The 56,230-nt window shown below is 60.7% G+C and carries 55 protein-coding genes (1 of these 55 cut by a window edge); 30 read left to right on the plus strand and 25 right to left on the minus strand.

Translation table 11 applies throughout. The annotated features are described in order from the left end of the window. Positions 1-281: 281 nt before the first annotated feature. On the minus strand, positions 282-1,775 hold the full coding sequence (locus tag ACLBW8_RS10615; protein WP_447805321.1) for a CoA-acylating methylmalonate-semialdehyde dehydrogenase: 1,494 nt from the start codon (positions 1,773-1,775) through the stop codon (positions 282-284). Between the two features lie 39 nt (positions 1,776-1,814). Beyond that, positions 1,815-3,164 (minus strand): aspartate aminotransferase family protein, encoded by a 1,350-nt coding sequence (locus ACLBW8_RS10620; protein ID WP_064450534.1) that lies wholly within the window; start codon positions 3,162-3,164, stop codon positions 1,815-1,817. 125 nt (positions 3,165-3,289) lie between these two features. Here ACLBW8_RS10620 and ACLBW8_RS10625 point away from each other — a divergent pair, with 125 nt between their 5' ends. The 6 genes from ACLBW8_RS10625 to ACLBW8_RS10650 all read left to right on the plus strand — a co-directional run bounded on the left by ACLBW8_RS10625 (position 3,290) and on the right by ACLBW8_RS10650 (position 9,460). Beyond that, on the plus strand, positions 3,290-4,210 hold the full coding sequence (locus ACLBW8_RS10625) for a LysR family transcriptional regulator (protein WP_447805322.1): 921 nt from the start codon (positions 3,290-3,292) through the stop codon (positions 4,208-4,210). A gap of 88 nt (positions 4,211-4,298) precedes the next feature. Next, a complete protein-coding gene (locus tag ACLBW8_RS10630; protein WP_447805323.1) occupies positions 4,299-5,693 on the plus strand; it encodes a uracil-xanthine permease family protein in 1,395 nt (464 codons plus the stop codon). Between the two features lie 87 nt (positions 5,694-5,780). Further along, on the plus strand, positions 5,781-6,440 hold the full coding sequence (locus tag ACLBW8_RS10635) for a TetR/AcrR family transcriptional regulator (protein ID WP_447805324.1): 660 nt from the start codon (positions 5,781-5,783) through the stop codon (positions 6,438-6,440). Between the two features lie 12 nt (positions 6,441-6,452). Then, on the plus strand, positions 6,453-7,034 hold the full coding sequence (locus ACLBW8_RS10640) for an IMPACT family protein (RefSeq protein WP_447805325.1): 582 nt from the start codon (positions 6,453-6,455) through the stop codon (positions 7,032-7,034). A 186-nt stretch (positions 7,035-7,220) separates the two neighbouring features. Then, positions 7,221-7,907 carry an SDR family oxidoreductase gene (locus ACLBW8_RS10645; protein ID WP_221293823.1) on the plus strand — a complete coding sequence of 229 codons (687 nt, stop codon included), beginning with the start codon at positions 7,221-7,223 and terminating at the stop codon, positions 7,905-7,907. 194 nt (positions 7,908-8,101) lie between these two features. After that, positions 8,102-9,460, plus strand: coding sequence for an 8-oxoguanine deaminase (locus ACLBW8_RS10650; RefSeq protein WP_447805326.1), 1,359 nt, complete (start codon positions 8,102-8,104; stop codon positions 9,458-9,460). A gap of 134 nt (positions 9,461-9,594) precedes the next feature. On the opposite strand, the gene ACLBW8_RS10655 is transcribed toward ACLBW8_RS10650, so the two are convergent. Next, positions 9,595-10,686 carry a calcium:proton antiporter gene (locus tag ACLBW8_RS10655; RefSeq protein ID WP_064450528.1) on the minus strand — a complete coding sequence of 364 codons (1,092 nt, stop codon included), beginning with the start codon at positions 10,684-10,686 and terminating at the stop codon, positions 9,595-9,597. 194 nt (positions 10,687-10,880) lie between these two features. Between ACLBW8_RS10655 and ACLBW8_RS10660 the strand changes: the two genes are divergently transcribed. Continuing rightward, positions 10,881-11,834, plus strand: a complete 954-nt coding sequence (locus ACLBW8_RS10660) for an adenosine deaminase (protein ID WP_064450527.1) — start codon at positions 10,881-10,883, stop codon at positions 11,832-11,834. Positions 11,835-11,970: 136 nt separating this feature from the next. Here the strand turns inward: ACLBW8_RS10660 and ACLBW8_RS10665 are convergent, their stop codons facing one another. From ACLBW8_RS10665 to ACLBW8_RS10675, 3 genes are all read right to left on the minus strand, one after another. Beyond that, positions 11,971-13,341 (minus strand): MFS transporter, encoded by a 1,371-nt coding sequence (locus tag ACLBW8_RS10665; protein WP_447805327.1) that lies wholly within the window; start codon positions 13,339-13,341, stop codon positions 11,971-11,973. 102 nt (positions 13,342-13,443) lie between these two features. Beyond that, positions 13,444-14,130 carry a transcriptional regulator gene (locus ACLBW8_RS10670; protein WP_447805328.1) on the minus strand — a complete coding sequence of 229 codons (687 nt, stop codon included), beginning with the start codon at positions 14,128-14,130 and terminating at the stop codon, positions 13,444-13,446. 137 nt (positions 14,131-14,267) lie between these two features. Then, entirely contained in the window at positions 14,268-15,194 is a 927-nt protein-coding gene (locus ACLBW8_RS10675) for a LysR family transcriptional regulator (RefSeq protein WP_447805329.1), read from the minus strand. Between the two features lie 118 nt (positions 15,195-15,312). Between ACLBW8_RS10675 and ACLBW8_RS10680 the strand changes: the two genes are divergently transcribed. From ACLBW8_RS10680 to ACLBW8_RS10690, 3 genes are all read left to right on the plus strand, one after another. Continuing rightward, positions 15,313-15,606 carry a putative quinol monooxygenase gene (locus ACLBW8_RS10680; protein WP_064450523.1) on the plus strand — a complete coding sequence of 98 codons (294 nt, stop codon included), beginning with the start codon at positions 15,313-15,315 and terminating at the stop codon, positions 15,604-15,606. 24 nt (positions 15,607-15,630) lie between these two features. After that, positions 15,631-16,644, plus strand: coding sequence for a zinc-binding alcohol dehydrogenase family protein (locus ACLBW8_RS10685; RefSeq protein ID WP_447805330.1), 1,014 nt, complete (start codon positions 15,631-15,633; stop codon positions 16,642-16,644). Positions 16,645-16,790: 146 nt separating this feature from the next. Next, positions 16,791-16,973, plus strand: a complete 183-nt coding sequence (locus tag ACLBW8_RS10690; RefSeq protein ID WP_447805331.1) for a hypothetical protein — start codon at positions 16,791-16,793, stop codon at positions 16,971-16,973. Positions 16,974-16,981: 8 nt separating this feature from the next. On the opposite strand, the gene ACLBW8_RS10695 is transcribed toward ACLBW8_RS10690, so the two are convergent. Both ACLBW8_RS10695 and ACLBW8_RS10700 read right to left on the minus strand, forming a co-directional pair. Next, positions 16,982-18,175 carry a multidrug effflux MFS transporter gene (locus ACLBW8_RS10695; protein ID WP_064450520.1) on the minus strand — a complete coding sequence of 398 codons (1,194 nt, stop codon included), beginning with the start codon at positions 18,173-18,175 and terminating at the stop codon, positions 16,982-16,984. An 87-nt stretch (positions 18,176-18,262) separates the two neighbouring features. Then, the gene (locus ACLBW8_RS10700; protein ID WP_447805332.1) at positions 18,263-18,463 is read right to left on the minus strand and encodes a heavy-metal-associated domain-containing protein; all 201 of its coding nucleotides are present in this window, start codon (positions 18,461-18,463) and stop codon (positions 18,263-18,265) included. A 147-nt stretch (positions 18,464-18,610) separates the two neighbouring features. Here ACLBW8_RS10700 and ACLBW8_RS10705 point away from each other — a divergent pair, with 147 nt between their 5' ends. The 3 genes from ACLBW8_RS10705 (at position 18,611) to cueR (ending at position 21,657) form a co-directional block, all read left to right on the plus strand. After that, the gene (locus tag ACLBW8_RS10705) at positions 18,611-18,991 is read left to right on the plus strand and encodes a hypothetical protein (RefSeq protein WP_053254169.1); all 381 of its coding nucleotides are present in this window, start codon (positions 18,611-18,613) and stop codon (positions 18,989-18,991) included. Between the two features lie 66 nt (positions 18,992-19,057). Beyond that, positions 19,058-21,259, plus strand: coding sequence for a heavy metal translocating P-type ATPase (locus ACLBW8_RS10710; RefSeq protein ID WP_447805333.1), 2,202 nt, complete (start codon positions 19,058-19,060; stop codon positions 21,257-21,259). Further along, a complete protein-coding gene (gene cueR / locus ACLBW8_RS10715) occupies positions 21,256-21,657 on the plus strand; it encodes a Cu(I)-responsive transcriptional regulator (RefSeq protein WP_221293820.1) in 402 nt (133 codons plus the stop codon). Before ACLBW8_RS10710 ends, cueR begins: the two co-directional genes overlap by 4 nt. 126 nt (positions 21,658-21,783) lie before the next feature. On the opposite strand, the gene ACLBW8_RS10720 is transcribed toward cueR, so the two are convergent. Continuing rightward, positions 21,784-22,683, minus strand: a complete 900-nt coding sequence (locus ACLBW8_RS10720; RefSeq protein ID WP_064450516.1) for a PA4780 family RIO1-like protein kinase — start codon at positions 22,681-22,683, stop codon at positions 21,784-21,786. 134 nt (positions 22,684-22,817) lie between these two features. Beyond that, positions 22,818-24,095, minus strand: a complete 1,278-nt coding sequence (locus ACLBW8_RS10725) for an acetyl-CoA C-acetyltransferase (protein ID WP_064450515.1) — start codon at positions 24,093-24,095, stop codon at positions 22,818-22,820. Positions 24,096-24,209: 114 nt separating this feature from the next. On the opposite strand from ACLBW8_RS10725, the gene ACLBW8_RS10730 reads away from it, so the two are divergent. The 4 genes from ACLBW8_RS10730 to ACLBW8_RS10745 all read left to right on the plus strand — a co-directional run bounded on the left by ACLBW8_RS10730 (position 24,210) and on the right by ACLBW8_RS10745 (position 30,417). Beyond that, positions 24,210-25,562 carry a 3-oxoacyl-ACP reductase gene (locus tag ACLBW8_RS10730; protein ID WP_407015839.1) on the plus strand — a complete coding sequence of 451 codons (1,353 nt, stop codon included), beginning with the start codon at positions 24,210-24,212 and terminating at the stop codon, positions 25,560-25,562. 2 nt (positions 25,563-25,564) lie between these two features. Further along, positions 25,565-26,413, plus strand: a complete 849-nt coding sequence (locus ACLBW8_RS10735) for a MaoC family dehydratase (RefSeq protein ID WP_447805334.1) — start codon at positions 25,565-25,567, stop codon at positions 26,411-26,413. A gap of 301 nt (positions 26,414-26,714) precedes the next feature. Then, positions 26,715-28,562 carry a collagen-like triple helix repeat-containing protein gene (locus tag ACLBW8_RS10740; protein ID WP_447805335.1) on the plus strand — a complete coding sequence of 616 codons (1,848 nt, stop codon included), beginning with the start codon at positions 26,715-26,717 and terminating at the stop codon, positions 28,560-28,562. Positions 28,563-28,734: 172 nt separating this feature from the next. Further along, positions 28,735-30,417 carry a ShlB/FhaC/HecB family hemolysin secretion/activation protein gene (locus ACLBW8_RS10745; protein ID WP_064450512.1) on the plus strand — a complete coding sequence of 561 codons (1,683 nt, stop codon included), beginning with the start codon at positions 28,735-28,737 and terminating at the stop codon, positions 30,415-30,417. A 34-nt stretch (positions 30,418-30,451) separates the two neighbouring features. Here ACLBW8_RS10745 and ACLBW8_RS10750 read toward each other — a convergent pair whose 3' ends face one another. The 3 genes from ACLBW8_RS10750 to ACLBW8_RS10760 form a co-directional block, all read right to left on the minus strand. After that, positions 30,452-30,859 (minus strand): response regulator, encoded by a 408-nt coding sequence (locus tag ACLBW8_RS10750; RefSeq protein ID WP_053254161.1) that lies wholly within the window; start codon positions 30,857-30,859, stop codon positions 30,452-30,454. 60 nt (positions 30,860-30,919) lie between these two features. Next, positions 30,920-31,114: a Flp family type IVb pilin gene (locus ACLBW8_RS10755; RefSeq protein ID WP_447805336.1), complete on the minus strand. Its 195-nt coding sequence runs from the start codon at positions 31,112-31,114 to the stop codon at positions 30,920-30,922. A gap of 64 nt (positions 31,115-31,178) precedes the next feature. After that, positions 31,179-31,373, minus strand: a complete 195-nt coding sequence (locus tag ACLBW8_RS10760) for a Flp family type IVb pilin (protein ID WP_053254159.1) — start codon at positions 31,371-31,373, stop codon at positions 31,179-31,181. Positions 31,374-31,703: 330 nt separating this feature from the next. Between ACLBW8_RS10760 and cpaB the strand changes: the two genes are divergently transcribed. Genes cpaB through ACLBW8_RS10800 form a run of 8 tightly spaced genes read left to right on the plus strand, consistent with a single transcriptional unit; the run spans position 31,704 to position 39,125 of the window. Next, positions 31,704-32,630: a Flp pilus assembly protein CpaB gene (cpaB, locus tag ACLBW8_RS10765; RefSeq protein WP_064450510.1), complete on the plus strand. Its 927-nt coding sequence runs from the start codon at positions 31,704-31,706 to the stop codon at positions 32,628-32,630. A 15-nt stretch (positions 32,631-32,645) separates the two neighbouring features. Then, on the plus strand, positions 32,646-33,875 hold the full coding sequence (locus ACLBW8_RS10770) for a type II and III secretion system protein family protein (RefSeq protein ID WP_064450509.1): 1,230 nt from the start codon (positions 32,646-32,648) through the stop codon (positions 33,873-33,875). Beyond that, complete coding sequence (locus ACLBW8_RS10775; RefSeq protein ID WP_447805337.1) at positions 33,872-35,065, plus strand: pilus assembly protein; 1,194 nt, start codon at positions 33,872-33,874, stop codon at positions 35,063-35,065. Before ACLBW8_RS10770 ends, ACLBW8_RS10775 begins: the two co-directional genes overlap by 4 nt. Beyond that, positions 35,062-36,330 (plus strand): CpaF family protein, encoded by a 1,269-nt coding sequence (locus ACLBW8_RS10780; protein ID WP_447805338.1) that lies wholly within the window; start codon positions 35,062-35,064, stop codon positions 36,328-36,330. The genes ACLBW8_RS10775 and ACLBW8_RS10780 overlap by 4 nt, the downstream gene beginning before the upstream one ends. A 13-nt stretch (positions 36,331-36,343) precedes the next feature. Continuing rightward, positions 36,344-37,225, plus strand: a complete 882-nt coding sequence (locus ACLBW8_RS10785; protein ID WP_064450506.1) for a type II secretion system F family protein — start codon at positions 36,344-36,346, stop codon at positions 37,223-37,225. Between the two features lies 1 nt (position 37,226). Continuing rightward, positions 37,227-38,120: a type II secretion system F family protein gene (locus tag ACLBW8_RS10790; protein ID WP_262666928.1), complete on the plus strand. Its 894-nt coding sequence runs from the start codon at positions 37,227-37,229 to the stop codon at positions 38,118-38,120. Positions 38,121-38,130: 10 nt separating this feature from the next. After that, positions 38,131-38,853: a tetratricopeptide repeat protein gene (locus tag ACLBW8_RS10795; protein ID WP_064450504.1), complete on the plus strand. Its 723-nt coding sequence runs from the start codon at positions 38,131-38,133 to the stop codon at positions 38,851-38,853. A 2-nt stretch (positions 38,854-38,855) separates the two neighbouring features. Then, the gene (locus ACLBW8_RS10800; RefSeq protein WP_064450503.1) at positions 38,856-39,125 is read left to right on the plus strand and encodes a DUF3613 domain-containing protein; all 270 of its coding nucleotides are present in this window, start codon (positions 38,856-38,858) and stop codon (positions 39,123-39,125) included. Between the two features lie 142 nt (positions 39,126-39,267). On the opposite strand, the gene ACLBW8_RS10805 is transcribed toward ACLBW8_RS10800, so the two are convergent. Further along, positions 39,268-40,050, minus strand: a complete 783-nt coding sequence (locus ACLBW8_RS10805) for a response regulator transcription factor (RefSeq protein ID WP_447805339.1) — start codon at positions 40,048-40,050, stop codon at positions 39,268-39,270. A 126-nt stretch (positions 40,051-40,176) separates the two neighbouring features. After that, on the minus strand, positions 40,177-40,650 hold the full coding sequence (locus ACLBW8_RS10810; protein WP_447805340.1) for a prepilin peptidase: 474 nt from the start codon (positions 40,648-40,650) through the stop codon (positions 40,177-40,179). Between the two features lie 71 nt (positions 40,651-40,721). Between ACLBW8_RS10810 and ACLBW8_RS10815 the strand changes: the two genes are divergently transcribed. Both ACLBW8_RS10815 and ACLBW8_RS10820 read left to right on the plus strand, forming a co-directional pair. Beyond that, complete coding sequence (locus ACLBW8_RS10815; RefSeq protein WP_064450500.1) at positions 40,722-41,159, plus strand: TadE/TadG family type IV pilus assembly protein; 438 nt, start codon at positions 40,722-40,724, stop codon at positions 41,157-41,159. Continuing rightward, positions 41,156-43,888, plus strand: coding sequence for a PAS domain-containing sensor histidine kinase (locus tag ACLBW8_RS10820; protein WP_447805341.1), 2,733 nt, complete (start codon positions 41,156-41,158; stop codon positions 43,886-43,888). The genes ACLBW8_RS10815 and ACLBW8_RS10820 overlap by 4 nt, the downstream gene beginning before the upstream one ends. Here the strand turns inward: ACLBW8_RS10820 and ACLBW8_RS10825 are convergent. From ACLBW8_RS10825 to ACLBW8_RS10845, 5 genes are all read right to left on the minus strand, one after another. Further along, complete coding sequence (locus tag ACLBW8_RS10825) at positions 43,885-45,861, minus strand: pilus assembly protein TadG-related protein (protein WP_447805342.1); 1,977 nt, start codon at positions 45,859-45,861, stop codon at positions 43,885-43,887. The genes ACLBW8_RS10820 and ACLBW8_RS10825 overlap by 4 nt on opposite strands. Positions 45,862-45,993: 132 nt before the next feature. Then, a complete protein-coding gene (locus tag ACLBW8_RS10830; protein WP_262666920.1) occupies positions 45,994-46,551 on the minus strand; it encodes a DUF4136 domain-containing protein in 558 nt (185 codons plus the stop codon). A gap of 45 nt (positions 46,552-46,596) precedes the next feature. Beyond that, positions 46,597-47,199 (minus strand): DUF4136 domain-containing protein, encoded by a 603-nt coding sequence (locus ACLBW8_RS10835; RefSeq protein ID WP_447805343.1) that lies wholly within the window; start codon positions 47,197-47,199, stop codon positions 46,597-46,599. Between the two features lie 23 nt (positions 47,200-47,222). Further along, entirely contained in the window at positions 47,223-47,972 is a 750-nt protein-coding gene (locus ACLBW8_RS10840) for a methyltransferase (RefSeq protein ID WP_221293808.1), read from the minus strand. Then, positions 47,965-48,273 carry a MazG-like family protein gene (locus tag ACLBW8_RS10845; RefSeq protein WP_064450495.1) on the minus strand — a complete coding sequence of 103 codons (309 nt, stop codon included), beginning with the start codon at positions 48,271-48,273 and terminating at the stop codon, positions 47,965-47,967. The genes ACLBW8_RS10840 and ACLBW8_RS10845 overlap by 8 nt, the downstream gene beginning before the upstream one ends. A gap of 163 nt (positions 48,274-48,436) precedes the next feature. Here ACLBW8_RS10845 and ACLBW8_RS10850 point away from each other — a divergent pair, with 163 nt between their 5' ends. Beyond that, entirely contained in the window at positions 48,437-48,727 is a 291-nt protein-coding gene (locus ACLBW8_RS10850; protein ID WP_053254143.1) for a hypothetical protein, read from the plus strand. A gap of 3 nt (positions 48,728-48,730) precedes the next feature. Continuing rightward, positions 48,731-50,074 carry an MATE family efflux transporter gene (locus ACLBW8_RS10855; RefSeq protein WP_447805344.1) on the plus strand — a complete coding sequence of 448 codons (1,344 nt, stop codon included), beginning with the start codon at positions 48,731-48,733 and terminating at the stop codon, positions 50,072-50,074. Here ACLBW8_RS10855 and ACLBW8_RS10860 read toward each other — a convergent pair. From ACLBW8_RS10860 to ACLBW8_RS10880, 5 genes are all read right to left on the minus strand, one after another. Continuing rightward, the gene (locus tag ACLBW8_RS10860; RefSeq protein WP_447805345.1) at positions 50,019-50,912 is read right to left on the minus strand and encodes an alpha/beta hydrolase; all 894 of its coding nucleotides are present in this window, start codon (positions 50,910-50,912) and stop codon (positions 50,019-50,021) included. The two genes, ACLBW8_RS10855 and ACLBW8_RS10860, sit on opposite strands and share 56 nt — an antisense overlap. A 156-nt stretch (positions 50,913-51,068) precedes the next feature. Next, a complete protein-coding gene (speA, locus tag ACLBW8_RS10865; protein WP_064450491.1) occupies positions 51,069-52,982 on the minus strand; it encodes an arginine decarboxylase in 1,914 nt (637 codons plus the stop codon). Positions 52,983-53,194: 212 nt separating this feature from the next. Next, on the minus strand, positions 53,195-53,566 hold the full coding sequence (locus ACLBW8_RS10870) for a translation initiation factor Sui1 (RefSeq protein WP_064450490.1): 372 nt from the start codon (positions 53,564-53,566) through the stop codon (positions 53,195-53,197). A gap of 193 nt (positions 53,567-53,759) precedes the next feature. After that, entirely contained in the window at positions 53,760-54,296 is a 537-nt protein-coding gene (locus tag ACLBW8_RS10875) for an NUDIX hydrolase (RefSeq protein WP_064450489.1), read from the minus strand. Between the two features lie 2 nt (positions 54,297-54,298). After that, a complete protein-coding gene (locus ACLBW8_RS10880) occupies positions 54,299-55,276 on the minus strand; it encodes a DUF2333 family protein (protein WP_407015981.1) in 978 nt (325 codons plus the stop codon). Between the two features lie 404 nt (positions 55,277-55,680). Here ACLBW8_RS10880 and ACLBW8_RS10885 point away from each other — a divergent pair, with 404 nt between their 5' ends. After that, positions 55,681-56,230, plus strand: partial view of a response regulator gene (locus ACLBW8_RS10885; RefSeq protein WP_064450487.1) — the start only. 1,121 nt of this gene lie beyond the right edge of the window; only the first 550 of its 1,671 coding nucleotides appear in the window; it begins with the start codon at positions 55,681-55,683; the stop codon falls past the right edge of the window.

The raw sequence follows: 56,230 nt of genomic DNA on the forward strand, positions 1-56,230 counted from the left end.
TCTCCGCTTTCGACCGAGAGGATCGAAACGTTAATAGAGCCAAACAACACTGCCCTACCAACTCCTTCTGGGCTTCGATGAACTGAAGCAACTCGCTGTCGAACTCCGCATAACCTCTTGTTTATCAAGGAGTTTTCCGTTTCGACTGCGCCGGAAGTGGGGCGAATTATAGACTTCCAGAATTTGCCGTCAACACCTTTTTCATATTTCTGTCATATAGGTCAAAAAGGCCACAAAACGCAAAAGCCGGCCCCAAGGGGCCGGCTTTTCACTACAACGCCTTACAAACTAGGAAAGGCAAACTGCGAGGCTTCATGGCTGGCCCGTTGCGGCCAACGCTGGGTAATCGCCTTGCGCCGGGTATAGAAACGCACCCCATCGGGCCCATAGGCATGCAAGTCGCCAAACAACGACCGCTTCCAGCCACCAAAGCTGTGATACGCCACAGGCACCGGCAGCGGAACGTTAACACCGACCATACCCACTTCAATCTCGTCACAGAACAGGCGCGCCGCCTCCCCATCACGGGTGAAGATGCAGGTGCCGTTGCCATACTCGTGATCATTGATCAGTTGCATCGCCGCTTCCAGGCTATCAACTCGCACCACACACAACACCGGCCCAAAGATCTCTTCTTTATAGATGCGCATCTCAGGGGTCACACGGTCAAACAGGCTGCCGCCCAGGAAGAAGCCCTCTTCATGTCCGGCAACACTCAAGCCACGTCCGTCCACCACCAGCTCAGCCCCCGCCGCCACACCGTCTTCTATATAGCCACTGACTTTGTCCCGTGCCTGGTCAGTCACCAACGGTCCCATATCCAGGCCACACGAAGTGCCCGCACCGATCTTCAGGGCCTTGACCTGCGGCACCAGCTTGGCAATCAACGCATCCGCCACCTGGTCACCCACGCAAACGGCTACCGAGATCGCCATACAGCGTTCACCGCAGGACCCATACGCCGCGCCCATCAAGGCGCTCACGGCGTTATCCAGATCCGCATCCGGCATCAGCACTGCGTGGTTCTTCGCCCCGCCCAGCGCCTGCACGCGTTTGCCGCGTTTGGTCGCTTCGGAGTAGATGTATTCGGCAATCGGCGTCGACCCTACAAAGCTCAACGCTTTCACTTCCGGTGCTTCGATCAGCGCATCCACCGCGCCCTTGTCACCGTGTACCACGCTCAATACGCCTTTAGGCAGGCCAGCCTCCTGCAGCAACTGTGCAATGAGCAGCGTCGAACTTGGATCACGCTCCGAGGGTTTCAGGATGAAACAGTTACCGCACACGATCGCCAGCGGGTACATCCACAACGGCACCATCGCCGGGAAGTTGAACGGGGTGATACCGGCCACCACGCCCAACGGCTGAAAATCCGACCACGCATCAATGTTCGGCCCCACGTTACGGCTGTATTCTCCCTTGAGAATCTCCGGCGCCGAACAGGCGTACTCCACGTTCTCGATCCCGCGCTTCAATTCGCCCGCAGCGTCTTCCAAGGTCTTGCCATGCTCTTCGCTGATCAACTGCGAGATACGTGCCTCGTTCTGCTCCAGCAATTGCTTGAAACGAAACATCACCTGAGCACGCTTGGCCGGTGGGGTATTACGCCAGGCCGGGAAGGCAGCCTTGGCCGAGTCGATTGCACGTTGAATGGTTTCGCGGCTGGCCAACGGCACCTGATGAATCACCTGGCCGGTGGACGGGTTATACACATCGGCAGTACGACCGGACTCACTGACCAACTGGCCGTTGATCAAATGCTGGATAAGACTCATGCGGGGCTCCTGAAAAGTTGTTCTATATAGAAGGAGAAATCAATCGATCTTGTTCAGCACTTCGCCGACCGCATCGAACAGGCGATCCAGGTCCTGCGGCTTGCTGTTAAAGGTTGGCCCGAACTGCAGGGTGTCACCGCCAAAGCGCACGTAGAAACCGGCTTTCCACAAAGCCATGCCAGCCTCGAATGGACGCACGATGGCATCACCGTCACGCGGGGCAATCTGGATTGCGCCGGCCAGGCCGTAGTTGCGGATGTCGATCACATTCTTGCTGCCCTTCAAACCGTGCAGCGCATTCTCAAAGTGCGGGGCGACTTCGGCTACGCTCTGCACCAGGTTTTCTTTCTGCAACAGGTCCAATGCCGCCAGGCCAGCGGCGCAAGCCACCGGGTGCGCCGAGTAGGTGTAGCCGTGGGGGAATTCCACCGCGTACTCCGGCGTCGCCTGGTTCATGAAGGTCTGGTAGATCTCGCTGCTGGCAATCACCGCGCCCATCGGGATCGCGCCATTGGTGACTTGCTTGGCGATACACATCAGGTCCGGGGTCACACCGAAGCTGTCAGCACCGAACATCGAACCGGTACGGCCGAAACCGGTGATCACTTCATCAAACACCAACAGGATGTTGTGCTGGTCGCAGATCTCCCGCAGACGCTTGAGATAACCTTGCGGGGGCACCAGCACGCCAGCGGAGCCGGCCATCGGCTCGACAAACACCGCAGCGATGTTCGACGCGTCATGCAATTCGATCAGCTTGAGCAGCTCATCGGCCAAGGCGATACCGCCCAGCTCCGGCATGCCACGGGAGAAGGCATTGCTCGCCAGCAAGGTGTGAGGCAGGTGGTCAACATCCATCAAGCCCTGACCAAACAGCTTACGGTTACCGTTGACGCCACCCAGGCTGGTACCGGCAATGTTCACACCGTGATAACCACGGGCGCGGCCGATCATTTTGGTCTTGGTCGCCTGGCCCTTCAGGCGCCAGTAAGCGCGCACCATCTTCACTGCGGTATCGGCGCACTCGGAGCCTGAGTCAGTGAAGAACACGTGGTTCAGGTTGCCTGGGGTCAGGTCGGTAATCTTTTCTGCCAGTTGAAATGACAATGGATGACCGTATTGGAAGCCCGGGGAGTAGTCCAGGGTACCCAATTGCTTGGACACAGCTTCCTGGATTTCCTTGCGGGTGTGCCCGGCGCCGCACGTCCACAGGCCCGACAATGAGTCGTACACCTTGCGGCCCTTGTCATCGGTCAACCAGCTGCCTTCGGCGGCCACAATCAGGCGCGGGTCACGCTGGAAGTTACGGTTGGCGGTGTAGGGCATCCAGTGAGCATCCAACTTCAGTTGGCTGGCCAGGGACGAAGGGGCGTTTTCGGGCATGTTCATCAGCAAAACCTCGCAAGGCAAAAGGCAGCGTCGGGATTGAAAAGCGTTCTTGCAGCTAAATTGCCACGGGGATAAAGTCGGTGAAATTCAACTCTTCTAACCTTCAGTCAGGCCTTCACTAAACTATGAGCATCCGTCGACCCGATCCTCTGGCCCAAGTCAGCGACTTCGATATTCGCCTGTTGCGCATTTTCCGCAGCGTGGTGGAGTGCGGTGGCTTTTCGGCGGCGGAAACCGTACTGGGTATCGGCCGCTCGGCTATCAGCCAGCAAATGAGCGACCTGGAGCAACGCCTCGGATTAAGGCTGTGCCAACGCGGGCGCGCCGGGTTCTCCCTGACCGAAGAAGGCCGTGAGGTGTATCAATCGGCCCTGCAGCTATTGAGTGCCCTGGAAAGTTTTCGCACTGAGGTGAACGGACTGCACCAGCATTTGCGCGGCGAGTTGATCATCGGCCTCACCGACAACCTCGTCACCCTGCCACATATGCGCATCACGCATGCCCTGGCGCAGTTGAAGGAACGCGGCCCGGACGTGCAAATCCAGATCCGCATGATCGCCCCCAACGAAGTCGAGCAAGGTGTACTCGACGGCCGCCTCCATGTCGGTGTGGTGCCCCAGGCCAGCGCCTTGTCGGGCCTCGAATACCAACCGCTGTACAGCGAGCGCTCGCTGCTCTATTGCGCGGTCGGCCACCCATTGTTTTATGCCGACGACAAGCAACTGGACGACACCCGTATCGACAGCCAGGACGCCATCGCCCCAACCTTCCGCCTGCCCGCCGACATCCAGGCCCATTACCAGGCACTCAACTGCACCGCCAGCGCCTCGGACCGCGAAGGCATGGCCTTCCTGATTCTCACCGGCCGCTATATCGGCTACCTGCCCGATCACTACGCCAATCTTTGGGTACAACAAGGCCGACTGCGCGCGCTGAAACCGGCTACACGTTTTTACGATTTAAGCCTCGCATCGGTCACGCGCAAGGGGCGTCGCCCTCATTTGGTGCTGGAAAGCTTTCTCGAGAGTCTGGCGGCAACGCGCTAACGCGGGCCTTTCGCTAAAAGCTGAGCAACTGGACAGCTTTTTGCAAGGGAGCAAGGACCTTGAACCGTCCGCCTCGAGTTTGCCCGCCATGCCACCAGAATCCTCCAGACCCAGCGACCTGATCTACGGCCTCAACGATCGCCCCAAACCGATCCCCGCTCTACTGGCAGCCCTGCAACATGTGCTGGCTGCCTTCGTCGGCATCATCACTCCACCGCTGATCATCGGCTCCACCCTGGGCCTCACCGCCCACCTGCCCTACCTGATCAGCATGGCGTTGATGGTTTCCGGCGCAGGAACGTTCATCCAGGCGCGTAGACCCTTTGGTATCGGTGCCGGGATGATCTGCCTGCAAGGCACCAGCTTTGCGTTTCTCGGCGCGGTGTTGTCGGCAGGGTTCCTGGTGAAGCAACGTGGCGGTAGCCCGGAGGAGATCATGGCAATGATCTTCGGCGTGTGCTTCTTCGGCGCAGCGGTACAAATTGTGCTGAGCCGGTTTATCGGGCAACTGCGCCGAGTCATCACGCCATTGGTCACCGGAATCGTCATCACCTTGATCGGTATCAGCCTGATCAAAGTCGGCATCACCGACCTTGGCGGTGGTTTCAACGCCCCCGACTTTGGCGCGCCAACCAACCTGGCCCTGGGCCTGTTCGTGGTGCTGACCATCATCCTGCTGAACCGCTCGAACACCCCGTGGGTGCGCCTCTCGGCGATCATCATCGGCCTGGCCCTCGGCAGCCTCGCGGCATGGTTCAGTGGCAAGTTGGTGCCGCAAGCCTTGCCCGACCTGCCGCTGGTCAGCCTGCCGATACCGTTTCGCTTCGGTTTCAATTTCGACTGGAGCGCCTTCCTGCCCATCGCGCTGATTTATCTGATCAGCAGCATCGAAACCGTCGGCGACCTCACCGCCAATTGCATGATCGCTCGCCAGCCTATCAGCGGCCCGTCTTATATAAACCGGCTCAAAGGCGGCGTACTCGGCGATGGCGTGAGTTGCATGATCGCCGCCACCTTCAGCACTTTCCCTAACACGACCTTCGCGCAGAACAATGGCGTGATTCAACTCACCGGCGTGGCCAGCCGCTACGTCGGCTTATACATCGGCGTCGTGCTGTGTTGCCTCGGCTTGTTTCCGCTGATTGGCGCCGTACTGCAGCAAATCCCCAAGCCGGTATTGGGCGGCGCGACCCTGGTGATGTTCGGCAGCGTGGCCGCCGCCGGTGTGCGCATCCTCGCGCAGGCACCGCTGGACCGGCGCAGCATGCTGATCATCGCCACCTCATTTGGTGTCGGCCTGGGCATTGCCGCCCAGCCGAACCTGCTGCATTTGATGCCGCCCTTGGTGCAAAACCTGTTCGACTCGGCCATCACCAGCGGCGGCCTGACCGCTATCGTGTTGTGCCTGTTATTGCCGGAAGCCAAAGCAACATCAGTTGCCGCAAACCACGCACTGGAAAGCGACACGCTGGAACCGCTTTGACGGTTTTATTGCATCGGGACTTGTCTGAGGCTTGAGGGTGGGTTATCTGTGCACACGTCGTCTCTATCGATCAGCACGGAAACCTCCATGAGCCTCGAAGTTCCTGCCCACAGCAACCACGCCGGTAAACCCGCCAGCCGCATTCGGCAAAAGAACGAACAAGCGATTCTCCAGGCTGCTGAAGACGAGTTCGCGCGCCATGGCTACAAAGGCACCAGCATGAACACCATTGCGTCGAGTGCCGGGCTGCCCAAGGCCAACCTGCATTACTACTTCACCAACAAGCTCGGCCTGTATATCGCGGTGCTCAGCAATATCCTTGAACTGTGGGATAGCACCTTCAATGCGCTGACCGCCGAGGACGACCCGGCCGTGGCGCTCACCCGCTACATCCGTACGAAGATGGAATTTTCCCGGCGCCATCCGCAATCTTCGCGGATCTTCGCCATGGAAATCATCAGTGGCGGCGAATGCCTTACCGAATATTTCAGCCAGGACTACCGCGCCTGGTTCAGCGGTCGGGCAGCCGTGTTCCAGGCCTGGATCGACGCCGGCAAGATGGACCCCATCGACCCCGTGCACCTGATCTTCCTGCTGTGGGGCAGCACCCAGCACTACGCCGACTTCGCCACCCAGATCTGCCGTGTCACCGGGCGCACCAAACTGACCAAGCAAGACATGGAAGACGCCGGCACCAACCTGATCCACATCATTCTCAAAGGCTGTGGCATCAAGCCGGCCCTATAAACGAAGCGATTTATGCCTTTCACGCTCACAGGCCTTTGCGAATTTCGTGAAGAAATACGCAAAAGCCGCTTTATCACCCTGGCGGCGCCGATCACCAGCCCGCAAGACGCCCAGGCGTTTTTCGAGCAGCACAGTGACCTGAACGCCACGCACAACTGCTGGGCCTGGAAACTGGCCGACCAGTACCGCAGCAATGACGATGGTGAGCCCGGCGGCACTGCCGGGCGACCGATTCTGGCGGCCATCGAAGCCCAGGGGTTTGATCAAGTCGCGGTACTGGTGATTCGCTGGTACGGCGGCATCCAGTTGGGCACCGGCGGCCTGGCCCGTGCGTACGGCGGCGGTGCAAACAAATGCCTGCAGAATGCCGACCGCATCGAGTTGATCAGCCGCGTACCGCTGAGTTGCGCCTGCGGCTTTTCCGAATTGAACCTGGTGAAACTGCGCGTTGCCGAACTGGGCGGGCTGGTGATGGAAGAAACCTTCACCGCCAACGGCGTCGAGTTACAGCTTGCGCTGGGAGAAGCACACATCGACACGCTGCAGACTCAACTCGCCGACCTGAGCCGTGGGCGTATCCTGCTGGAACGCTGAAACTGCCCACATCTACTGTGCACCCGCCTGTGGATAACCTGAGCACATCCGCCTGTAACCCTTCTGTCACAAGGCGTTGCGCGCGCTGTTCACTTTTTGTCCAATGAGACTTCGCGCCATTTACCCAAGTCTGCGCTAATGTAGTTCGCTCAATTCCCTGAACCGCGACGTCAAAGGAAGCCCTGCATGTCTACGCCAAAAACTGCACTGATCATCGGCGCCTCGCGCGGGCTGGGCCTTGGCCTGGTCAAGCAATTGCTCCAGGACGGCTGGGACGTGACCGCCACCGTGCGCGATCCGAACAAGGCCGATGCCCTGAAAGCCGTTGGCCCGGTACAGATCGAGAAACTGGACATGGACGATCAGCAAGCCGTGATCGCCCTGAGCCAGCGCCTCAAGGACCGCACCTTCGACCTGCTGTTCGTCAACGCGGGCGTCAAAGGCCCGGCCAATCAGGAACCCGGCCACGCCACCCTGGCGGAAGTCGGCCAGCTGTTTTTCACCAACGCCGTCGCGCCGATCAACCTGGCCCAGCGTTTTGTCGGGCAGATCCGCAAAGACAGCGGTGTACTGGCCTTCATGAGCTCAGTGCTCGGCAGCGTGACCATTCCCGATGGTTCGGACCTGGCGCTGTACAAGGCCAGCAAGGCCGCACTCAACTCCATGACCAACAGCTTTATCACCCAACTGGGCGACCACAAACTCACCGTGCTGTCGCTGCACCCGGGCTGGGTGAAGACCGACATGGGCGGCGAAAACGCACAGATTGATGTCGACACCAGCGTGCGCGGCCTGGTGGATCAGGTGAATGCCTACACAGGCAAGGGCGGCCATCATTTTGTCGACTACAAAGGCGACACCATCGCCTGGTAAGGACCACGGTTCAACAGGTGGGAGGGCGCGCGACTTGCTCCCTCACACACTGATCGCAGCCGCTTTCCTACACCTAGACCAGATCGCGAACTCCACGTAATCTAGCCACCTCGCCTTTACCGGCGACCCTGGATCAGCAGACAGGGCAACACTGAGCTGGCAAACCTGAACCCATCATTCAGAGGAGCCGGCCAATGCCTGCGACCCGTATCTGGTTAAAAAACCCCCTCGCGATTTTCACTGCCAATGGCCTCGATGCCCGTGGTGGCCTGGTGCTGCAAGACGGTGTGATCACTGAAGTGCTGGGCTGGGGCCAAGCGCCCGCAGTACCTTGTGGACAAGTGTTCGACGCCCGTGAGCACGTGATTCTTCCCGGCTTGATCAACACTCACCACCATTTCTATCAAACCCTGACACGCGCCTGGGCGCCGGTCGTCAATCAGCCGTTGTTCCCGTGGCTGAAAACCCTGTATCCGGTTTGGGCACGGCTAACCCCTGAAAAACTCGCCCTGGCCTCCAAAGTCGCGCTCGCGGAACTGCTGCTCTCGGGCTGTACCACGGCAGCCGATCACCACTACCTGTTTCCCGACGGTCTGGAAAATGCCATCGACGTACAGGTGGATAGCGTGCGCGAACTGGGCATGCGCGCCATGCTCACCCGAGGTTCCATGAGCCTGGGCGAAGCCGATGGCGGCCTGCCGCCGCAACAAACCGTGCAACAAGGCCAAGTCATTCTTGAAGACAGCCAACGCCTGATCCGCGAATACCACCAGCGTGGCGACGGCGCGCAGATCCAGATTGCCCTGGCGCCCTGCTCGCCGTTTTCCGTGACGCCGGAAATCATGGAAGCCAGTGCCGAACTGGCCAACAGCCTCGACGTGCGCCTGCACACGCATTTGGCAGAAACCCTCGACGAGGAAGACTTCTGCCTGCAGCGTTTCGGCCTGCGCACCGTGGATTATCTCGACAGTGTCGGCTGGCTCGGCCCACGCACCTGGCTGGCCCATGGCATTCACTTCAACCCGGATGAAATCGCGCGCCTGGGGGCTGCAGGCACGGGTATCTGCCATTGCCCGAGTTCAAATATGCGCCTGGCTTCCGGAATCTGCCCGACCCTGGACCTGCTTGCCGCCGGTGCGCCCATTGGCCTTGGCGTGGACGGTTCCGCCTCCAACGATGCGTCCAACATGATTCTCGAAGCCCGCCAGGCCCTGTACATTCAGCGCCTGCGTTACGGCGCCGAAAAGATCACGCCTGAAGGCGTGCTGGGCTGGGCGACCAAGGGCTCGGCGCAGCTGCTGGGGCGTACGGACATCGGTGAGTTGGCGGTAGGCAAACAGGCTGACCTGGCGCTATTCAAACTCGACGAGCTGCGTTTCTCCGGCAGCCACGATCCGATTTCGGCGCTGCTGTTATGCGGCGCCGACCGTGCGGACAGGGTGATGATTGGCGGCAAATGGCGAGTCATCGACGGCCAGATTGAAGGCCTGGACCTCAAAGGCTTGATCGCCGACCACACCCAGGCGGCGCGGCAGTTGATCGCCGGAACCTGAGTCAAACATAAATCAAAATGTGGGAGCGGGCTTGCCTGCGACAGCGGTATGCCAGTCGACGCTGAAGGTGACTGAACCACCGCCATCGCGGGCAAGCCCGCTCCCACATGGGTTCTTCGGCAATACTAAATCGGTTACAACCCAAGCAGCGACAGCATGATAAAGGTCGCAAACAACACGAAATGGGTCATCCCTTCGATGGCGTTGGTTTCGCCATCGTTGAGGTTGATCGCGCTGACGACCAGCGTGATCAACACCATCACGGTCTGCACCGGCGTCATCGCCATCTGGAACGGCTGGCCGGTGTAAAGCGCCATGGCCTCCATCACCGGCACCGTCAGAATGACGGTCGACAATGAAGCGCCCAAGGCGATGTTCACGACAGATTGCATACGGTTGGCCAGGGCCGCGCGCAATGCAGTCAAAATTTCCGGTGCCGCCGAAATGGCCGCGACCACAATTGCCGTGATGACCGGCGGTGCGCCGGTGCCTTCCAGGCCCAGGTCGAGGGTCTTGGACATCACCTCGGCCAGCGCGCCGATCACAATCACCCCGAACACCAGCGTACCGATGGAGAACGCCAGACTTATCGGCGGCTCCTGCTGTTCTTCAGGCTGTTTTTTGCGGCGTTTTTCCGGGTAGCTGTAGCTGAAGAAATAACTGTGCGGCCCTACCTGCATGCGCAGAAACAAGGTGTAGAGCACCACCATCGCGCCGATGGTGAAGGCCGAGTAAATTTTCCAGTCAGCCTCTGGGATAAATTCCGGCACCACCATCGACACGCCCATCGCGGTGAGGATCATCACACTGTAAGTACGTGCCGAATCGTCGTTGTAGGACTGCTCGCCATGCTTGATGCCACCCATCAATGCGGCCAGGCCGAGGATGCCGTTGATATCGAGCATCACCGCCGAATAGATGGTGTCACGCACCAACGTGGGCGACGGCTCGTTGCTCATCATGATCGCCAGGATCACCACTTCCACCAGCACGGCGGCGAGCGTCAGGATCATGGTGCCGTAGGGGTCACCGACTTTTTCCGCGAGTTGTTCGGCATGGTGCGCCACGCGCATCGACGCCACGACGATAAAGCCGATCAGTGTTACGCCAGCCAGCAGCGCCACCATTTGCCCGTTGTGGAGCATCCAGTGCTCCAGCGGGTAGGCTGCGATGGCGGCAATCAGCGCCAGCAGCATGTATTTTTCTTGCTTGAGGGATGTGAGCATTCCGGGCCTTTTCATACGGCTAATCAGTCATTGATGGGGTACAGACTGCACCACGCTGCTAACGTTTCGTTACACCTTAGTTCACAAGGCCTATACGTGAAGAAAAACGAATACTCTCCTGCTGGTCAGGTTTTGCCGATTATTTCAGCCATGGCCTGTAGAATGCTGCCATTGCACCTGATGAGAATTTAGACATGTACGATTGGCTCAACGCCCTGCCCAAGGCTGAATTGCACCTGCACCTGGAAGGCTCGCTGGAGCCTGAGTTGCTGTTCGCCCTGGCCGAGCGCAACAAGATTGCGCTGCCGTGGAACGACGTCGAAACCCTGCGCAAGGCCTACGCCTTCAACAACCTGCAAGAGTTTCTCGACCTGTATTACAAGGGCGCCGATGTGCTGCGCACCTCCCAGGATTTCTACGACCTGACCTGGGCCTATTTGCTGCGCTGCAAAGAACAGAACGTGATCCACACCGAGCCATTCTTCGATCCGCAAACCCACACTGACCGTGGCGTGCCGTTTGAAGTGGTGCTGAACGGCATCGCGGCGGCACTCAAAGATGGCGAACAGCAACTGGGCATCACCAGCGGCTTGATCCTCAGTTTCCTGCGCCATTTGAGTGAAGCCGAAGCCGAGAAAACCCTCGACCAGGCGCTGCCGTTCCGTGACGCGTTTGTGGCCGTGGGCCTGGACAGTTCGGAAATGGGTCACCCGCCGAGCAAGTTCCAGCGTGTGTTCGACCGTGCCCGTCATGAAGGCTTCCTCACCGTGGCCCACGCCGGCGAAGAAGGCCCGCCCGAGTACATCTGGGAAGCCCTCGACCTGCTGAAAATCCAGCGGATCGACCATGGCGTGCGCGCTATCGAAGACGAGCGTTTGATGCAACGGATCATCGACGAGCAGATCCCGCTGACCGTGTGCCCGTTGTCCAACACCAAGCTGTGCGTGTTCGATGACATGGCTCAACACAACATCCTCGACATGCTCGAGCGTGGCGTGAAGGTGACCGTGAACTCGGATGATCCGGCGTACTTCGGCGGTTATGTCACCGAGAACTTCCACGCGCTGCACACCTCGCTGGGCATGACCCAGGACCAGGCCAAACGCCTGGCGCAGAACAGCCTGGATGCGCGGTTGGTAAAGCCATAAGCAACACTGATTGAATGAATACAGGCTAAATGTGGGAGCGGGCTTGCTCGCGAATGCGGTGTGTCAGTCACCAGATACATTGACTGACACACCGCATTCGCGAGCAAGCCCGCTCCCACACTGGCCTCACCAGCCTTTAGATTTCAGTGAGCTCTTCCAGCGTCTTGCCCTTCGTCTCCTTCCCGAACACCCACACCACCAGCGCCGCCACCGCAAAGCACAGCGCGCCCAGGGCAAACACCCCGCCCTGCCCGGTTATCGGGAACACCAGCCCGGTCACCAACGGCCCCAGCAATGACCCGACCCGGCCAATCGCCGACGCAAACCCGGAGCCCGTCGCCCGCGCCGAGGTGGGATACAGCTCAGGCGTGTAGGTGTACAGCACCGCCCACATGCCAAACAGAAAGAACTGCATCAACAACCCTGAAGTAATCAGCAGCCCTACGTTGCCGCCGAATACCGCACTTTGCCCATACAAAAACGCCATCACCCCGCCGCCCAGCAATGTCACGACGCACACCGGTTTGCGCCCCCAGCGTTCCACCAGCCAGGCCGCCATCAGGAACCCGGGAATCCCGCCCAGGGAAATGATCACCGTGTAGTACACCGACTGCGTCACGGCAAAACCCGACTGCTGCAATAACGCACTCAGCCAGGACGTCAGCCCGTAGAAGCCGAGCAAGGCAAAAAACCACACGCTCCAGATCATCATCGTGCGCTGGCGGTATTGCACCGACCACAATTGCTGAAACGCCGAGAAAAAAGTGCCCGGCACGCTCTCAACACGTGGCAAGGCAATCGGCTCCGGCAAGTCAGCGCGGCCCAGGGACTTGCGCACTTTGCGCTCAATGCCCTGCAACACCTTATCTGCAGCCTCATGCCGCCCTGCCTGCTCAAGCCAGCGCGGCGACTCCGGGATAAAAAATCGAATCGCCAACACAAAGACCGCCGGCACCGCCAACACCAAAAAGATGTCCCGCCATCCAATCACTGGCAGCAGGAAATAAGACAACACACCCGCCGCCACAAAACCCAAAGGCCAGAAGCCATCCATCAAGGCGATATAGCGCCCGCGCCCTTTGGCGGGGATCAGTTCTGAAAGCATCGACTGCGCGATCGGAAACTCCATGCCCATGCCGATCCCCAGCAGGATGCGAAACAGCGTCAGCGTCTCCACCGTCTGCGCCGTGGAACATAGGTAGCTGGCGATGCCCCACAACACGATGCTCCACTGGAACACCGGTTTGCGCCCAAAACGATCAGCCAACATGCCGGATAAAGAAGCACCGACCACCATGCCGAAAAAGCTCGAACTGGCGAGTAACCCCGCCTGGGCAGTGCTCAGGCCGAACTCGGTTTTGATCGAACCTAAAAGGAAGGTCATCATCGCCAGGTCCATGGAGTCGAAGAAAAACGCCAGGGCGATGATGATGAAGATGATTCGGTGGTAACCGCTCATGGGCAACCGTTCCAACCGTTCCGCTGCGCTATAGCCTTGCATACCCATGCCGCACCCCTGTGTGAAAAATCCCCAAAGCGAGTGTGCGGCATCGTTTTGCCCGGTTATTGCTGGATACGACCTGACTGAAACTCTGAACGACGCTTGCGTCTATCCCGCAGTCAGCCGGTTGATTTGCGCAAGCCCGATATCGGTCACCGACAAAGCGCAGGACTCGTTGATCACGTTGATCCATCCGGACTGTAAAAAGAGTTGCAACAGCCCCACCCCCAACGTGCCCCCCAAGTGCGGTTGCTGCTGACTCCAATCAACACAGTCGCAGGCCAGGGGTGCTGCCAGTGCCTGGGTAAAAATACCCAGGCCCGCCAGATGCTGAGCGCCCTTGACGGTGACGTCGGTGCGCTGTTCATGACGGTTGATCCAGCCTGCTTCCAGCATCCGCCGGTACAGCCTTGCCGCCAACTCACCGCCCAGATGCCCATGACATAACCGGGCATGACGCAATGATGCCGGGGCTGCCAATGCCTGCGGCACAGCCAGCGGTGAACCACGCGCCGCGCTGGCCATGGTGGTACTGGCCAAGGCATCGATAGCGGCACTCACATCGGTAGCCGCTACACGATAGAGCCGCTTGCCACGCCGAGCCTCGATCCGCAGCAAACCGCCGCCCGTCAGACGTGCCAAATGCGCATTGGCCGATGCCGCTGACAGCCCGGCGAGTGCCGCCAACTCATCCGAAGTTTTTGCCGAGCCGTCCATCAAGGACCAGAGCATCGCGGTGCGCTTGGGTTCAGCGAGCAAGCTGGCGATCTGACTGATGCAAGGTGCTTCTTCCATGTATTCACTCCTTGTTAAATCATTTGTCTGCTGCGGTTGGAACCGAAGTATAAGGGCGCAAACCGCCCGCTCCGCGGCGTCTGACAGCGCGGATTGGGACAGGATCTGAGTGAAATTTCCTGCTGTAGTGAAGGCGATTACGCAGTACGCAATGGCCCCGGCCGTTGCGCGGTCAAAACCGCACAACGGGACACGAGCATTTCCCGCAGCAGGTTAATGGGTTTGCTCAATTGCGCACGGTGGGCGCACAGCAAATTGAGCGGCGTACGCTCGCCACGCAACTCCGGCAGGATCAAGCGCAAGCGCCCGGCCAACACGTCGCTGCTCACATCCAGCCAGGATTTGTAGGCAATGCCGACCCCCGCCACTGCCCAGCGGCGCACCACATCGGCGTCGTCACTGAAGCGGTCCCCGGTCACCGTCAGGCTGACCTCGCGTTTGCCATCGTGAAAACTCCAATGGTCGTGCACACGACTGCCGAGCATGTACAGCAGGCAATTGTGCTGGGCCAGTTGCTCCAGATGGCGGGGTTCGCCATGCCGGGCGAGGTAGCTGGGTGCGGCGCACAGCACCCGGATATTATCCGGGGCGATGGGCAGCGCGATCAGGCTGGAGTCTTCAGGCTCGCCGTAGCGCAGTGCGATGTCCACCGGCTGGCGGAACAGGTCGGCAATCCGGTCGCCGAGCAGCAGGCGTATGTTCAGTTGCGGGTATTCACGCTGAAACTCATCCAGCCACGGCAACAACTGATTACGCCCGAAGTCCGAAGGTGCCGACAGTTGCAACACGCCGCTGACATGGTCCTGGCCGCTGGCCAACAAGCGCCGCCCTTCGTCCAGCGAACTCAACGCGGCGCGGGCATATTCCAGGAAGCCCTCGCCCTCGGCAGTCAAACGCAGGCTGCGGGTGGAGCGTGCCAGCAAGCGTGCACCGAGTTGCTGCTCGATACGCTTCAACGCGGCGCTGGCTACCGCGGGCGACAGGTCCATCACCCGTGCCGCCGCCGACAAACTGCCCAGGTCCGCCGCCCGCACAAACAACTGCAAATCATCAAAGCGCAGCATGCATTCCCACCCACTATCAAAATTCTATTGAAACAGACTGCTGTTTTAGCCGCTTTTATCTTGATGGGAAATAGCCAATCATCTGCCCATACCGTTCATCACGTGCCAGGAGTCGAATATGTCCGCTGCCTTTAACGTCATCGCCACGCTGATCGCCAAACCCGGCCAACACGCCACCCTCGAGCCCCTGTTGCGCGATTTGCTGGAACCGACCCGCCTCGAAGCCGGTTGCGAGCAGTACGACCTGCATCAGGACCTGCAACACCCCGAGACCTTCTACATGCTCGAACGCTGGAGTGACGAGGCAGCGCTGGCCGATCACGACCAGAGCCCGCATATCCAGAACTTCCGCGCCAAGGCTGCCGATGTGATCGAACACTTCGAACTCAAGCGCCTGAAGTTTCTCGCCTGATTACCGCCTTTTTCCGGAGCCCCCATGAAAGCTATTGCCTACTACGCCTCACTGCCGATCAACGATCCAAAATCCCTGCAAGACATCGAACTGCCAGAGCCTGTCGCCGGCCCACGCGACTTGCTGGTGGAGGTCAAAGCCATCTCGGTCAACCCGGTGGACACCAAGGTGCGCCAGAACGTAGCCCCGGAAAATGGCGCCGCCAAGGTGCTGGGCTGGGACGTGGCCGGTGTGGTCAAGGCCGTCGGCAGCGAAGTGACGTTGTTCAAAGCCGGTGACAAGGTGTTCTACGCCGGCTCCCTGGTCCGCCCGGGCGGTAACAGCGAGCTGCACACGGTGGATGAACGCATCGTCGGCCACATGCCCAAAAGCCTGGGTTTCAGCGATGCAGCCGCGCTGCCGCTGACCGCCATCACCGCCTGGGAGCTGCTGTTTGAGCGCCTGCAAGTACGTGAAGGGAAACAGGACGAAGGTCAGAGCCTGCTGGTCGTCGGCGCCGCTGGCGGTGTGGGTTCGATCCTGACCCAACTGGCCAGCCAGCTCACCGCGCTGAAAGTCATCGGCACCGCCTCGCGCCCGGAAACCCAGGAATGGGCAAAGGCGCTCGGCGCCGACCTGGTGATCGATCACAGCCAACCGTTGAGCGAAGCGCTGAAAAACGCCGGCCATCCACGCGTGACCCACGTCGCCAGCCTGACCCAGACCGACCATCACCTGGACCAACTGGTGGAAGCCCTGGAACCTCAAGGCAAGCTGGCGTTGATCGACGACCCCAAGGCGCTGGATGTGAGCAAGCTCAAGCGCAAGAGCCTGTCGTTGCACTGGGAGTTCATGTACACGCGCTCGATGTTCGAGACGCCGGACATGATCGAACAACACAACCTGCTCAACCGCGTGGCAGAACTGATCGACGCCGGCACCTTGAAAACCACGGTGGGCGAGCACTTCGGTGTGATCAATGCGGCAAACCTGCGCCGTGCCCATGCGCTGCTGGAAAGCGGCAAGGCCAAGGGCAAGATTGTGCTGGAAGGGTTCTAATAGAAAGTCTGTCGGTGTGGTGCATTATTCATGTGAGTAATGGACCACACCGCTAGTCAGAGAGTTGATCTTTGTCATATTTGTGAGCGCATTCGGGTTTATATTGGCCGCCTTTGCCACGATTCTTTTACGTGAGGAAGTCAGCAATGAAGATCCTGATAAGAGCGTTAGCAAAATCCCCAGGCAACAAATGGCAAGTCAGCCTCGACGGCGACGCCTTCACCTTCCGCAATGAAGCCGAGGCCCGTGCCTTTGCCGACACCCTGCAGGCGCGTATCCAGGCGCCCCACCGCATTCCCCTCAGCCAGCAACGTTCCGCCGCCTGCTGATCCGTACCTCAGACCTGCGCCTGTGCGGCCCTCGCCCGTTGCAGGCGCTGGGTCGACATTGCAATGGTCACCGCCAACACACCGCACACGCTGATGACTATCGCCATCGGCATGGCCGTGCCGTCATGCAATACGCCCACCAGCGACGCCGCGCCCGCCGCCACACCAAACTGAATGCAGCCAAGCAGCGCCGACGCACTGCCGGCCCGCGCACCCTGCCCGCTCATGGCGCAGGCCGAGGTGTTGGGCAAAATGCAGCCCAGGCTTGCGATGCAGATAAACAGCGGCACGAGCAATGGCCACAAGGCTTCAGTGCGCAGGGCGGCAATGCCCAGCAGCGTCAACGCTGCCGCTACGTAGACCCACACCGTGCGCGACAGCAAAAACGCCGGGCCACGCTTGGCCAGCAAGCGCGCATTGAGCTGTGCTACCAGGATAAAGCCGGCAGCGTTGGAGCCGAACAGCCAGCCGTAATGCTCGGCAGGCACACCGTACAGCTTGATGAATACGAACGGTGAGCCGGCGATGTAGGCAAACATCCCGGCAATCGAGATGCCGCCGGTCAAGGCGTAGCCGAGGTAAACCCGGTCTGACAACAGCGCGGCGTAGCGGCGCAGTGACCCGGACAACGGCTGGCGAGGCTGGTTGGCCGGAAAGGTTTCCGGCAACCCGACGGCCACGGCAATGGCCGCCATGACGCTGAACACCGACAACGCCAGGAAGATCGACTGCCAACCCCACAAGCCGACCATCACCCCACCCGCCAAAGGCGCGAGGATCGGCGCCAGGCCGGTGACCAGCATCAGTTGCGAATAAACCTTGGCCGAACCCACGGCATCACATTTATCGCTGACTACCGCCCGTGAAATCACCATGCCTGCGCAGCCACCAAGGGCCTGCACGAAGCGCGCGCCGATCAGCCATTCCAACGACGGCGCATAAGCGCAGGCGAAGGACGCCAAGGTAAACAGGGTGACGCCGCTGAGCAGCGGCACACGCCGACCAAAGCGGTCCGCCAGTGGGCCGTAGATCAATTGGCCGATGGCCAGGCCGCCGAAATACACCGCCAGGGTCAGCTGGATATGTTTTTCATCGGTCGCGAAAGCCGTGGCCATTGCCGGAAAGCCCGGCAGGTAAAAGTCGATCGCCAACGGCGCGAAGGCGCTCAAGGCGCCCAGGATCAGGATTATGCGGAGGTTCATCAGACACCCAAGTGAGTCGGCAGCCCGACAGTCTAGCCGTGCTTGGGTGCCCTGAACATTACGATAGCTCGCTAACTATCAAAAAATTCAAGCAAGCTTGGCGTTGTAGCCTTCTTCAGTGATCAGGCTGATGACCTCATCGGCAGACAGATGACTATTTTCAACACTCACTGCTTTCGCCGCCAGGTCGACCTTGACGCTCGCCGCCGGGTCCTGGCTTTGCACCGCCTGGGTAACCGCCCGGACGCAATGGCCGCAGGTCATTCCTTCAACGCTGAATACTTGCATGACATGACTCCTTTGATGAGGTTGTGGCCAGTTTTGACCTTGCCACGATGGCAAGGTCAAGCGTTGAAACTGTCGGCCGGGCTGGTATTCAGCCGCCGCCTCGGCCAAGCTTCATTTCTCTTAGATATAAACCACGGAGCATTCGCCATGCGCTGGTCGTTTTTTAGCCTTATCGGCCTGTTGAGCTTGTCTGCCGCTGCGCCCATGGCCTGCGCCGATGAGGATTATGCGGTGCTGATCATCTCCCGCGAACGCCTGGAAGTACCGACCAACTGCGAGATCGGCCTCTACATTCAGGACCAGTTGGCCGGGCGCCTGTTCCAGGAACAGGCCACCTCGTTCAACTTGCCTGCCGGCAATGTGTCGCTGCGCCTGAAGCTGCTGCCGGGCCAATCGCCTGGTTGCCTGCCGGGCATGCTCGCCCCGCCGGCGCAGAACATCACGCTGAAAGCCGGCGACATACGCAAGTTGCGGATCGCCCAAGGCCCGGACGGTATGTACCTGAAACCCGCTGCACTGGAATATTAAAGGCGCTTGACCTTCCCCACAGGTCAAGGTTGATCCTAGGGGCAACTTCTTCTGGAGGACTGCCCCATGAATGGATCCACCACATTTGACCTGCCCATCGGCGGCATGACCTGCGCCAGCTGTGCCGGCCGCGTCGAACGGGCGTTGGGCAAAGTGCCTGGGGTGCAAAGCGTCAGCGTCAACCTGGCCAATGAACGCGCGCATGTCGAAGTGCTGGGCAAAATGGACCCCGCAGTATTGATCGCCGCCGTCGACAAAGCCGGTTACACCGCCACGCTGCCCCAAAGCGAAACCGTCACCGACGCCAATCAAGCCCGACGCCTGCACCGCGAGCGTTGGGCGTTGCTGCTGGCGATTGTATTAGCGCTGCCGTTGGTTCTACCGATGCTAGGGGAGCCCTTCGGCCTGCACTGGATGCTCCCTGCCTGGGTGCAGTTCGTCCTGGCCACGCCGGTGCAGTTCATTTTGGGCGCGCGTTTCTATATCGCCGCCTGGAAAGCCGTGCGCGCCGGCGCCGGCAATATGGATTTGCTGGTCGCCATCGGTACCAGCGCCGGTTACGGCCTGAGCCTGTATGAATGGCTCACCGCGCCCGCGGGCACCCTGCCGCATCTGTACTTCGAAGCCTCCGCCGTGGTGATCGCCCTGGTGCTGCTCGGTAAGTACCTGGAAAGCCGTGCCAAACGCCAGACCGCCAGTGCCATCCGCGCCCTCGAAGCCTTGCGCCCCGAGCGCGCGATTCGCGTGTTTGAAGGACGCGAAGAAGACGTCGCCATCAGCGCGTTAAAGTTCGACGACCTGGTGCTGGTGAAGCCGGGCGAACGCTTCCCGGTGGACGGCGAAGTCGTGGACGGCCAGAGCCATGCCGACGAAGCCTTGATCAGCGGCGAAAGCCTGCCCGTGCCGAAACAGCCGGGTGACAAGGTCACCGGCGGCGCCATCAACGGTGAGGGCCGTTTGCTGGTGCGCACTCGGGCTGTTGGCGGGGAAAGTGTGTTGGCACAGATCATCCGCCTGGTGGAAGACGCCCAGGCGGCCAAAGCCCCGATCCAGAAACTGGTGGATAAGGTCAGCCAAGTCTTTGTGCCCGCCGTACTGGTGCTGGCGCTGATCACGTTGGTGGGCTGGTGGCTGTACGGTGCGCCACTGGAAACCGCGATCATTAATGCCGTCGCTGTGCTGGTAATTGCCTGCCCGTGCGCATTGGGGCTGGCCACACCGACGGCGATCATGGCCGGCACCGGCGTCGCCGCGCGCTACGGCATTCTGATCAAGGATGCCGAAGCGCTGGAGCGCGCCCATGATGTCAGCGCCGTGGTCTTCGACAAGACCGGCACCCTCACCTCCGGCACGCCGAAAATTGCGCATTTGGCGGCGATGGACGGTAATGAGGTTCTGCTGCTGCAACAAGCCGGCGCGCTGCAACGCGGCAGCGAGCACCCATTGGCCAAGGCCGTACTGGATGCCTGCAGCGAAAAAGGGCTGCACGTGGCGGATGTGAGCGCCAGCCAATCCCTGACCGGGCGCGGCATTGCCGGCACGCTTGACGGCCGGCAACTGGCGCTGGGCAACCGCCGAATGCTGGAAGAAAACGGCTTGAATGCAGGCAACCTGGCCGAGTCCGCCAAGGCGTGGGAAGCCGAAGGCCGCACGTTATCCTGGTTGATCGAACAAGGCGCACAACCCCGTGTGCTGGGGCTGTTCGCTTTTGGCGACACCCTCAAGCCCGGCGCACTGGAGGCGGTGGCACAACTCAAGGCCCGGCACATCAGCAGCCATTTGCTCACCGGCGACAACCGCGGCAGTGCCCGTGTGGTGGCCGAAGCCCTGGGTATCGACGATGTACACGCCGAAGTCCTTCCCGCCGATAAGGCCGCCACCGTCACCGAGCTGAAAAAAACCGGTGCAGTGGCGATGGTCGGCGACGGCATCAACGACGCCCCGGCCCTGGCCGCCGCCGACATCGGTATCGCCATGGGCGGCGGCACCGACGTGGCGATGCACGCGGCCGGGATCACCCTGATGCGCGGCGACCCACGCCTGGTGCCGGCCGCGCTGGAGATCAGCCGCAAGACCTACGCCAAAATCCGCCAGAACCTGTTCTGGGCCTTTGTGTATAACTTGATCGGTATTCCGCTGGCGGCGTTCGGCTTCCTCAACCCGGTATTGGCGGGTGCGGCCATGGCCTTGTCCAGCGTCAGTGTGGTGAGCAATGCGTTACTGTTGAAAACCTGGAAGCCCAAGGATTTGGAGGATCAACACCCATGAACATCGGCCAGGCAGCCCGTCAGAGCGGGCTGAGCGCGAAGATGATTCGCTATTACGAATCCATCGGCCTGCTCAAAGCCGCGCACCGCACCGACAGCGGCTATCGGGTGTATGGCGCCGACGACTTGCACACGCTTGCGTTTATCAAACGCTCGCGGGACTTGGGGTTTTCGTTGGAAGAGGTCGGCAAGCTGCTGACCTTGTGGCAAGACCGGCAGCGGGCCAGCGCCGACGTAAAAGCCTTGGCGCGCCAGCACATCGAGGCGCTGAATCAGAAGATTCTGGAGCTGGGGCAACTGCGCGATACGTTGCAGGACCTGGTGGAGCACTGCCAGGGCGATCATCGGCCGGATTGTCCGATTCTCAAGGAGTTGGCGTCGGGCAGTTGTTGCGCCTGAGCGGATGCACACAACACACCTGTGTGAGCTGGCTTGCCTGCGATGCAGACACCTCGGTATGTCAGTTACACCGCGGTGATGCTATCGCAGGCAAGCCAGCTCCCACATTCGATCGCCGACTGAGCCTTACTGCATCCAGGGCGGCGGCGGTGGCTCGTCGGGCACTTTACTCGCAGGCGCATCATCCGCCGCCCGTATCGCCTGGCGACGCTCTTCATCCAGCCGCGCCGCTTCGATCTCGCGGATCACACCGCCCACGTCCGCCAACTCTTCCGGCTCGTCGAACTCGCCGGTCAAGACGCTGGCCGGGTGCAAGGTGCCGGCTTCATACAACGCCCACATTTCCTTGGCGTACTTGGTCGTCTTCAACTCCGGGGCAAAGCGCCCGAAGTAGGAAGCCATGTTGCCCACATCCCGCTCCAGCATGCTGAACGCGTGGTTGTTGCCCGCCGCATCCACCGCCTGGGGCAGGTCGATGATCACCGGGCCCGTCGGCGTGAGCAGTACGTTGAACTCGGACAGGTCACCGTGCACCAGGCCGGTACACAGCATCAGTACGATCTGGGAAATCAGGAAGGCGTGGTATTCGCGCGCCTGGTCCGGCTCCAGCGTGACGTCGTTCAAGCGCGGGGCCGCATCGCCGTATTCATCGGCCACCAGTTCCATCAACAGCACGCCTTCAAGGAAGTCGTACGGCTTGGGCACGCGAACGCCCGCACCCGCCAGACGGAATAATGCCGCGACTTCAGCGTTCTGCCAGGCGTCTTCGGTTTCTTTCTTGCCGAACTTGGAGCCCTTGGCCATGGCCCGGGCCTGGCGGCTGTTGCGGACCTTGCGGCCTTCCTGGTATTCGGACGCCTGACGAAAACTTCGTTTATTAGCCTCCTTGTAAACCTTGGCGCAACGCAATTCGTTGCCGCAGCGCACCACATAAACAGCTGCTTCTTTACCACTCATGAGTGGGCGCAGCACTTCGTCGACCAGACCGTCTTCGATCAGGGGTTCAATGCGTTTAGGAGTCTTCATCAGCTTTTATTGTGGGTCCTTTATTACCAAATACGCGTATGGCACTCGTTATACGGCAATCAGCTCGCCGGTGGGAGGGGCTACCGACCTCTGACCACTGAAGAATGCATGCAATAGGCCAATTTTGTCGGCAATTACCGTTCGATGATCGCCGTCACCCCCTGACCGCCGGCGGCGCAGATCGAAATCAGCCCGCGGCCCTTGCCCGCTGCATCCAGCAATTTGGCCAGATTGGCGACGATGCGCCCGCCGGTGGCGGCAAACGGGTGACCGGCCGCCAATGAACTGCCTTTGACGTTGAGCCGGCTGCGGTCGATGGCGCCCAGCGGCGCATCCAGCCCCAGGCGCGTCTTGCAGTAGTCGGCATCTTCCCAGGCCTTGAGCGTGCACAACACCTGGGCAGCGAACGCTTCGTGAATCTCGTAGTAATCGAAGTCCTGCAACGTCAGGCCATTCCTCGCCAGCAGGCGCGGCACGGCGTACACCGGCGCCATCAATAGCCCTTCGGCACCGTTGACGAAATCCACCGCGGCCGCTTCACCATCGCGCAAGTAGGCGAGGATCGGCAAACCCCGCTCCTTGGCCCAGGCTTCACTGCCCAGCAATACCAGGGAGGCGCCGTCGGTCAGCGGCGTCGAGTTGCCGGCGGTGAGCGTGCCCTTTTCGCTGCGTTCGAACACCGGTTTGAGGCTGGCGAGTTTTTCCAGGGTCAAGTCCGGGCGCAAGTTGTTGTCACGGGTAAGACCCAGAAAGGGCGTGAGTAAATCGTTGTGCCAGCCTTCGGCGTAGGACGCGGCCATTTTCTGGTGGCTCTCCAGCGCCAGTTGATCCTGCTCGGCGCGGGGGATTTGCCAGGTCTGCGCCATCAACTCGCAGTGCTGGCCCATCGACAAGCCGGTGCGCGGCTCGCCATTACGCGGCAGTTCCGGTTTGAGGTGATGCGGACGAAGTTGTAACAAGACTTTTAACTTATCCGCCATGGACTTGCTGCGGTTGGCTTGCAGCAGGATCTTGCGCAGCCCCTCATTCACCCCGATCGGCGCGTCGGACGTGGTGTCGACGCCACCGGCAATCCCACATTCGATCTGGCCCAGAGCGATCTTGTTGGCCACCAGCAACGCAGCTTCCAGGCCGGTACCGCACGCCTGCTGAATGTCGTACGCCGGCGTTTGCGGCGACAGGCGCGAGCCCAGCACGCACTCGCGGGTCAGGTTGAAATCCCGTGAATGCTTGAGCACCGCACCCGCCGCCACCTCGCCGATGCGCAGGCCGTGCAGGTTGTAGCGTTCGATCAGGCCTTCCAGCGCCGCCGTCAACATCGCCTGATTACTCGCCGTGGCATAAGGGCCATTGGAGCGGGCGAAGGGGATGCGATTACCGCCAATGATCGCTACACGGCGCAATTGAGTCATGGAAAGCTCCCTGAAGGTTATGAGGTGAGTCTGTGAGACTAGCCTAGGCTCAATCGAACGACTTTCACCTCTTGATGGTCCACCGTTTGAACCCCAGCACTCGGAGAGCGTTCCATGTCTGACCGTTATATCGACTTCGCCAACTCAAGCCTCGGCCATCGCCTGGTCGCCGCCATTGGCCTGCCGTCACCGGTACGCCTGGAACGCTGGCAGGCCGGGCGCCTGCGTCCGGTGGAAGGTGCGCTGTTGCTGGGCGGCGGCGCGCTCGCGGCCAAGGTGCTGCCGTTTGCCAATAAACTCACCGACGCCATTTACAGCTACGGCCCCGAGCCATTGGCAGCGCCCGCGTGGATCCCCGGGCATGGCCCCAAACTCAAGGCCGTGGTGTTCGATGCCAGCGATTTGCAGCACACCGACCAGCTCAAACAGCTGCGCGAGTTCTTTCAGCCGTTGCTGAAAAATCTTGAGCACAGCGCCCACGTGGTGATCCTTGGCCGCGCCCCGGAAACCCTCAGCGATCCGTTCGCCGCCAGCGCACAGCGTGCCCTCGAAGGCTTCAGCCGGTCCCTGGCCAAGGAGCTGCGCAGCGGCGGTGTGCTGCAATTGTTGTATGTCGGCGAAGGCGCCGAAGACCAGTTGGAAGGCGCTCTGCGCTTTTTCCTCTCACCCAAAAGTGCCTATATCTCCGGCCAGGTGATTCGCCTGCAAGCCTGCGCCACGCCGGTCGAGGATTGGACTCGCCCGCTGGCCGGGCGCAAGGCGCTGGTCACTGGCGCCGCGCGTGGCATTGGCGCCGCCATTGCCGAAACCCTGGCCCGCGACGGTGCCGAAGTGATCGTGCTGGACGTGCCCCAGGCCAAGGCTGATCTCGACGCCCTTGCCGCGCGCCTGGGTGCGCGCACTATCGTGCTGGATATCTGCGCCGAAGACGCCGCTGCGCAATTAATCGAACACCTGCCGGACGGCATCGACATCGTGGTGCACAACGCCGGCATCACCCGCGATAAAACCCTGGCCAATATGACCCCGGAATACTGGGACGCCGTGCTGGCGGTCAATCTCAACGCGCCGCAAGTGCTGACCAAAGCCCTGCTGGACAGCGGCACGCTGCACGATAATGGTCGTGTGGTGCTGCTGGCTTCCATCAGCGGCATTGCCGGCAACCGTGGGCAAACCAATTATGCCGCCAGCAAGGCCGGCTTGATCGGCCTGGCACAGGCGTGGGCACCCTTGCTCAAAGAACGCGGCATCAGCATCAACGCCGTCGCCCCTGGTTTTATCGAAACCCAGATGACCGCGCACATTCCCTTCGCCCTGCGTGAGGCCGGGCGCCGCATGAGCTCACTGGGCCAGGGTGGCTTGCCGCAAGACGTGGCCGAAGCCGTGGCCTGGCTCGGCCAGCCGGGTTCTGGAGCCGTCAGCGGCCAAGCGTTGCGGGTGTGCGGGCAAAGCCTGCTGGGAGCGTAAGCATGGAGTGGCAGACATTAGACAGCACCCCGTTTCTGCCGCCGCTGTACTGGCGGGCCGCGCTCAAGCGCAAGATCACCGGCAGTACGTTGCCTGATGCAGGGCTGCGCTGCCACCTGCGCGTGAACCCCGAGGACGTGGCCGCCTATCGCAAGGTGTGCGGGTTTGCGGACAGCCCGGTTCTGCCGGGCACGTACCCACATGTCCTGGCGTTCGGTTTGCAAATGCAATTACTCACCGACAAACAGTTTCCGTTCCCGCTGCTGGGGCTGATTCACCTGAGCAACCGCATCCGCATCCATCGCCCGTTGGGGGGAGTGAGCAACCTGATGGTGGGGGTGTACGCGAACAACCTCCAGCCCCATGCCAAGGGAGCGACCTTTGATATCTTGACCACGGTGGAGGATTCGCTGGGTCTGTTGTGGGAAGCCGAGAGCCGAATGCTCTGTCGCGGGGTGAAACTGGAAGGCGCAACGCACGATGATCACTTGTCGGCCTCCGCTGACGTCAGCGAGTTGGCCCGCTGGAAAGCACCCGCCGATATCGGTCGCCGATATGCCCGGGTATCGGGGGACTACAATCCGATCCACCTGAGTGCGTTGACAGCCAAACTCTTCGGCTTCCCGCAAGCAATTGCCCACGGGCTGTGGAGCCTGGCACGAACGCTGGCCGCGCTGAATGAGTATTTGCCTGCTGCCAATGTTGAAATAGAGGTCGAATTCAACAAGCCCGTCCGCCTGCCCAGTGAAGTCATCTTACTGACCCGTGCCGCAGGTGCCAGCGGCGAGTTGCTGTTAAAGGGAACGGGTGACCTTCAGCATATGGCGGGCAAGTGGCGCCCGATTGCGTGAAACACGCCATTTAATTGTATATATACACCCTAAGTTATAGCGGACGCCCTGGCGTCCGCTTTTTTATTCAACCCACTGATATATAACGCATCGTTAACTTTAGACGCCCCTCTATTACACCCTTCGTATTAGCTATTAAGCCGACTAAGACCTTGTGTATATAAATCGTTAATACCAAGTTGAGCGTTGCGAGAAAGAGTCCCCGGGTCTGTGATAACCACACGGACAAACGTATCGCTATCCCAAGAAATAACGAGCGTTTGAAACAACCAAGGTTGTACAGGTGCAAGGGAACTCAATCATGAAAACTCAAACTCAAGTAGTGTTATGGAAAACAAGTACCGCGCTGGCCCTGATCATGGCGATGAGCCTCGGTGGCTGCAGCAGCGGTGGTGGCGGGCATCACAGCAGCGTGGCGGCATCCTCTCCTGACGCAGGTGCGGGAACAGGCGCGGGCACAGGTGGCGGCTCGGGCGGAACGGGTGGCGGAACCGGCGGTGGTACTGACGGCGGCACGGGCAGCGGTACTGGTGGCGGTACGGGCGGTGGAACCGGTGGCGGTACTGACGGAGGCACGGGCGGCGGAACCGGTGGTGGCACTGGCGGCGGCACGGGCGGCGGAACCGGTGGCACTGGCGGCGGTACTGGCGGTGGAACCGGTGGCACTGGCGGCGGTACTGGCGGTGGAACCGGTGGCACGGGCGGTGGCACGGGCGGTGGCACGGGCGGCGGAACCGGCGGCACTGGTGGCGGCACTGGTGGCGGAACTGGCGGCGGAACCGGTGGTGGCACTGGCGGTGGCACAGGTGGCGGAACCGGTGGTGGCACAGGCGGCGGCACTGGCTCGATAACTACACCTCTGGTAACAGGCCAGATTGTCGGCGCTCTGGGCACCACTGTCGGTAACGTAGGTACCGCGGTGGGCAACATTGGTTCGAGCTTGAATGGTGTTCCAATTGTCGGCGTTACCGCTGGCGGCCTGGTCACGTCCACTGGCAATGCCGTCACCAGTATCGGCACCGGTGTGACAACAGGCCTGGGCTCCCTGGGTACCGACAGCAATTCCCTGGGCAAAACGGTTGCTGGCGTAGGCAACGGCGTCGCCAACCTGGGCACCGGTGTTTCCACTGCGGGCCAATCCCTGGGCACCACGCTGAGTGGCGTGCCGGTGGTGGGCGGCTTGACCGGTGGCGTAGGCACAGCAGCGGGCGGCCTGGTTAGCACTGCCGGTCAGGCAGTCACCATGCTCGGCGATACCCTCAGCACCGCCAGTACCACTGGCCCATTGGGCTCGTTGACGAATACGGTTGGCAGCAAAGTGCTGGTGCCTGTGGTTTCCCTGGTGGAAAACACCACCGGCAACCTCGGCACTGCCACCGGCCTGGGCACTCCGGTCAATGGTCTGCTGAATAAAGTCGGCAGTACCGTCACAGGCGTGGGTGGTCAAGTGGCCAGTGCCGGCGGTGCGGGCAACCCTGTCACGACTGTCGTGGGCGGTGCGTTGACCGGCGTTGGCAGCGTGCTCGACAAGTCCGGCGGTTATGTCGCTCCCGCCAGCACTGCGCCTGCCTCAGGCTTGCCAGAATTGGTGGGTGGCCTGGTGGCCAACGTGGGTAACGGTCTGAATGCCGGTAACACCAATGGCACTGTCAGCGCAGCAGGTGTAACCGGCGGCGCACTGGGCGGCACCGTCGCCTCGCTCGGCACCGTGATCGGTGGTAATGGCGTCGCCAATACGGCCGCCACGGCGCCGGTTGCAAGCGTGGCAACTACCGTCGGCGCAGCCCTGAACCCTGTGACAACCGGTGTTTCCAGCCTGACGCAAAATGTCGGCACTACCACAGGCGTCGGCGCGCCGGTCAACGGTCTGGTAACGCAAGTCGGCGGCGCAGTCAGCGGTGTCGGCACAACGTTGACCGCAGCCAACGCCAACCCGGTGACTAACGCCGTAGGCACCACCGTCACCGCAGTCGGCAACACCGTGGGCGCGGTAGGTGGGTTGGTCACCGGCGGTACCGGCAGCGGTGGTGGCCTGCTCGGCGGTCTGACCGTCGGCGCCGGCACCAGCGCCCCGGCCAGTGGCAGCGCAAGCACCGGCACAAGTGGTGGTCTGGGAGGTTTGTTAAACGGTCTGACCGGTAAAAAATAGAATTGCACCTGGCCGATTAGACGGCCTCCCCTACAGCGCCTACGCTTGGTTGAGACGAGAGACCCTATAAGTCTCTCGTCTTTTTTATGGGCTTGATGCCATGCCCTCCCGAACCGCGTCCCAGAACCCGGCGGGCCCGAGACGCTGCTGCAGTCTGACCATGGAGTGTCCTATGCGCGTGTTGACTCCGTTGTTATTACTTACCCTCAGTGCTTACGTTCAGGCCGAGACCCTTCCCAGCTTCCTCAACAGCAACGACACCATTCGCAATCTGCCGGTGCCTAACCTACCTGCCGACGCCTATCGACCCGTCACGCCACAAACCCAGGTGCCGCAAGCGCCCGCCACCCAGAACCAGCCGTTGCAGATGGACACCAAAGTCACCATCCGCAAGCTGCAGATCGAGGGCGGTACGATCTACCCACTGACCGAAACGGCCAAGGCTTACGCTGCGTTGCTCGGCCATGAAACCAACCTCGCGCAATTGATCGAAGCCACCCGCAGCATCACGCGTCGCTATCAACAGGACGGCTACCTGTTGTCCTACGCGTTCTTGCCGCAACAGACCTTCGAAAATGGCCTGGTGCGCGTGGTATTGGTGGAGGGGTACATCAAGGATTACCAGCAAAGCGGTGACATCGGCGCGGTGTCGGCCTACATCGACAAACTGGCCAACAAGCTCATGGCCGAACGCCCTCTCACGCGCAAGACGTTCGAGCGCTATACCACCCTGATGGGGCGTATCCCCGGTGTAACCCTGCAAGCGCAAGTGCCGCCGCCGGGCACCACCGATGGGGCCGCGCACATGAAGATCGAAGCCACGCGCAAACCCTTCACCACCAGCATGAGCCTGGTCGACGACAACCGTAACGGCACGCAAGCGTTGCTCACCGCCACCAGCAACTCCCAGACGTCGATGGGCGAGCAACTCTACGTCAGTGGTTTGTTCCCACCGGGTGACGACAAAGAGCATTACTACCGCGTGGGCTACAGCCAGTTCATCAATGCCGAGGGCAGCCAAGTGGTGGTGGGCGCCGAGCGCTATCGCGCCGACCCCAAAAGCAACATCCAACTGGACGGTGGCTTCGAACTCAAACCGCATCAGTCGATTGATCGCTACACCATCGGCCTCAGCCATCCGCTGATCGCCTCACCGAATGAATCACTGACCGTGGCTACACGCCTGTACGCGGTGGACCAAACCACGCGCTATCAACTGGTGGGCTACCCGCAGCGTTTCGACATCGAAACCAACCTGCGCGCCCTGGCTTTCGAGGGCGACTGGCGCAAGTCCGACACGCGGCAACTGCGTATCCTCAGCGCCGGGCTTTACCAAGGCATCAACGGCCTGGGCGCCACCACGCGCAGTGACCTGGCGGTGACCAAACCGGACCTGGACTTCTTCCGCCTGCGCCTCTCCGGCGTGCAGAGCGACAAGTTCTTCGATAACTGGCAAGGCGTGCTGTCGGGGGCGTTCTACTGGAGCGACAGCACCTTGCCCGACAGCGAGCGCGCCACATTCGGCGGGCAGAACTTCGGCCGTGGATACCCCGATGATCAAGCGTCGGGCGACAAGGGCTGGGGCGCGGCGTATGAGGTCAACTACAGTTTCAACCGCGCCGGCGATTGGCTGAAGGTCGTGCAACCCTATGTGGTGCTCGACCGTGCCAAGACCTGGTTCAACGAGCTGCCGGCCAAAAGCAATGACCTGTCATCGGCTGCCGTGGGCGTGCGCTTTGGCGATAACAAGTACTACAACATTGCGCTGGAAGCGGCCAAACCGATGTCGGACATCGCGCTGGACAGCTTCAATCGGCGGCCGCGTTATACGCTGAGCTTCAGCTATCAACTCTGAATGAGGAGACTGTGCAGAGGGCTTTAAAGCCCTCTCACAGGGAGGACTTTCTCAGGGGGAAAAGGCTGTCGAGGGTATCGAACAAGCGCTTCAGGTAAATAGGCTTGCGAAACAGATCCAGCACTTGCAGGCGCAGCATATCGCTGACGTCATCCATTTCGGCATGGCCCGACATCACAATCACCGGCAGGTGTTGACGAGCCGTGTGTTCGCGCAAACGCTTGATCAGCGAGATACCACTTTCCTCGGGCATCCGCAGGTCGGTAATGACCAGCGCGATATCGGGGTGCAGGGTCAATTCCTGCAAGGCAAAGGTGACGGAGGTTGCCGTAAAACAAACGAAGCCCTCGTTCTCCAGCGACTCCGCCAATTCAACGAGGGCATCTTCTTCGTCGTCCACCAACAGGATCTGTTGGCGGCAAGGTATAGCTGCGGCATTCATAGGCACTACCTGATGTTTCCATTCAACAACGCGTGTACTCAACAGGAGGCCGTCTAAAACTCATGTAGTAGTAATGGCGGTCTGAATTTTACCAAAGAAGATCGTAATCTGAGGTCCCAGCGTAGTCCCGGCCGCCAGTACCACCAGCGCTACAATTGCAACGAGAATAAGGTATTCAATCGCCGTTGCGCCGTCCTTGCGCTGAAAAAACACCTGGAGTTGAACATACAGTCTCATCAACAGATTAAAGACCATCTTACTTCTCCTCTGGCGACATGACGCCATATCAAGGTTTTGCTCACGCTACTCGCAGTTATGATTACGTTGTCGTAATGGCCGTCTGGATTTTCCCGAAGAATGTAGTGATCTTCGGCCCCAGCGTCGTCCCGGCTGCCAGTATTACCAATGCTACAATCGCCACGAGAATGAGGTATTCAATCGCCGTCGCGCCATCCTTGCGATGAAAAAGTAACTGAAGTTGAACATGAAGTTTAATCAACAGATCAAGAATCATCGGAATGCTCCTTGGGCGACCAGACGCCCTGCCTCGGTGCTGCACAGTAATTGCTATGTGCCATCTGAGCATTGTCAACAAACCTCACCCTCACAACTGTAAGAAGGGATTAATCACAAAGTAGTGGTTGCTTTGCTGCCCCCTTAAACCCTCGATTTCAAAGGCCGCTTCCTGCGCCGCAAAGAAATGTTTCTGTCAGTAATGGCATTTTGTCCTAGCTGAACTACCTTCAAATAGCTAAATAGTTAGTTACCGTTCACAGCAGCCAGGTGGCGGATTTAGCCTGTTTGGATAGGCGGTTTTTGGTGCAACAGGAAAGGGAGAGCCGTCATGAACACGCGTTTCAGCATGATACTGGCCGGTGTGCTTTTGGTCGGTGCGCTGTTTGCCGGTTATTGGGGGCTGGTGCTCAGTCGTCAACCTGCCCCTGCCCCACCCCCGCCGCCACAGGCCGCACCTGTCGAAAAAGCGGTTGCCGTGGTGGAAGATCAAACCCGCCAACCGGTGGTGGTACTGGCCCACGATGTGCCGCCGTTTGTTGCGCTGAATGCCACCGATTTAACCGTGGAGAAACTGCGCACGGTACCGGCCGGCAGCTTGACCAGTGTTGACCAGGCCATAGGCCGTACACCCTGGCGAGCCCTGCGCGCCGGCACCTGGCTGAACGATGACAGTTTCACCCCCGGCGGCCCGCTGGCCCGCATGATCCGCCCGGACGAACGCGCCCTGGCCGTCGCCGTCGATGAAGTGATTGGTGCCGCTGGCCAACTGAGTCCCGGCGACTACGTGGATGTGCTGCTGTACCTGCGCCAGGACGCTGCCAACCTAGAACAGTCGGCACAAGTGGTGGTCCCGGCCATGCGCCTGCTCAGCGTCGGCGATCAAATGGGCCTGACCAACGACGGTGCCCCTGCCACACCACCGGCGCTCACCGCAGAAGAAAAAGCCCAACGCCACGCGCCCTCTCGCACCGTGGTGCTGGCGGTGCCCGAGCAATTGCTGAGCCGACTGATGCTGGCGACCCAGGCCGGCACCTTGCGCCTGGCCGTGCGCAGCGCCGATGAACGCTTGCTGAGCCACTACTGGGCCGGCGAAAGCGATGCGCCGGGCAACCTGCAAAGCGCCAACCGCGACCTCTACCAATTCACTCAACTGGCCTTCGCCCAAGCCCCGAAAAAACTAGCCCAGGGCAGCCCACGCCGCACCGGTGTCGAAGTGATACGCGGCAATCAAGCAACCCAACAAACACCCGACTGAACAAGGATGCTGTGCATGAGCCGACGTTTCGCACCGGTGTTCACGCTGAAAATCGCCTGTGCCCTGATGCTGTCGAACTTGTCTGTAGGAGTGGCCGTGGCCGCCCCAGGCAACTGTGGCAGTTTGGGCCAACTGCCCGCAGCACTCTCGGTTGGCGAGGGCCTGCAACAGGAGCTGCAATCACCGGTCGCGATCACGCGCCTGGCGATAGGCGACCCGAAAATTGCCGATGTCCACCTCAACGGGGATCGCGGTTTCCTGCTCACCGGTGTGGCCTCCGGCACCACCAGCCTGATGGTCTGGACAGCCTGCTCGAACACGCCGCGCCAGAGCATGGTGTTCGTCAAGGGCAAGGCCACATCAGCCCTCACCAGCCTCGCACTGTCGCCTTCCGATGACCCACTGCTGCCCAGCCAGGTGCAGACCGACATTCGTTTTGTCGAGGTCAGCCGCACCAAGCTCAAGGAAGCCAGTACGTCGATCTTCGGGCGCGGCGGCAACTTCCTGTTCGGCAGCCCCAGCAACGTGGCCAACCCGGTGAGTACGGCGTTTCGCGGCAACCTCCCGGTCAACGGCGATACCTTTAATATCGGCTTCGGTGGCGGGCGTGTGTCGGCCATGATCAACGCCCTGGAAAGCAGCGGTTTTGCCTACACCCTGGCGCGTCCGAGCCTGGTGGCCATGAGTGGCCAGAGCGCAACGTTCCTCGCGGGTGGCGAAGTGCCGATTCCGGTGCCCAGCAGCGGCAGCAACAGCATCTCGATCGAGTACAAGGAGTTCGGGATTCGCCTGACCCTGACCCCGACGGTGATCGACCACAACCGGATCTCCCTCAAAGTGGCACCGGAAGTCAGCGAACTGGACTACACCAACGCGGTGGTCATCCAGAACATCTCGGTACCGGCCCTGACCATCCGCCGCACCGACACCAGCGTGTCGCTGGCAGACGGCGAAAGCTTCGTGATCAGCGGCCTGATCAGCAGCAACAACACCACCAATATCAGCAAATTTCCCGGCCTCGGTGACATCCCGATCCTGGGTGCGTTCTTTCGCGACTCCTCGGTTAACCGCCAGGACAAAGAACTGCTGATGATTGTCACGCCACACCTGGTGCAGCCATTGGCAGCCAATGCCCAGTTGCCATCCTTGCCGGGCGAGAAGCTGCGCAACTACGACCCGAACTGGTACCGCCTGTACTTTCTGGAAAACGGTAATTTCGACCGACTCAATGGTTTGTCCCAATGAGCGATAGCCTGAGCCAGACGTTTCTGGCAATCACGCGCAATACCACCGACCTGGAATGGCTGCAGGGCGCGCTGGCGCCGCTTGGCCAAGTGGTCAGTGCCGGTAGCGGCAGCCTGGACGAGTTGCTGGCGCTGGTGGATGTAACCTTCGCCAACCTGGTGTTTATCGGTCTCGACCGTGAGCACGTGGTCGCCCAAAGCGCGCTGATCGAAGGTGCACTGGAAGCCAAGCCGATGCTGGCCATCGTCGCCCTCGGTGACGGCATGGACAACCAGTTGGTGCTCAACGCAATGCGCGCCGGCGCCCGGGATTTTGTCGCCTACGGTTCACGCTCCAGCGAAGTCGCCGGGCTGGTGCGCCGCCTGAGCAAGCGCCTGCCACCGGTCACCACCAATACCCAACTGGGCGGCCTTACCGTGATGTACGGCACCCAAAGCAATGCCGACGGCGCCCTGCTGGCCAGCCATTTGGCGTTGGTCGTGCAAAAGAGCGGCCAGCAAACCCTGCTGCTGGACCTTGGCCTGCCCCGCGGCGACAGCCTGGCGCTGCTGGGGCTGGAAAGCTCATTCAATTTCGGCGATGCCCTGCGCCACCTCAGGCGGTTGGACACCACCCTGATCAACAGCGCGTTTACCTCAGCCGAAGACGGTCTGCGCATCCTTGCCTATGCCCCCAACGACGAGCCCCTGGAGCTGACCAGTGCCGCCGAGCTCTACATGCTGCTCAGTGCCTTGCGCCAGCACTTCCAGCACATTGTGGTGAACCTCGCCGGCCAGCCGGACAGCGAAGCGCTGCGCACGTTTGTCAGCCACTGCGACAAGCTGTTGTGGTGCACCGACCAGAGCGTACTCGACTGCCGTCGCAACCTAGGCGTGCTGAAGCAGTGGCGCGAAAAAGGTATGAAACTGGAGCACGCCAAGCTATTGGTAGACCGCTATATCAAAGGCTGCGCGCCCGACTCCGAGGCCTTGGGCAAAAGCTTCGGGCTGGAAGTGATCGCCGTGTTGCCGTTGAGCCCGGAGGTGCGCCTGAACGCCAAGAACCAGGGGCAAACCCTGTTCACGCTGGCCCCTCGAGAAAGCCTGACCCTCGCGCTGAAAACCCTCGGTGAGCGGCTGGCAAAACGTTCGGAAGGCATGAAGAAACCGTCCAACACCTGGCTTGAACGCTTACTGAGAACAGGCAAATGAACGGCGAAAAACTCTTTGGCACACCGGCTCGCGGGATCGCTGGCAACACCGACCACGACGGGCTGAAGCTGGTGCTGCATCGTTACATCATCGATGCCATCGAAGAGTCGGGAAAAAACCTGCTGGAGGGCTCACGCCAGCTGTTGGCGCAGTTTGTCATCGACAAAGTCGCTGAATACATCAACCGCATGCACCTGGCGATTTCCCGTTATGAGATGGAGCGCCTGGCCGAAGAAATCGTCGACGAGTTGACCGGTTTCGGTCCGCTGGAAGTGCTGCTGCGCGACCCGTACGTGACAGAAATCCTGGTCAATGGCCCACACCGCGTGTTTATCGAACGTGACGGTTTGCTGCACCTGAGCGACCTGCGCTTTATCGATTCGCACCACGTTGAGCGGGTAATGCAACGCATCCTCGCACCGCTGGGCCGGCGCCTGGATGAGTCATCGCCGATGGTCGACGCCCGCCTGCCCGATGGCAGCCGGGTCAACGCGATCATCCCGCCGATCGCCCTCGATGGGCCCTGCCTGTCGATTCGTAAATTTCGCAAGGACATGCTCAAGAGCAGCGACCTGGTCGCGATGCAGACCATCGACCAGAACATCTTCGACTTCCTCCAGGAAGCAGTCGGCAAGCGCTGCAACATCCTGATCAGCGGCGGCACCGGCACCGGTAAAACCACACTGCTGAATATCCTCAGCCAATTGATCAACCCCCATGAACGCCTGGTCACCATCGAGGACGTGGCCGAGTTGCAACTGGGCCACCCGCACGTCGTGCGCCTGGAAACCCGCCCACCGAACGCCGAGGGCCACGGCGAGGTCAAGGCCAGCGACCTGATCCGCAACGCCCTGCGGATGCGCCCCGACCGCATTATTCTCGGCGAGATCCGTGGGGTGGAAGTGCTCGATGTACTGACCGCCATGAACACCGGCCACGACGGTTCCATGAGCACCGTGCATGCCAACAACGCCGGCGATGCGCTGCTGCGCCTGGAAACCCTGGTGGGGTTGACCGGCCGCGTGGTGGCGGAGAAAACCCTGCGGCAAATGATCTGCGCGGCCCTGGATGTCGTGATCCAATTGACCCGCCTGCCGGACGGGCGTCGTTGCGTCAGTGAAGTGGTCGAGGTGGTGGGCATCCGCGAAGACGTCTACGTGACCAACACCCTGTTCCGGCATGACCGGCGCACCGGCTTCGGTTTTCTGCGCGAGGCGGTCAACCCTGCCGGCGAAAAACTGCGTCGCGAACCGATACTGCCTTGAAGGAGGCACAACCATGACCGGGGCCATCCTGCTTCTCATCTGCCTGATCCTGATCGGCCTGTCGATTCGATCCTTTCAAAACGGCCTGCGCCGCGCCCAGACCGAGCGCGTGCTGGGACGGCTCGCCGAGGGCCAACCGCAGCTGACCGAAGAAGCCGGCCAGTGGAGTGGCGTGGAAAAAATGTTCCTGCGGGCGGGCCTGGGCAAACCCACCGACAGCTTGGGCCTGTGGCTGACGATGTGGGGGCTGGGCGTGGTGCTGGGGGGATTGGTGGCCGGCTGGGTCGGCCTGCTGGTGATGCTGGTATTGCCGCTGTTGTTGTTGCGCCTGTACATCGCCTGGCGCTACCAACGACGCATCAAGCGCATGATCGAACAGCTGCCGCAATTGCTCGACCATACCGTGCGCAGCCTCAAGGCCGGGCGTACCTTGGCTGATGCGGTGCTGGGCGGTATCGAGATCACTGAGGACCCGCTGCAAGAGGCCATGGGCCGTATCCGGCGCAACGTGCAGCTGGGTGTCAGCCTGCCGGAGTCCGCCCACGACTTTGCCGAGTTCTACGAGCGTGATGAGTTTCGGCTGTTCGCGTTGGGCTTGAAGGTCAACCACCGCTATGGCGGCAACGCCAGTGAACTGTTGGAAAACCTGATCAAGATGATCCGCGAGCGCGAGCAGGCCGCTCGCCAGCTACGCGCCCTGACCGGCGAAACCCGGGTGACCGCCTATGTGCTCACCGCCCTGCCGATCTCGATGATCGGCTACTTCCTGGCGGTGAACCCCGCCTACCTGATGACCATGTGGAACGACGGCACCGGGCGCATGCTGTTGTTCGTGGCGCTGATCATGCAGCTGTTGGGCTGCTTCACCTTGTGGCGCATGTTGCGGAGCGTATGAGATGGCTATTTCGCTGCTGATCAGCGCCGTACTGTTCCTGGCCGCCCTGGCCCTGGTGCTGGCCAACTTGATAAAACATCGGCGCAGCCAACACCTGGTCGCCCAGCGTTTACAGGGCCAGATGGGCCGTGAGCACCGGTTTGGCACGCTGATGCGTCAATTGGGCAACAGCCCCATCGCGCAACGCTCGGTCAGCCTGGACAACGAAACCCAAACCCTGCTCAACCGGGTCGGCTGGCGCCAGGCCTCCCAGCGCTCCATGTTTGCGGCCATACAAGTGGGCACCCCGTTACTGCTGTTGGGCGTTGTGCTGGTGGGCCAGCAACTGCTGTTTCCCCACACTGCTTCGCCGTGGCTGGCGCCCTTGATTGGCCTGGGCATCGGCTATCTGCTGCCCAAGCGCATTCTGGCCAGGGCCGCCAAGGCGCGGCAGCAACGCATTGCGCGCGAGGTATCCACTTTCATTCCGCTGCTGCGCATTCTGTTCGAGTCCGGCATGGCGGTCGAACAAGCGCTACGCGTGCTGAGCATTGAAGCGCAGCGCCTGCTGCCGGCGCTGACCTCTGAACTGCGCCTGATCCTGACCCGCGTCGATTCCGGCCTGGAACTCAGCGAAGAGTTGGGTAAAACCGCCAGGATGCTGGCCGTGGATGAATTCACCGACACCTGCACCATCCTCCAGCAACTGGTTCAGCAGGGCGGCGGCGCGATGAAATCGTTGCTGGCGCTCAAGCAATTGCTCGACGACCGACGTCTGACGCGCATCCAGGAATTCGTGTCGAAGATGTCCGCGAAAATGTCGGTCGTGATGATGGTGTTTTTGTTTCCCGCCCTGCTGATCGTGCTCGGGGGGCCGGCGTTCATCGGCATCTCTCGGGCCTTGAGTAACTTATGAGGAGCGCCCGATGAAAGCCTTGATAGCCGGAATGAGCCTGTTATTGCTCGGCGGTTGCGCCACCAATGGCCAGACCCCGTGGGCAGCCCTGACAGCAACCGGCACCTGCCCCAAACCCGGCGCCGACCAGGAACTGTCGCTGAACCTGGCCGATGAAATGGCCAACGACGGCAAGCTGCACGCCAGCCTGGCCAACCTGCAGAGCTTGCCGGCCAATCTGCCCCAGGTGCGCCTGCGCCAGGCCAAGGCCTATCGGTTGCTGGGACGCAGCGAGGCAGAGCCACTTTATCGCAGCCTGCTCGGCACCTGCATGGCCGCGGAAGGCGAACACGGTTTGGGGCAACTGGCCTCGGCCAAGGGTGACAACGGGCAAGCCATGTCGCACTTGCAACGTGCGGCGCGACTGGCCCCGACTGACGAAAAGATCCGCAATGACCTGGGCGTGGTGTACCTCAACCAACTGCGTCTTGAGGATGCGCGATTCGAATTCATGACCGCCATGGAGCTCAAGCAGAGCGACACGCTGGCGGCGATTAACCTGGTGACCCTGCTGATCTATCAGGACAACTGGACGCAGGCCGCACAACTGGTCACGCAAATGGGCCTGAGCCCCGAACAAGTCACCGACGCCCAGGCCAGGGCCGAAAAACTCAAGGGCTCAAGCGCCCCCATCGCCAAGGCCAAGGACCAGATCGCCACGGTCGTCGATGCAGCCAGCAACCCGAGGAATTAATGATGAAAGTGCCTTATCTCACCAGCCTGGCAGTGCTGGTAATGCCCCTGAGCGTCATGGCCATAGAACCCGGCCCCTCCTCGCCGCAGCAGGCGGCCACCGAGAACTGGCTGACGTTGCAGTCCAGTGGACGTGTCGCATCAACGACGCCACAGAAGGCCACGGCCGTGGAACGCGAACAAGCCGCCCAGCGTTTACTGGAGAGCTACAAACATCCGATTCCGGAGTATTTCGAACAGAAAGTCGGTGGGCAGACCCAAGGCAGTAATTGAGCCAATCCGGCACCCGCGTAGTGCCAAATGTGGGAGCGGGTTTGCTCGCGAATGCGTGGTATCAGCCGAGACATCCTCAGCCGATTCACCGCTTTCGCGAGCAAGCCCGCTCCCACATTTTGGCCGAGTGTGAAAGGACAGGTCAGTGGGCAGTGACACGCTGGCGCATTGACGAATTGTTCGGCGATAGCGCCAACGCCAACTGCGTGCGGTTATGCATGTGGGTCAGGCGCAAAACCTGAGACACATACAGCTTCACCGTGTTCTCGGTGATGCCCAGCTCGCAGGCGATTTGATAGTTGGTCTGCCCCTTGCCCACCAGCCGCGCGACGTCCAACTGACGCGGCGACAACTGGTTGAAGATCGCCGGAGTTTCCACCGAGCCGACCTCCTCGGCCGACACGTCTTCGCCCTCGAGCGCCTGCGGGCTGCGGCGTACTTTATCGAGGTCCTGGTACAGATCGTTGATGGACTCGGAAAGAAATTGCAGCTTCTGGTTCAGGTGCCCCAGTTGCAGCTCCTTTTTGCGTTCTTCCAGCGCGGCTTCCTGGCGCTGCAAGCCCTCGAGCAGCTCGTGCAGATCGATCGGTTTCTGGTAGTAGTCCGCGATCCCGGCGCGCAGGGCCTTGATCACATCTTGCTTGTCGGCGCGGCCGGTCAACATGATCGCCTCAAAAGCGCGTTGCTTGCCGGCAGCCTTTTGCAGGGCCTGGACCAACTCAATGCCGTCCATGTCCGGCATATGCAGGTCGCACAGCACCAGGCCGATCTCGTCATCTTCGCTGAAGCGTTTCAGGGCCTGTTGGCTGGACCCACAGGGGACGCAGCGGAAACCGCTGCTTTCAAGAAACTCACAGAGCTCTTCCACGATCAGCGGCTGATCATCGACCACGAGCACTTTTACTGCAGAGGTAAGCTTGTTCACGCGCTACTCCATGCCTAGCAAGCCAATAGTTTGACTAATCCTTCACCACGAAATATTCCTTACACCTACGTATTAAACGTAGACGTACTTTCTGACTATGTACATAGCGTTAATACCCTCTGACGACTAATGGATCCAAAACCAGGCTGCAGCAAAACCCACCAGTAAAAACGGCGCGAACGGCAGCTTTTTTGACGAGTCCGGTGCCAGGTGAACCAAATGAGTTTTAAACCCTTGACGCATAAGCGGCCAAAGCGTTGGCGCCAGTAACAGCCAGAGCAAATTGACGGCCGCAGCCCCTACAAATGCCACCAGCAAATACTCGGCATTCGATGCTAGCGCCAGGGCCGCAAGCAGCTTGACGTCCCCCGCCCCCAGACGGCCAAGGGCGTAACCGGGCAAGGTCAACAGCAGTGCCAGGATAAAGGCCCACAGCCCCTGCCCGACGGATGCTCCGAGCCAGGTGTTGCCCGTCCACACCAGATAAATCAACGCCAACAGAGCAGCGCCCAGCGTCAGGCGATTGGCAAGCAATCGTTGCCGGACGTCCTGCACCGCACACAGCGCCAACCACAACAGCACCACCGCACCCTGGATCACTAAAAAACATCCCTTTTTGCTGATTGATTCTATGCTGATATCAAGTAGTAGCCGTCAGGGTAGACGCGGTGATGAAAACAAGCCTCCCAAGAAAGCAAAAAGGCACGGCAGCGATTGAATTCGTGGCCGTGTTCGTGATTTTTTTCGCCGTGTTCTACGGCATGGTCAGCTATAGCCTGCCGCTGCTGTTATTGCAGTCGTTCAACCAGGCAACCGCCGAAGCCGTGCGGCTGAGCGTGGCCCTGGACCCGACGATGCCGGGCTACCAGGCCGCAGTGCAGAGCACCGCCAAAAACGCTATCACCACGCGTTTGTATTGGATTCCGCCAGCGTTCAACTTCAACATCAACCAAATCAACACCACCTTCAACAACGGCCTGCTGTCGGTGCAGATCAACTACCCCTCGGCCAATCTCCAGGCGGTAATGCCCTTTATTGTCCTGCCCGGCATTGGCACCGTGCCGCAATTGCCGGTGACATTGCAGGCCCAGTCGAGCCTGCAGTTTTGAGTTCGGGCGACAAACTCTTCGGGCGCCTGCTCGGCCGCGGTGGCGCGCTGGCTATCGACACGCCGGCGCCTCCTGCTGCCGGGCTGCACATGCAGTTGGATGCTCAAGGCCATGTGCTGGAGATCAGCGGCACGCTGCGCCCACAGTTAGGGCAGCACGTAAACTCGCCACGCTTGCACGACCTGCTGTGCGCCCACAGTGCCCTGGCGGTGGAAGGTGTTCCGGCCGATTGGCAACGCCACAGCCTGGACCTGGATTTCCAGAGCCCGGCCGGGCACATCCTGCATACCCGGGCGATGATAGAAGCCCACGAGCACGGCTGGCTGTTGCATGCCGTGGATATCGGCGATTTGCTCGGCGGCCGAGACCGGGCCGAGCAGCGCGAACAGAACCAGCAACTGATCAGCCTGGTGAGTGAGCAATTGCGCGTGTGCAGCCTCAGCCGCTTGCCCGAGGTGTTCAACGAACAGCTATGTAATATCGCGCAACGCTGGCGCATCCCCTGTGTCGCCCTCGCGTTGCTCGATCAGGAAGATCAGGGCTGGATGATCTACAGCCAGTACGCCAACCATGATGCACCGCTGTTCTGGCACACCGGCCAGCGTCTCGGCACCTGCCTGGACAGTCTCAACGGTACGACGCCGCTGAGCCTGCAAGCACCTTATGGGCGTGGTGAGCACCCGCGTTTGCACAGCGTGTTTGGCAATGCCGATGGTTTTCTTGTGCCCTATCGCGACGGCCAAGGCATCGCCGCATGGCTGCTGTGCGGCGCCTACAGCGGTCAACCGCACACCGGCGACCGAGACTGGCTGAACCTCGCCGCCGCCCTGGCCGCGCCGTTGCTCAGCCGCCTGCGCGAACACCGTCACCATCAACAACTGGAACGCCTGGAAGCCCTGCAGGGCTTGCTGGGCACTGGCTGGTTTGAGTTGTTGCCCGTGAGCGGCGAAATCCAGCTTGCCCCCCAATTGATGCGCAACCTCGACCCGGAAGAAGGTCCGACCCGGCAACCCCTGGACGCGTGGCTGACCCTCATCCACCCCGCCGACCGCCAGGAGCTGCACAGTCGCCTGCGGGACCTGCAAACCCTCGGTAAGCCCTTGCTCGCCAGCGCACGCCTCAACCGCAGCGACACCGACCGGCCGCCGACCTGGTATCGCGTGCAGGGCCAAGTGTTGGGCGCCGGCGAGCGGCGTCGTTGGGTCGGTTTTATGCTCGATATCAGCGACATCAAGAACCAGCAATTGCAGGCCGACGCCGCCCACGCCCGACTGGACAACCTGATCGCCAGCTCACCGGCAGTGATCTATGTGCAGCGCTATGTGAACGGGGCCCTGCAGCCGGTGTTTTTCAGTGACAGCCTGCTCCCCTTGCTCGGCCGCACGCTCGCCGAATGCAACCACGACAGCCTGGTGCAATGGGTGCACCCCGACGACCGCGACCTGTACTTCCAGCGCACCCGCCAACTGCTGCGTGAAGGCAGCGTGCGCAGTCGTTATCGTGTGCAGAATAAGCAGGGCGACTACCACTGGCTGCTCGATGAAGCCAAGTTGCTGCGCGACGACCTTGGCGTGCCGGTGGAAGCGGTCGGCCTGTGGCTCGATGTCACCGAGGCGACCCTGGCGGCGCAACAGGTCAAGGACAGCGAGGAGCGCTACCGAATTCTCGTGGAAGACTCCCCGGCGATGATTTGCCGCTACCGCCCGGACCTGACCCTGACCTTTGGCAACACGCCACTGGCCAACTATCTGGAATGCCTGCCCGCGCAGTTGCACGGAGTGAACCTGGGGGACTGGCTGTCGGCCGAACAGCGCGGGGCATTTGTGCACCGCATCGGGCAACTGACGCCGGAATTTCCTGTCAGCACCGCAGAAATCAGCTTGCAATTACCGGGGCGCGAACATGCCTGGTGGGTGTGGTCGGACCGCGGGGTATTTGATGAGCATGGCGCTTTGGTGGAGGTGCAGGCCGTGGGCCGCGACAACACCGAAGTGCGCCGCTCCCAGCAACAACTGACGCAAAGCGCGAAAATGGCCACCCTCGGCGAAATGGCCACAGGCCTGGCCCATGAGATCAACCAGCCGCTGAACGTGATGCGCATGGCCATCGTCAATGTGCTAAAGCGCCTGAGCAATGGCGACGCTCAGGTCGATTACCTGACCGAAAAACTGCAGCGCATTGACGCACAGGTGCAGCGTGCGGCCCGTGTGGTGGACCATATGCGCGTGTTCGGCCGCCGCTCGGAGGTCGAGCAGCAACCCTTCGACCCGGCGCAGGCGCTGGAGGGCACGCTGTCGTTGCTCAGCGAAGGCCTACGCGGCAAAGGCGTGGACGTGCGCCTGACCCAGGCGGAGGTTCCGGTGCAGGTCAAAGGCTACATCGACCAACTTGAGCAAGTGTTGATCAACTTGATGGTCAACGCCCGCGACGCGCTATTGAGCCAACGCGAGAAAACCCCCGAGCTGCGTCCCTGGATCGCCGTGCACACCGAACACGACAGCCGCCACGTGCGCATCTGGGTCGAAGACAACGGCGGCGGCATCGACCCACGGTTACTGGAGCGAATCTTCGAGCCGTTTTTCACCACCAAACCGATTGGCGTGGGCACCGGGTTGGGCTTGTCGGTGAGCTACGGCATCGTGGAAAACATGGGCGGGCGGCTGAGCGTCAGCAACGGTGAACACGGCGCGCGCTTTTGTATTGAACTGCCCAGGGCCACCGACGCTTAAATCACCAGGTAGGCTTCGCCGGTCTGGCCACAGGTCAGGTTGGCGCCGACGTTCACATTCGCCAGGCTGATGCCCAGGCTGTTCAGCAAGTTGTTCAGAATCGGGTTGAGCAGCGGGGCCAGCAGGTTATCCACGACCGGCGTGACGATGGCGCTGACACCGCTTAACAGCGAGACCGTATTCGCTATCAGGCTGCCCAGCGGATTATTGCCCACCGGCTGATAGGCCGTGATGCCCACGCCACTGAGGGTGGTTGAAAGGCTGCTCACCACATTGGTGGCTGGCGTGGCGGCCAAATAGGTAGGCGTGAGGCCTACGTTGGGTGGCGTGGCAAAGGGCGTGGTGCTGGAAAACACCTGGGTTTGGTTGCTCCCAACGATAGGGCTTTGCACCTTGATCCCGATCCCACCGCCAGCAAACGGCACCCGGGTGCCGCAACTGCCGATAAAGGCAATCATATGGCAGGTCTTGGTGCCAATATCGATCAGCGCCAAGGGCGCCACCGTCATCGGCTGTGTGGTGGAAAACGCATTCGTGATACTACCCACATTCAGCGACGCCACAGAGGTTGTGGTCGTGGCCGTCAGACTCTTGGTACCCGCGTTGCCGGTTGGGCAGCTGTACGCGGTGACGTAACTGCTGGCGCCCCCGGCATCCAGGACGATATTGAGCGGCAGGTTGCCCGGCAACGGCAGCAAATCCAACTGTTGGCACCCGGCCCCCAGCAAACACAACGCCGAGTTGATGGTGGTCACCAGGTTCAAGCTCAGCAGGCCATTGACCACCGGCGTCAGCGGACCCACCAGGTTATTCACCGCCGTGGTCAGCCCCGACAAACTGCTCAACACCGGCAAGCTGACCGTCACCTCCGTACGCACCTGAGCGGTACGCACATAAATCGCGTTCGGCCCCAGCGGGTTGGCGGCGGCAAGTGCCGGGTTGCCAATGGCCGACAATTGCGGCGGCTCTATCACTTTGACTTGGGTGGTGATATTGGCCAGCCCCAGCAGGCTCACGGGCAAGGTCGCCGCCACCGCGCTCTGGCTGTTGGACAGTTGCACCACGCCCTGAATCAGTTGAAACACTTGCAGGTTGGCATTCAGCGCCGCAGCGGTGGTGCCGGTTTGCAATTGCAGGATTTGCCCAAGGGTTAATGGCGCCTGATTGATCGCGGCGACTTGCAGATTGCCCAGCGCGGTCAACACGTCCGCCGTCGCACCGTTGGCGGTCAGCACAGTGATTGCGGCCTGGATCAACTGCGACGCGGTGACCGTGGTGTTGAGCAATTGGGTGTAGTTACCGGCGGCCACGTTCAGGTTGACCGCCAACTGGTTGAGGTAACTGAGCAGATTGATGTTGGTGTTGAGCAAGCCATTCCAGCCAGCGAGGGTCAGGTTGACGTTGCCGCCGAGCAAGCCGCTGAACAGCGGGTTCAACAGGCTCGCGCTGGCCGTGTTGACGCTGGCCAGGGTGCTGTTGATGGTGAGCTGGGCCAACGATGGCGCAGGCATCGCCGCGACTGCCGTCGCCGTCAATACAGTGTTGACGCTGACCGGGCCGCCGGAAAAGAGTGTCCAGATCCCGCCGGCCACGCTGGTGGTGACGGTTTTGCTGACCACCACTTGAATCGCCGATGACACCGCAGGGTTTGCACTGAAGGTGCGCAGCCCCGACGCGGCGGTCGTTACCGTGCCGCAAAGGGTCGCCAGGGTATTGCCGTTACCCACCACAAAATTGTTCCGAGCCACACTCTGCGCCGCGTAAGCCGCTGCGCTCAGGCCGGCCACACAGGTCCCGCCGCGACTCACGGCCTCCAGCGCCGCCGTATCCGCCACGCCCTGCAGCTTGCGCTTTTCCAGGTACAAACGGCCGCTGTCGACCACCAGCAAGGTACAGACCAATACCAACGCCAACACGCCGACCGCCATCAAGCCAATGGCACCGCGCTGCTTGTAAGCCAATCGGGGAGACATCGAGCACTCCTGTGCCGGCGAGTTGCCGAGCGCTTACTCTCCTGGGGTGTCAATGAGTGTAGACAAGGGCTGGGGAGGATGACGGGCAAATGTGGGAGGTGCCTTGCTCCCACACAGCTCAGATGAAGGGGTTCAGTGCGGTGGGTAATTGGAAAGGATCTTGGTCACCGTGGTGCGGATGGCATTGCTGCGGTCCTGCGGGTTCGGCGTGCTGCTCATCATCTGCTCGTCGCTGCCACGCCACACCAGCTTGCCATCCTTGCCGTCCAACAGGTCGACCTGCAGGGTTGCGACCTTGTAGGTGATGTTGCGCGTTTCGTTGTACATCGGCGCGCCCCAGTAACCGTTCCACGGGCCGCCCCATGCTCCACCGTAATTGGTGGTGACTTGTTGCTGGCGGTCTTCGACGATCAGGTAAACCTGCACCTTCAGGTCGGCCTTGGTGCCTGCCGCAGCGGGACGCAGGCCGCGTTGGTCGAGTTGTTCGCCCACAGCCTGGCGGATGCGTTGCTCAGTGAGGTCACTCTTGATGCGCGGGTCATCCGGTCGATATTGCAGGGCCGGGTCTTTCCAGGCCCAGTTGCGATAGGCGCCGAAGTCGCGGCTGGCGTCATAGTCGTTGTTGACCTGACTGGTCTGGCAGCCCCCCAGCAGTACAACAACAGCAAGTGCAGCGAAGCGACGAAGCATGGTTGTTCTCCAAAAAACGGCATAGGCCTGAGATGAGAATAGCTGCTAACTGGGTGGGTAGGCAGTCATTGCCTTCTGCATTGCCTCGCGCAGTGCATCCGCGCGTTCGCTCAAGCTGCCCTGGCTGGTCGTTTCGGCACTGGTGCTCCAGACCGGCTGGCGGGTGCGGGCATCGAACAGGCTGAGACGCGCCACCGCCACCGTCACTTCATAGGTGCGCACCACCGGCACCGAGTTGTACATGCCGTAACCGTTGCCATAGCGGTTATAGCCACCGTAACCATAGCCATAGTCGTCCTGGACCTGGCGCAGGCGCTTTTCCAGGCGCACATCGGCGCTTACCAGCAGGTCGGGCGCACGGTTGTCATGCAAGGGGCGCAAGCCGCGCTGGTCAAGGGCGCCGCTGACCGCCTCGGCAATTTGCGCCGAGTCGGCCCACGCCGAACCCGCCGGCAGTTGGCCGTTAAACCAGGCCCAACTGCGGTAGGCGCCATAGTCGCGCACCGGCGCCGGGTAGGCGCTGGCATCAAAGGTGTTGGCCGCCTGTGCCGGAGCCGGCGGCATCGGGGCCGAGGCGGCCACGTAAGGATTCGGGCTGGAACATGCTCCCAAACCCAGGGACAACAGGATCAAACAGAGACGACGCATTTCGACCTCCGCAGACTGGGCCGCTAAACTGGACGGCATATCCAGTGCAAATAACGCCCAAGCCCGGCAAAGCTTGGGTGACGACGGTGAGCGAGTTCCATCTCCAACAAATCCTGTAAATCGGCGCGGGCCTGGAATTCCACCGGCATATAGTCGTGGAACACCCGCACGCCACTTTGGCTTTCGACCTGCCATAGCCCTTCGAGTTGCGCCGCCAATTCCCGTGGGTCGAGGGGTTGTTGCGGCGTAAGGCTCTGCTTTTCGCCGGCCATGTCGTTCTTGCGCATTTTGCGGAAGTGACCTTTGAGCAGGTTGCGGTAAATCAGCGCATCACGGTTGTAGAACGCCAGCGACAACCAGCCGCCGGGCACCGTGAGTTGGTGCAGCACCGGCAGTATCGCATGGGGTTCGGCCAACCATTCGAGCACCGCATGGCACAGCACCAGGTCGTAAGGTTCGGTGAGTTGGCCGAGCAGGTCCTGCCAGGGCGCGTGAATAAACGTCGCCGTCTGCCCCGCATCCGCAAAGCGCTGGCGCGCGCCTTCGAGCATCGGCTCGGCGGGCTCGGCCAGTGTGACCTGATGGCCGCGTTCGGCCAGCCACAACGACATATGCCCCAGGCCGGCGCCGATATCCAGCACGCGCAACGGGCGGTCCGGCAAGGCTTCGGTCAGGTCGGCCTGGAGCACCGCCAGGCGAATCGCCCCTTTGGCGCCCCCGTAGATTTTCTCGGCGAAGCGCGTGGCCAACTGGTCGAAATGACGATCACTCATGGGCAAACCGCCGTTCGCTGTCGGCCAGTTTGGCGCGAACCACTTCATTCATATCCAGGCCCAGCTCACTGCACAGCAACAGCAGGTACAGCACGATATCGCCGACTTCCTGCCCGGCATGGGCGAGTTTGTCTGCGGGCAGTTGGCGCGATTGGTCTTCGGTCAGCCACTGGAAGATTTCCACCAGCTCGGACATTTCCACGCTGGCGGCCATGGCCAGGTTTTTCGGGCTGTGGAACGGCTTCCACTGATTGTCATCGCGGATACGGTGCAGGCGTTCGGTGAGGTGTTCGAGGTTCATGCGGGGGCTCCTGAAGGTGTATAGCTTCGGGCGGATGATTGGCGAAGGCAAGTGAATCCCTGCACGCCGTAAACCTCTATGCTAGAAGGGAACTCGCGTGCGCCGATAACGACCAAAGGCTCAGGTCCGGCAGCTACGCCCACCTATTCATCAGGACACACACATGCAAACAGACTTTTTCGGCTGGCTGGGTCTCAAAATCGGCCAGATCATCCACTTTATCGTCGAGCTGTTCAGCGGGCTGTTCAACACGCTGTCCCATGCCGGCGGCGATTTTGTCGACGGGCTATCCAAATCCCTGGGCATGGACACGTCGATCATCAGCATCATCACCCTGATCATCGGGCTGTTGCTGCTGTACTCGGCAGTGCGCGCGTTTATGCGGGCATCGATCATTGCGGGCATTATCTGGTTGATGCTGGGCCTTTGGTTGCTCAGTTGGGTTGTGCACTGATACTTGAAAACACTCACGATACTCACCGACTGGCGCGACCGCCCCACCCATCGCCGTGTCTGGGCCCTGGCCGCGCCGATGATTTTGTCGAACATCTCGGTGCCACTGGTAGCGCTGGTCGACAGCATGGTCATCGGCCACTTGCCACACGCCCACCAACTGGGCGCCGTGGCCGTTGGGGCCAGTCTCTATACCTTCCTCGCCTGGGCCATGGGTTTTCTGCGCATGGGCTCCACCGGGTTTGCCGCGCAAGCCGCCGGGCGTGGCGATGGTGCAGCGTTGCGGCAGGTCCTGCTGCAAGGTCTGCTGCTGGCGCTGGGCCTGGCGATGCTCTTAAGCACGGTGGGCATCCCGCTGAGCCAGTTGGCGCTGGAGTGGATGCAACCCTCCCCCGAGCTGAATCAACTGACCCGCGATTTTTTCCACACTCGCTTGTTCGGCCTGCCTGCTGCGCTGGCCAGCTATGCCTTGGTTGGCTGGTTCCTCGGCACCCAGAACGCCCGTGCACCGCTGGCGATTCTGCTGACCACCAACCTGGTCAATATCGCCCTGAACCTGTGGTTTGTACTGGGCCTGGAGTGGGGCGTAGTCGGCTCCGCACGCGCATCGGTCATCGCCGAATGGACCGGCGCCCTGCTCGGCCTGGCGCTCACGCAAAAAGCCCTGCGTGCCTATCCCGGGCATATCGCCTGGGCCGCACTCAAGCGGTGGCAAAGCTGGCGCCCGCTGCTGGCGGTGAACCGCGACATCTTCATCCGCAGCCTGGCCCTGCAATCGGTATTCTTCATGATCACGGTGCAAGGCGCCCGCCTGGGCGATGCCACCGTGGCGGCCAATGCGCTGCTGCTCAATGGCCTGTTGCTGACCGCCCATGCCCTGGACGGTTTGGCCCACGCAGTCGAGGCCCTGTGCGGGCACGCCATCGGCGCCCACGACCGGCAGGCGTTACGCCGCTCATTGGTGGTCGCCTGCGGTTGGTCATTGATCGCCAGTGTGGGCTTCGCGCTGCTGTTCACCTTTGGCGGCCAAGTGTTTATCGCCATGCAAACCAACATCCCCAGCGTGCGCGAAACCGCCGATATCTATCTGCCCTATTTGGCGGTACTGCCTTTGATTGCAGTGTGGAGCTACCTGTTGGATGGTCTTTTTATCGGGGCCACCCGCGCACGGGAAATGCGCAACGGTATGCTGCTGACAGTGGTGATTTTGCTACCGTTCGCGTGGGTATTGCAGGGGTTCGGTAACCACGGGCTGTGGATAAGTTTCCTGCTCTTTATGGCGTTGCGCAGCCTTACTTTGTGGGCGATTGCCTGGCAGTTGAATCGGCAAGATCAGTGGCTTGGATAAATGCGGTGACCCGATCCAGCACCGGCGCCAGCCAGCGCAAGGGCTTGGCAATGGACGCCACCAGCGTCGCGTGGTTGGTCTTGGTGAAGTAAAACTCCTCGACCGGCACCCCCGCGTCGCGCAACTTTTTCGCCAGCCCGCCCGTGTTGCGTGTGGGGTTGACCAGCGTGTCGCTCGCAGAGGCAATCAACAGGCTCGGCGGCGCACCACGGCTGACGTGGTTGATCGGCTGGGATTCAGGCGGGGAATTCGGGAAGAAGAACACCGGGCGCACATCGCGATTATCAATCGGCAGGAAGTCATAGGGCCCGGCCAGGCCGATCCAACCCTTGAGCATCGAGGGCGACAATCCCACGGCTTTCAACCAGCGCCCGTCCAGTGCCAGCATCGAGGCGTTGTAGGCGCCGGAGCTGTGGCCCATCAGGTAGAACTGCGTGGGGTCGGCGCCGTATTCGGCGATGTGTTGACGTGTCCAGGCCACCGCTTGGGCGCCGTCTTGAAGAAAGGTGGGGTAACGCACTTGAGGGTAGAGCCGATAGTCGGCGATCACGACAACAATGCCGCGTGAGGCCAGTGCCTCGCCGACAAAACCGTAATCGTCCTTGGAGCCGCTGTTCCAGCTGCCGCCGTAGAAAAACACCACGACGGGCGCATTGTGTGCGGCCGCGACAGGGCGGTAGATATCGAGTTTTTGGCGCGGATCAGTGCCGTAGGCGATGGATGCGGTTTTGGTGAAGGTGTTGGAGGGTGTCAGTGCGTTGAGCACTTTGATCGGGGAGCATGCCGCGAGGAATGCGGCGACTGCCAGAGTGAACGCTTGCAAGAGCTTGCTCGACATCGTTCAGACCTCACAAAGAAGGTACAACCAAACGAAGATACAAATGTGGGAGTGGGTTCGCTCGCGAAAGCGGTGAATCAGTTAACACATGTGTGACTGATGTACCGCTTTCGCGAGCAAGCCCGCTCCCACATTTTAGATCTCTGCCAGCCGATATTACGAGGACAGGTACGAAGAGCGGGTCAAACCGAGACGCAACGCATCCAGGAACTGCGTGCGCTCACTGGCACTGATCTTCGCGCTCGCGCACTTGTCGCGGTAATGCGTCATCAACTCCTCAGGCGACAAGTGCACATAGCGCAGCATGTCTTCGATGGTGTCGTGGGTCTCGATACCGGCGCTGTACACCGAGCCGTCTTCGCGCTGGTAGATGTTCACCGAGTCGGTATCACCGAACAGGTTGTGCATGTCACCGAGGATTTCCTGGTAAGCGCCCACCAGGAAGATACCCAGCAAGTAGTCTTCACCTTCATTCAGGGCGTGCACCGGCAGGCTGGTCTCGATGCTCTGCTCGTCGACGTATTGCTTGATCTTGCCGTCGGAGTCGCAGGTCAGGTCTTGCAGCACGGCGCGGCGCAGCGGCTCTTCGTCGAGGCGGTGCAGCGGCAGAATCGGCAGGACCTGGCCGATGGCCCAGGTGTCCGGCAAGCTCTGGAATACCGAGAAGTTGCAGATGTACTTGTCGGCCAGCTTGTCGTTGAGTTCGTCCAGCACTTGGCGGTGCGAGCGCTGACGGGCTTTCAACGAGTTGTGCAGGCGACGGCACACGGCAAAGTAGCACTGCTCGGCGAGGGCTTTTTCCGCGAGGGTCAGCTTGCCGTCGGCGTACTGGGTGGCCACGTCGCTCATGTAGTGAGTGGCGCGCCAGTAGGTTTCAGTGACCATTTCGATGTCGGTCGGGCCCAGCAGGTCCACCAGCCATTGCACGGTTTCCGGCAGGCTTTCCTTGTTTTCGATTTCCGGCACGTCGTCGTTGTGTTTTTCGACGTCGGTGACTTGCACCACCAGCATGGCGTGGTGGGCAGTCAGGGAGCGGCCGCTTTCGGAGAAAATGTTCGGGTGCGGCAGGCTCTGCGCGTCGCAGAATTCCTTGAGCATGCCCACGACCACACCGGCGTAGTCGTCCATGTCGTAGTTGATCGAGCTGGCGTTACGCGAGTGGGTACCGTCGTAGTCCACGCCCAGGCCGCCGCCGACGTCGATGTGGTCCACCGGCAGGCCGAGGTTACGCAGTTCGCCGTAATAACGAATGGCTTCCTTGAACCCGTGCTGGTAGTCGGCCAGGTTGGCGATCTGCGAGCCCATGTGGAAGTGCAGCAGGCGAATGCCTTGATCGAGGCCAGCCGCGCGGAAGCGCTCGACCACCGACAGCAACTGCGCCGCCGACAAACCGAACTTGGACTTCTCGCCACCCGTGTCCGCCCATTTGCTCGACGCCAGCGACGACAACCGCACGCGCAAGCCAACCTGCGGCTTGACCTTGAGGTTGGCGGCTTCTTCGATCACCAGGCCAACTTCGGATTCTTTCTCGATCACGATGAAGACGTTGTGGCCCAGCTTCTGGCCCATCAGCGCCAGGCGGATGAACTCACGGTCTTTGTAACCGTTGCAGACAATGGTGCCGCCCTTGGGTGCCAGGGCCAGCACGGCCAGCAGCTCAGGCTTGGAACCAGCTTCCAGGCCGATGGAAACGTCCTGGGTGGCGATGATGTTCTCGATCACCGCTTCCTGCTGGTTCACTTTGATCGGGTACAGCGCGGTGTACTTGCTCTGGTATTCCAGGCGTTCGATGTTGGAATCGAAAGCGCCGGTCAGTTGGCGTACACGGTCTTGCAGGATATCGGGAAAACGCACCAGCAGCGGCAAGGACAAACCGCTTTTGCGCAGCTCGTCGACTTGCTCGTACAGATCGACGGGCGTGCTGTTCGGGCCGTTCGGACGGACTTCAACGCGACCGGCATCATTGATCGCGAAATACCCGGCCCCCCAATGGCGAATCCCGTAAACACTGCGGCTGTCCGCAACTGTCCATTGGCTGCCATCGTCTTTGCGTGTGCGTCGTACGGACATCGAAGTCCCCTATATAAAGTCGAAGATCACCGCGCCCTTCTGTAAGGCTGGCGAAGTCTAAAGAATGAAAATGACGATTTGCCTGTAAGCAAGGTAGACCCCACTCGCAGGACAGAGTTTAGACACCGGTCAGGAACAGGCTCTGTGAAAACCATGGAAACGACAGTTCGTGTTCAGCAAACCGGCGATCGGGGTGGGTTTCACAGAGGCTGCTAGCCGCCGGATTTCTTCGCCTTGTAACCGAGCTTGATCAGCTCGGCCAACAGCAACTCGACGTGATCGCCCTGAATCTCGATGACGCCGTCTTTCAGGGCGCCACCCGTGCCACAGCGCTTTTTCAGCGTGGTGGCGAGTTCCTTCAGGGCTTCTTCGGCCAGGGGCACACCGGTGATGGTGGTCACCGTCTTGCCGCCACGGCCTTTGTTCTCGCGTCTAACGCGGGCAATGCCGTCGCCTTCAGGGATCAGGGTCTGTTTGCAGGTACACGAATCCACGGGCTGGCGACAGTCCGGGCAGTGTCGACCTGCGTCGGTGGAAAATACCAAGCCACCAAGGGCGGCGAAGGATGCGGCTTTTTTGGCCACCGGCAATCCTCTTGGGAGGACAAAGACAGATCGCTGCTCGATTCTCGTAAAAAGAACAGGGCATCGACCGCGAAGCCCCACTCAGGCAGGGGCAGCGCTACCGAACCGCAAAGGCGGTTTGGGTGAAAAGTCGCGCAGTGTAACGGCAAAAAGCCGACTTGCTAAGAGCCAAATAGCGCCAATTTATGCAACTTTAGCGACGCGAGGCCAGATAGCGCCGCAAGCCCTCTTGAGCGTCCGGGCAGTAAGGCTTTTGTTCAGCTTCCTGCAGAACCATTTCAAGGGGTAAAAACCGTGCTTCCATGACTTCTTCGGGCTGCAGGCGTAATGGGCCATCCCAGACCGCCGAATAGGATTTGCACCAGAGCCGGCTGGCGCCATCCTCAAAGTAGAAATGGTCATGTTCGACCAATTCCACGCCGCCAACTCCGAGCTCTTCTTCCAACTCACGGGCCGCCGAATCGGCGTAACACTCGCCTGCCGCGACCATTCCGCCCGCGGCCGTGTCCCAAAAACCGGGGTACAGGGCTTTACTCAAGGTACGGCGATGCACACACAGTTCGCCGGCCGAATTGAACAGGAAGATAAAAGTGCAACGGCCGATCAGGCCGCGCTCACGAAGGTCAGACCTGACGAGATGGCCGAGCAGGTTGTCCTGTTCGTCGACCCAACAAATCAGTTCAGCATCAGAGGCCGCGCGGTGCGCGGCCTCATTTTGAGTAGCGTCCATCATCACCCTTGGTTGAGGAGCTGACGCAAGTCGATCACTGCAGCGTTTGCCCGGGAAATATAGTTGGCCATGACCAGCGAGTGGTTGGCGAGAATGCCAAAGCCACTGCCGTTGAGAATCATAGGGCTCCAAACCGGCTCCTGCGAGGCCTCCAGCTCACGAATGATCTGACGCACGCTGACGGTGGCATTTTTCTTGGCCAGCACGTCGGCAAAATCGACTTCAATGGCGCGCAGCAAATGAGACAAAGCCCACGCCTGGCCACGGGCCTCGTAGAACACGTTGTCGATTTGCATCCATGGGGTTTCCACCACTTCTTCATCGACCTGCGGCACTTCACCCGGCGCCAGGGCTTCGGTTTTCAGTGCTGTGTTCAGCTTGACCCGACCGACACTGGCCGACAGGCGTTGCGACAACGAACCCAAACGAGTGGCGACATCGCCCAGCCAGTTGTTCAGGTTGTCGGCACGCGCATAGAACAGCGCGCCCCTCTGGTTAGGGTCGGACAGACGCGCTTCGTAGCGGCTCAGGGAATTGATGCCTTCCTGGTACTCCGACTCGCTCGATGGCAAAACCCAGCTCTTATTGTCAAAGTTAAAGCGTGGCTCGGCCTTGGCCAAATCGGCGTCTTCAGCCGATTGCGACTGGGAACGGGCGAAGTCTTTACGCAGGGCACGGGTCAAGTCACGCACCTGTACCAGCACGCCGTATTCCCAGCTGGGCATGTTGTCCATCCACAGGCCGGGCGGGAAACGGTCGTTGGAAATATAGCCACCGGGCTTGTTCAGCAACGTGCCGACCACAGTCTTGAGGGTTTCGACGGTGGTGTAGCCAATTACCATCTGCTTGCCTTCCTTCTCGGCGGCAAGCTGGGCGTTTTGCTGGACCGGAAACAGCGCCGGCTCTTCGCTCCAGTACCAACCCAGGCCGCCGGTGACCAACAGGTACAAGGCCAGCACGCTGAGCAACGCTTTGCTCATCAGCAGGTTGCGAAAGTAGCCGCGGTGGGTCGGCTTTGGCTCAGGGGCGGGGCCTTTGGCACTGCCTGCACGGTTTTTCCAGTCCAGCATGGCGATATCCTTTCAATCACTAGAGTTCATGCACGTCAATTGTCCGGGTGCGGTCAAACACTCCGACCACAACCCTACCCCATCGTGCCCATCGGTGCGGGCCTTTTAACCAAAGTGGCGCACGGGGCAGGTTCGACTATAAAGATCTTCAACCATAACGCATGCAGGCTTTTTACGCAGCGCGACCATAAGGTCAAAAACTGAATCGCACAGACTTGTACTTAATTGACGTATGACACTCATATAGAAGAAAAGAGGTGCTAGCATAGAGCCATCAGTCGACCTCAGCATGCACCCTAACTAGTAGTCAGGATATGACCGAGTCAGAAGACCCCAGCCGTGAGCGTCTCAAGCAGCACTTTGCCCAGCGGGTAATTCATCAGGCACGTCAAATTCTTGAGATCTGGCAACGCCTGCAGCGAAGTGAATGGTCAAACGCAGATTTGTCCGAACTCAGCGAAGCGAACCTGCGCCTGCTGCGTTTTGCCGAACGCTTCGAACAGCCGGAACACGGCCAGCTCGCGCGGCACATTGGCGAGTCCCTCAAGGTCGTGGACGAGAATCGCGGCCGCCTCAGCAGCCAGGTGATCACCGAACTCAACCGCCTGATGCAGCGCCTGTCCCGCACCGGCCTGCGCCAGGGCGACCAGCTTGAGCAAACGTTCCTGCCGCCGATGCGCAAGCCGATCTACGTCATGCTGGCTGATCACGACCGCGCCGAGCGCCTGGCCAAGCAACTGGAATTCTTCGGCATGAGCGCCCAGTCCCTCGACAGCGTGGCGGCGTTTCGTGCGTCCCTGGCCGAGCGCCTGCCTTCGGCGATTGTGATGGATGTGGATTTCTGCGGTGCCGGCCTGGGCCTCA

This window comes from Pseudomonas sp. M5A4_2d, from assembly GCF_053345295.1.

Coding starts and splice junctions, on each gene's coding strand:
- ACLBW8_RS10615 (WP_447805321.1), bottom strand. CDS start 1,775: ATGAGTCTTATCCAGCATTTGATCAACGGCCAGTTGGTCAGTGAGTCC.
- ACLBW8_RS10620 (WP_064450534.1), bottom strand. CDS start 3,164: ATGAACATGCCCGAAAACGCCCCTTCGTCCCTGGCCAGCCAACTGAAG.
- ACLBW8_RS10625 (WP_447805322.1), top strand. CDS start 3,290: ATGAGCATCCGTCGACCCGATCCTCTGGCCCAAGTCAGCGACTTCGAT.
- ACLBW8_RS10630 (WP_447805323.1), top strand. CDS start 4,299: ATGCCACCAGAATCCTCCAGACCCAGCGACCTGATCTACGGCCTCAAC.
- ACLBW8_RS10635 (WP_447805324.1), top strand. CDS start 5,781: ATGAGCCTCGAAGTTCCTGCCCACAGCAACCACGCCGGTAAACCCGCC.
- ACLBW8_RS10640 (WP_447805325.1), top strand. CDS start 6,453: ATGCCTTTCACGCTCACAGGCCTTTGCGAATTTCGTGAAGAAATACGC.
- ACLBW8_RS10645 (WP_221293823.1), top strand. CDS start 7,221: ATGTCTACGCCAAAAACTGCACTGATCATCGGCGCCTCGCGCGGGCTG.
- ACLBW8_RS10650 (WP_447805326.1), top strand. CDS start 8,102: ATGCCTGCGACCCGTATCTGGTTAAAAAACCCCCTCGCGATTTTCACT.
- ACLBW8_RS10655 (WP_064450528.1), bottom strand. CDS start 10,686: ATGCTCACATCCCTCAAGCAAGAAAAATACATGCTGCTGGCGCTGATT.
- ACLBW8_RS10660 (WP_064450527.1), top strand. CDS start 10,881: ATGTACGATTGGCTCAACGCCCTGCCCAAGGCTGAATTGCACCTGCAC.
- ACLBW8_RS10665 (WP_447805327.1), bottom strand. CDS start 13,341: ATGGGTATGCAAGGCTATAGCGCAGCGGAACGGTTGGAACGGTTGCCC.
- ACLBW8_RS10670 (WP_447805328.1), bottom strand. CDS start 14,130: ATGGAAGAAGCACCTTGCATCAGTCAGATCGCCAGCTTGCTCGCTGAA.
- ACLBW8_RS10675 (WP_447805329.1), bottom strand. CDS start 15,194: ATGCTGCGCTTTGATGATTTGCAGTTGTTTGTGCGGGCGGCGGACCTG.
- ACLBW8_RS10680 (WP_064450523.1), top strand. CDS start 15,313: ATGTCCGCTGCCTTTAACGTCATCGCCACGCTGATCGCCAAACCCGGC.
- ACLBW8_RS10685 (WP_447805330.1), top strand. CDS start 15,631: ATGAAAGCTATTGCCTACTACGCCTCACTGCCGATCAACGATCCAAAA.
- ACLBW8_RS10690 (WP_447805331.1), top strand. CDS start 16,791: ATGAAGATCCTGATAAGAGCGTTAGCAAAATCCCCAGGCAACAAATGG.
- ACLBW8_RS10695 (WP_064450520.1), bottom strand. CDS start 18,175: ATGAACCTCCGCATAATCCTGATCCTGGGCGCCTTGAGCGCCTTCGCG.
- ACLBW8_RS10700 (WP_447805332.1), bottom strand. CDS start 18,463: ATGCAAGTATTCAGCGTTGAAGGAATGACCTGCGGCCATTGCGTCCGG.
- ACLBW8_RS10705 (WP_053254169.1), top strand. CDS start 18,611: ATGCGCTGGTCGTTTTTTAGCCTTATCGGCCTGTTGAGCTTGTCTGCC.
- ACLBW8_RS10710 (WP_447805333.1), top strand. CDS start 19,058: ATGAATGGATCCACCACATTTGACCTGCCCATCGGCGGCATGACCTGC.
- cueR (WP_221293820.1), top strand. CDS start 21,256: ATGAACATCGGCCAGGCAGCCCGTCAGAGCGGGCTGAGCGCGAAGATG.
- ACLBW8_RS10720 (WP_064450516.1), bottom strand. CDS start 22,683: ATGAAGACTCCTAAACGCATTGAACCCCTGATCGAAGACGGTCTGGTC.
- ACLBW8_RS10725 (WP_064450515.1), bottom strand. CDS start 24,095: ATGACTCAATTGCGCCGTGTAGCGATCATTGGCGGTAATCGCATCCCC.
- ACLBW8_RS10730 (WP_407015839.1), top strand. CDS start 24,210: ATGTCTGACCGTTATATCGACTTCGCCAACTCAAGCCTCGGCCATCGC.
- ACLBW8_RS10735 (WP_447805334.1), top strand. CDS start 25,565: ATGGAGTGGCAGACATTAGACAGCACCCCGTTTCTGCCGCCGCTGTAC.
- ACLBW8_RS10740 (WP_447805335.1), top strand. CDS start 26,715: ATGAAAACTCAAACTCAAGTAGTGTTATGGAAAACAAGTACCGCGCTG.
- ACLBW8_RS10745 (WP_064450512.1), top strand. CDS start 28,735: ATGCGCGTGTTGACTCCGTTGTTATTACTTACCCTCAGTGCTTACGTT.
- ACLBW8_RS10750 (WP_053254161.1), bottom strand. CDS start 30,859: ATGAATGCCGCAGCTATACCTTGCCGCCAACAGATCCTGTTGGTGGAC.
- ACLBW8_RS10755 (WP_447805336.1), bottom strand. CDS start 31,114: ATGGTCTTTAATCTGTTGATGAGACTGTATGTTCAACTCCAGGTGTTT.
- ACLBW8_RS10760 (WP_053254159.1), bottom strand. CDS start 31,373: ATGATTCTTGATCTGTTGATTAAACTTCATGTTCAACTTCAGTTACTT.
- cpaB (WP_064450510.1), top strand. CDS start 31,704: ATGAACACGCGTTTCAGCATGATACTGGCCGGTGTGCTTTTGGTCGGT.
- ACLBW8_RS10770 (WP_064450509.1), top strand. CDS start 32,646: ATGAGCCGACGTTTCGCACCGGTGTTCACGCTGAAAATCGCCTGTGCC.
- ACLBW8_RS10775 (WP_447805337.1), top strand. CDS start 33,872: ATGAGCGATAGCCTGAGCCAGACGTTTCTGGCAATCACGCGCAATACC.
- ACLBW8_RS10780 (WP_447805338.1), top strand. CDS start 35,062: ATGAACGGCGAAAAACTCTTTGGCACACCGGCTCGCGGGATCGCTGGC.
- ACLBW8_RS10785 (WP_064450506.1), top strand. CDS start 36,344: ATGACCGGGGCCATCCTGCTTCTCATCTGCCTGATCCTGATCGGCCTG.
- ACLBW8_RS10790 (WP_262666928.1), top strand. CDS start 37,227: ATGGCTATTTCGCTGCTGATCAGCGCCGTACTGTTCCTGGCCGCCCTG.
- ACLBW8_RS10795 (WP_064450504.1), top strand. CDS start 38,131: ATGAAAGCCTTGATAGCCGGAATGAGCCTGTTATTGCTCGGCGGTTGC.
- ACLBW8_RS10800 (WP_064450503.1), top strand. CDS start 38,856: ATGAAAGTGCCTTATCTCACCAGCCTGGCAGTGCTGGTAATGCCCCTG.
- ACLBW8_RS10815 (WP_064450500.1), top strand. CDS start 40,722: ATGAAAACAAGCCTCCCAAGAAAGCAAAAAGGCACGGCAGCGATTGAA.
- ACLBW8_RS10825 (WP_447805342.1), bottom strand. CDS start 45,861: ATGTCTCCCCGATTGGCTTACAAGCAGCGCGGTGCCATTGGCTTGATG.
- ACLBW8_RS10830 (WP_262666920.1), bottom strand. CDS start 46,551: ATGCTTCGTCGCTTCGCTGCACTTGCTGTTGTTGTACTGCTGGGGGGC.
- ACLBW8_RS10835 (WP_447805343.1), bottom strand. CDS start 47,199: ATGCGTCGTCTCTGTTTGATCCTGTTGTCCCTGGGTTTGGGAGCATGT.
- ACLBW8_RS10840 (WP_221293808.1), bottom strand. CDS start 47,972: ATGAGTGATCGTCATTTCGACCAGTTGGCCACGCGCTTCGCCGAGAAA.
- ACLBW8_RS10845 (WP_064450495.1), bottom strand. CDS start 48,273: ATGAACCTCGAACACCTCACCGAACGCCTGCACCGTATCCGCGATGAC.
- ACLBW8_RS10850 (WP_053254143.1), top strand. CDS start 48,437: ATGCAAACAGACTTTTTCGGCTGGCTGGGTCTCAAAATCGGCCAGATC.
- ACLBW8_RS10860 (WP_447805345.1), bottom strand. CDS start 50,912: ATGTCGAGCAAGCTCTTGCAAGCGTTCACTCTGGCAGTCGCCGCATTC.
- speA (WP_064450491.1), bottom strand. CDS start 52,982: ATGTCCGTACGACGCACACGCAAAGACGATGGCAGCCAATGGACAGTT.
- ACLBW8_RS10875 (WP_064450489.1), bottom strand. CDS start 54,296: ATGGACGCTACTCAAAATGAGGCCGCGCACCGCGCGGCCTCTGATGCT.
- ACLBW8_RS10880 (WP_407015981.1), bottom strand. CDS start 55,276: ATGAGCAAAGCGTTGCTCAGCGTGCTGGCCTTGTACCTGTTGGTCACC.